The sequence below is a fragment of the Phenylobacterium sp. genome, from assembly GCF_031984885.1.
Lineage (GTDB): Bacteria > Pseudomonadota > Alphaproteobacteria > Caulobacterales > Caulobacteraceae > Phenylobacterium.
In genome coordinates this window covers 1-55227 of record NZ_DAMABV010000008.1, presented here as the reverse complement: position 1 = coordinate 55227, position 55227 = coordinate 1, and the positions used below count along the sequence as shown (strand labels likewise).

Here is a 55227-nt window from a genome sequence, read left to right as displayed (position 1 = left end):
GCGGGCGGGCCAGCCGTGCATCGGTCCCGACCGCGCCGACCTGGTGCTGGCGGGAGCCGCGATCCTCCAGGCGGTGCAGGAGCTGTGGCCCTGCACGCGGGTGCGCGTGGCCGACCGCGGCCTGCGCGAGGGCATCCTGATGTCGCTGATGTCGGGGGCCGGAAAGCGCAAGCGTCGACGGCGTCGGCGGCGCGGCCGTGGATCGGGCGCCGGTTCCGCTGTAAACGCCTTTGAATGAGCGAACCTCCCCGCAAGCGCATGGTCAAGCCGCCGACAGGCGGACTGGAAGAGGGCCGGGGCAAACCCGCCCGCCTGAAGACGGCCAAGGATCGCACGCCGTCCCAGCAGGCCTGGCTGAACCGGCAGATCAACGACCCCTTCTCGGCCAAGGCCCGGGCCCATGGCTATCGCAGCCGCGCGGCCTACAAGATGACCGAGCTCGACGACCGGCTGAGGCTGCTGAAGCCCGGCGCGCGGGTCATTGACCTGGGCCTGGCGCCCGGCGGCTGGACGCAGGTGGCCATCGAGCGCGGCGTCACCAACATCGTCGGCGTCGACCTGCTGCCGGTCGATCCGCTGCCGCCGGCCCACATCCTGGAGATGGACTTCACCGATCCGGCCTGTGGTCCGATGCTGATCGAGCTGCTCGGCGGGCGGCCCGACGTGGTGCTCTCTGACATGGCGCCCAACACCGTGGGCCACAAGCGCACCGACCACCTGCGGATCATGGGGCTGATCGAGGCCGCCGCCGACTTCGCCATCGGCGTGCTGAAGCCCGGCGGCGCGTTCGTCGCCAAGGCTTTCCAGGGCGGCGAGACCTCCGAGGTGATCGCCCAGCTCAAGCGCCACTTCAGCGACGTGAAGAACATCAAGCCCAAGGCGAGCCGGGCCGACAGTTCCGAGGTCTATCTGGTGGCGACGGGCTTCAAGGGCGGCTGAGCCGCTCAGGCGGGCGGGGGCGGGGTCTTGGCCCCTTCCGCCGCCAGCCAGGTCCTGAACTGGTCCAGCGCCCGGCTGCTGACCCCCGGCGCGGCGAGCAGCGCAAAGGCGCTCTCGGCTTTGCGAAACCCATAGGGCGCGACCAGGCGGCCGGCGCGCACATAGTCGGCCACCAGCGGCCAGGGCATCACCGCTACGCCCAGGCCGGCGATGGCGGCGTCCAGCGCGAAGTGCAGGTGCGCGAACGGCTGCTCCTGGCCCGGCGGCAGCTCGACTCCGGCCAGCGCGGCCCAGATCGCCCAGCCTTGCGGATGGGTCTGCGCCATCAGCCGCGGCGCCTTCAGCAGATCGCCTCCGAACCGCTCGGCCAGTCCAGGCGACATCACCAGCCCCAGATGGCTCTGGATCAGCGGCGTGGCCCCGGCCTCGGCCAGCCGGCTGGTCGGCACGATGCGGACCACCGCGTGCGCGCCGCGGTACGACGTGGCGTGCGACGGCAATTCGGCGAGCTGCAGGTTCACGTGCGGGTGCGAGGCGGTGAAGCCGCCCAGCCGCGGGATCAGCCACTTGACCGAGACGCTGGCGTTCACGGCGACCAGCAGGTCCTCGCCGCTGGCGCGCACCTGGCGCACCGCCGTGGCGATCTGGTCGAAGGCGCCGGTCAGGGCCGGCAGCAGGTCGCGCCCGGCCTGGGTCAGCTCCAGCCGGTGCTTGGGCCCCGTGAACAGCCGGACGCCCAGCGCCGCCTCCAGCGCCTTCACCTGGCGGCTCACGGCGCTGTGGGTGACGTGCAGCTCCTCGGCCGCCAGGGTCGCGCGGCCGGTCCGCGCCATCGCCTCGAAGGCGCGCAGGGCGTTCAGCGACGGCAGGGCGCCGGACGTGAGATTTTCGAACATAGTGCGTCGATTATATCGTTTTCCTCAAATCGCCAATGAGCGCACAAGCTCGCCATGTCGGGAGCGCCTCAACCCAAAGCCGCTGTGACCCTGGTCTTGGGGCTTGGCCAACTGGTCGCCTTCGCTTCGAGCTTCTATCTGCTGGGCGTGCTCGGCGATCCCATCGCCGCCGACCTGGCGCTGCCGCCGACCTTCGTCTTCAGCCTGATGTCGGTGGCCATGGTGGTCACGCCCCTGGTCGCCGGGCCCTATGGCCGCTGGATGGACGCCCACGGCGGCAAGGGCGTGCTGCTGCTCTCCAACCTCATCTTCGCCGCCGGGCTGGGGGTCCTGGCCCTGGCCCAGGGCGGCCTGACGATCACGCTCGCGATCCTGGTCATCGGGCTGGGCATGGCGATCGGCATGTACGGCACGCCCTTTGCGATCCTGGTGTCGCTCTATGGCGAGGCGGCGCGGCGGCCGATCACCGGCGTGGCCCTGCTGGGCGGATTGGGCTCGACCATCGGCTGGCCGCTGACCTTGCATTTCGAGCAGACGATCGGCTGGCGCGGCGCCTGCGTCGCCTGGGCGGGCGCCCACCTGGCCTTGATGCCGCTCGCCGCCCTCGCGGTTCCCAAGGTCGAGGGCAGGGCCGCGGGCGAGGCGCACGCGGGCGCGGGCGATCCGGTGGTCTGGGACCGCCGGATGGTGCAGATGGCCGTGCTGTTCGCCTGCTCGTGGTTCGTCTCGACCAGCATGAGCAGTCATCTGCCCAGGCTGCTGGCGGCGTTCGGCCTGACCCCGGCCAAGGCCGCCGCGATCGCCGGCCTCACGGGCCTTGCCTCGGTGACCGTGCGGTTCGCCGAGTTCACCGTCTTGCGCCGCTTTCGCCCGCTGATCGCGACGCGGGCGGCGACGCTCATGCACCCGCTGGGCGCCATGGGGCTGTTCGCCCTGGGCGAGCGGGGCGCGCCGCTGATGGCGCTCGGGCACGGGGCGGGCAGCGGCATGCTCACGGTGGCCAAGGGCGTCCTGCCGCTCAGCCTCTACGGCCCGGCGAACTACGCCTATCGCTCGGCCCGCCTGTCGCGGCCCGCGCAGATCGTGCAGATCGGCGGTCCGGCCCTCTACGCACTGGCCCTGGCCGAGTCGCCAAGGGCCGCCCTGGTCCTTTCCGCGGGCCTCTGCCTGGTCATGTTCGCCATGACTTTCGGCCTCCAGACCCATTCCAAACCCCAGAAGGAGCACGCTGCGGCATGATTACGCTCGATCCAGCCCTTGCCGGGGGCGCCCGAGAGGGCTTATACGCGGCTCGCAAAATGGAGCCTTACATGGACATTCGCGAAGGTCTCACCTTCGACGACGTTTTGCTGGAACCGGGCGCATCCGACGTGATGCCCACCCAGGTGGACACCGCCACCAAGTTCACCCGCGAAATCAGTCTCAATATCCCCCTCGTGTCCTCCGCCATGGACACGGTCACCGAGAGCCGCCTGGCCATCGCCATGGCCCAGGCCGGCGGTCTGGGCGTGCTGCACCGGAACCTCACCATCGAGGACCAGGCCGACCAGGTCCGCGAGGTGAAGCGATACGAAAGCGGGATGGTCATCAACCCGCTGACCATCAACCCGGAAACGACGCTGCGCGAGGTTCGCGAGATCAAGGCGCGCCGCAAGATCTCCGGCTTCCCGGTGGTCGAGCCGGGCACCGGCAAGCTGGTCGGCATCCTGACCAACCGCGACATGCGGTTCGAAGGCAGCGACGACATCCCGGCCAAGGAACTGATGACCAAGGACAACCTCATCGTTGTCCGCGAAGGCGTCAGCCAGGCCGAGGCGCGCGAGCTGCTGCGCAAGCACAAGATCGAACGCCTGATCGTCGTCGACGAGGCCTATCACGCCGTCGGCCTGATCACGGTCAAGGACATGGAGAAGGCCCAGGCCTATCCGGCCGCGGCCAAGGACGCCCAGGGGCGCCTGCTGGTCGGGGCGGCCTCGACGGTCGGCGACGCCGGCTACGAACGCTCGATGGCCCTGGTGGACGCCGGCGTGGACGTGGTGGTGATCGACACCGCCCACGGCCACAACGCCGACGTCGCCAAGGCGGTCGGCCGTCTGAAGCGCGAGACCAACCGCGTGCAGATCGTCGCCGGCAACGTCGCCACCTACGAAGGGGCGCGCGCCCTGATCGACGCCGGCGCCGACGCCGTGAAGGTCGGCATCGGCCCGGGCTCGATCTGCACCACCCGCATCGTCGCGGGCGTGGGCGTGCCGCAACTGACCGCGATCGCCGACGCCGTCCGCGCCGCCAAGGGCACGGACGTCCCGGTCATCGCCGACGGCGGCATCAAGTACTCGGGCGACCTGGCCAAGGCGCTGGCCATGGGCGCGCACGTGGCCATGATGGGATCGGCCTTCGCCGGCACCGACGAGGCGCCGGGCGAGGTGTTCCTGTACCAGGGCCGGTCCTACAAGGCCTATCGCGGCATGGGCTCGCTGGGCGCCATGGCCAACGGCTCGGCCGACCGCTACTTCCAGAAGGAGGTCTCGGCCCTGAAGCTGGTGCCCGAGGGCATCGAGGGCCAGGTCGCCTACAAGGGGCCGATCGGGGCCATCCTGCACCAGATGGTCGGCGGCCTGCGGGCGGCGATGGGCTATGTGGGCGCCGGCGACCTCGAGACCTTCCGCAACAAGGCGCGGTTCATCCGCATCACCGGCGCGGGGCTCCGCGAGAGCCACGTCCATGACGTGATGATGACCCGCGAGTCGCCGAACTATACGAGCCCGGTCTGATGACCATGGCCGTCGAACTGAAGCTGCTGGGCGTGGCCGTGATCATCGGCCTGGTCCAGATGCTCTGGGCGGCGGCCGCGGCTCGGCGCCAGCAGGGCCTGAAGTGGGCGGCCGGACCGCGGGACGAGCCGCGGCCGATCGCCGGGGCGGCGGCGCGGCTCGACCGCGCCTTCGCCAACTTCAAGGAAACCTTCCCGCTGCACGCCGTGGCGGTGATCGTGGCCTATCTGGCGGCCAGGCTGGGCGACCTGACCCTGTGGGGCTCCGTGCTCTACGTGGTCGGGCGCGCCCTGCATCCCATCGCCTACGTCCTGAACGTGCCCTACCTGCGGACGCTGGTCTGGTTCGTCGGTTTCGTCGGCACCCTGGCGGTCGTGGCCGCCATCTTCCTATGACTGTGAGCACAGCCCTTGCGTGACGGCGGACGCCTCTCCGCAGCCATCGAGATTCTCACCGACGTCGAGACGCGCCACCGGCCTGTGAAGCTGGCGCTGAAGGCGTGGGGCGATGCATCCCGGTTCGCTGGATCGAAGGACCGGGCCTGGGTTTCGGGCCTGGTGCTCGACGTGCTGCGCCGCCGCCGTTCGCTGGGCTGGCGGATGGGCGACGACAGCGCTCGCGCCGCGGCGCTGTGCGCCCTGCACGTGCTGTGGAACTGGCCGGTCGAGCGCATCGCCGAGGCGGCCGCGGATGAACCGCATGGCCCCGGCCCGCTGACCGAGGTCGAGCGCGCCGCCCTGGTGCAGCCCCGCGACATGGCCGACGCGCCGGCGCCGGTGCGCGGCGACTATCCCGACTGGCTGGAGCCTTCCTTCGCCCGCGCCTTCGGCGAGGAGGCCGCGTTGGAGGGGGCGATGCTCTCCGAGCGGGCGCCGGTCGACCTGCGGGTCAACACCCTGAAGACCGACGCCGAGCAGGCGCTGAAGGCGCTGGCCCCCTTCGACGCCCGGCCGACCGGCGTGCTGGCGAACGCCCTGCGGATGGCCGCGCCCGATCCGGCCCAGCGCGGCGCGTCGCTGGAGGCCATTCCGGCCTTCTCCAAGGGCTGGTTCGAGGTCCAGGACCTCGCCTCGCAGATCGCCGCCGAGGCGGCGGGCGAAATCAAGGGCGCGCAGGTGCTCGACCTCTGCGCCGGCGGCGGGGGCAAGACCCTGGCCCTGGCCGCGGCCATGGCCAACAAGGGCCAGATCTACGCCTATGACAGCGAGGCCCGCCGGCTGGCCGACACCGTGCGCCGGTCCGAGCGCGCGGGCGTGCGCAACCTGCAGGTCCGCTCGCCGATCTATCCCGACGCGCTCAAGGGCCTGGACGGCAAGATCGACGTGGTCTTCATCGACGCGCCCTGCACCGGCACGGGCGCCTGGCGGCGTCACCCCGACACCAAATGGCGGCTGAAGCCGGCGACCCTGGCCCAGCGCATGGCCGACCAGGACGCGGTGCTCGACATGGGAACCTCGTTCGTGAAGCCGGGCGGCCGCATCGTCTACGTCACCTGCTCGGTGCTGCCGGAAGAGGACGAGGATCGCGTCGCCGCCTTCCTCGATCGCTGGATGGACTTCCGCGTCGTCCCGGCGACCGACAACCCGCACCTTCTTCGCCATCTCACGGCGGAGGGATACCTTCGCCTTTCGCCCCGCAGCTCGGCCACCGACGGCTTCTTCGTCGCCGTGCTTGAGCGCGCCAAATGGACCCCGCAATGACTGAACAAGCCCCCCAGCAGGCCCACGAACGCGTCCTGATCGTCGACTTCGGCAGCCAGGTGACCCAGCTCATCGCCCGCCGGGTGCGCGAGAGCGGCGTCTATTGCGAGGTGCATCCCTTCGACAAGGTCGAGGCGATGCTGGACGCCTTCCGGCCCAAGGCGGTGATCCTGTCCGGCGGCCCCGCTAGCGTCCACGAGGACGAGAGCCCGGCGGTGACCAGGAAGGTCTTCGAGCTGGACGTGCCGGTGCTGGGCATCTGCTACGGCGAGCAGACCATGTGCGCCGAGTTGGGCGGCAAGGTCGAGCCGGGCACGACCCGCGAGTTCGGACGTGCCGAGATCGAGATCGTCAAGGAAAGCCCGCTGCTGGACGGCTTCGGCGGCGTCGGCCACCGCGAGACGGTCTGGATGAGCCACGGCGACAAGGTCACGGCGCTGCCGATGGGCTTCGAGACCGTGGCGGTGTCCGAGGGCTCGCCCTTCGCGGTGATCGCCGACGAGGGCCGCCGCTTCTACGGCATCCAGTTCCACCCCGAGGTGGCGCACACGCCGCGCGGGGCGCTGATGCTGCGCAACTTCACCCACAAGATCGCCGGGCTGAAGGGCGACTGGACCATGGCCGCCTTCCGCGGCGAGATGGTCCAGAAGATCCGCGAGCAGGTGGGCGAGGGCAAGGTGATCTGCGGCCTGTCCGGCGGGGTCGACAGCTCCGTCGCCGCGGTGGTGATCCACGAGGCGATCGGCGACCAGTTGACCTGCGTGTTCGTCGACACCGGCCTGCTGCGCAAGGACGAGGCGACCCAGGTCGTGACCATGTTCCGCGACCACTACAACATCCCGCTGGTGCACGTGGACGCCGCCGACCTGTTCCTCGGCGAGCTGGCGGGCGTCTCGGACCCCGAGACCAAGCGCAAGACCATCGGCAAGCTGTTCATCGACGTCTTCGACAAGGAGGCGGCCAAGATCGAGGGGGCCGACTTCCTGGCCCAGGGCACGCTCTATCCCGACGTGATCGAGAGCGTCTCGGCGCGGGGCGGGCCGTCGGCGGTGATCAAGAGCCACCACAATGTCGGGGGCCTGCCCGATTACATGAAGCTGAAGCTGGTCGAGCCGCTGCGCGAGCTGTTCAAGGACGAGGTGCGGGCGCTGGGCGTGGAGCTGGGCCTGCCGCCGGCCTTCGTCGGCCGCCACCCGTTCCCCGGCCCTGGCCTGGCGATCCGCATTCCCGGCGAGATCACCAAGGAAAAGGTGCGGGTCCTGCAGGACGCCGACGCCATCTATCTCGAGGAAATCCGCAAGGCTGGGCTCTATGACAGCATCTGGCAGGCGTTCGCCGTATTGCTGCCCGTCAAGACGGTTGGCGTGATGGGCGATGCGCGCACCTACGAGGACGTCCTGGCCCTGCGCGCGGTCACCTCGACGGACGGCATGACCGCCGACTTCTTTGAATTTCCTTGGGAAGTCCTCGGCCGCTGTGCGACCCGGATCATCAACGAGGTCCGCGGCGTGAACCGCGTGGTCTATGACGTGACCTCCAAGCCGCCCGGCACGATCGAATGGGAATAGGAGCCTATCGGCAGGTTTAGGCGCCCGCCCGCCATCTACCTGCCGATAGCTGCGGGCCGGCCAGCCGCGTCGGTTGCATGATTTGCTCAGATGTTCTATCTTTGTTCCGTTTTCGGGATCGAAGATGCGACCGGGCGCGGAGCAGTTGAATTTCGAGTTTGCGGCTGACGGGCTGGAGCCCGCCCGCAGGGCGAACCTGTTCTTTGCGATCAAGCCCGATCGCGCGGCGGCGGCCCGAATTGTCGAGGTTGCGCACGGCCTGGCGCGCCTGCACGCGCTGGACGGGCGCGTGCGGCGCCCGGAGCGGCTGCATGTTTCGCTGGTGGGCCTGCGCGCCGAGGAGGGGGCGCTGAAGGAGCTGATCGGCATCGCCATGGCCCTGGGGGCGGCGGTCAGGTGGCCGACCTTCGAGGTCGGGCTGCATGCGGGGATGACCTTCGGGGGCGGATCGCGGGTGCTGCGGTGCGAGCATGGGGCGAGCCTGGCGCTTACCGGCCTGCGCGATGCGATCCTGGCCACGGCGGAGGACTGTGGTCTGCGCCTGCGCGGCCCGTCCGGCTTCGCGCCGCATGTCACCGTGGCCAACGACACGGCCCCGATGCCGGAGACGCTGTTGCCGGCGCCGATCTGCTGGCGGGCGCAGGAACTGCTTCTCCTGCTCAACAGGGGCCGCGGCCACGTGGCGCTGGCGAGCTGGCCGTTCGTCCAGAGGCGGGGAGCCTGACCGGGGCGGCGGCTCAGGCCGGCCGGGCGGCCCGCCGCGCCGGACGCTGCTGGAGGACGTTGCGCATCGCCAGGCTTGAGTGGATGCGCGCGACGCCGGGCAGGCGCGAGAGGATGTCGGTGTGGATCGCCTCATAGGCCGAGGCGCTGGTTCCCGAGACGCGCAGGATGTAGTCGACGTCGCCGGTCATCAGGAAGCATTCCTCGATCTCGGGATGCTCGCGCACCGCCGCCTCGAAGCGGCGCATATAGTCCTCGGTCTGCTTCTCCAGGGTCAGGCGGACGATGGCGATGATCCGGTCCTCGGTCTCCGGCGCGGCGACGATGGCGGTGTAGCCGCGGATGACGCCGCGCTCTTCCAGCATCCGGATGCGGCGCAGGCAGGCGGAGGGGGAGAGGCCGATCTCCGCGGCGAGTTCGCTGTTGGGCCGGCGGCCATTCAGTCGCAGGAGCCGGATCAGGCCGCGGTCGATGTCGTCGAGGGTCATATATTGCCTTGAGTGTGCAGATTGGTGCGCAGATGGCTCAATCTTCGCAGGATAGGCGATTATCTGGCGAACAGTTCGAATTATATTCGAGTAGCCTTTCGGTCGACCGACGCACCGGAGGCGAGGGATGGCGAACGCAGCAGACGAGGCCGCGACCTGGGCCGGCGGCCGGCTGACCATCGATCTCGCGGCCCTGAAGGCCAATTACCGGCTGATCGCCTGGCATGTCGCGCCGGCCTGCGCAGCCGCGGTCGTCAAGGCCGACGCCTATGGCCTGGGCGCCGAGCGCGTGGCGCCGGCCCTGGCCGAGGCCGGATGCCGGGATTTCTTCGTCGCCATGCTGGGCGAGGCGCTGGGCCTGCGCCGTCATCTTCCCGGCGACGCCAGGCTCTATGTGCTGAACGGACTGGCGCCCGGCGCCGAGGCCGTCTGCGCGGCGGCGGGGGTGATCCCGGTGCTGAACTCGCTGGAGCAGGCGCAGCGCTGGCGGGCGCAGGCCCGGCGCCTGGACCGGCGGCTGGCCGCCGTGGTGCAGGTCGACAGCGGCATGTCGCGGCTGGGGCTGTCGCCGGGCGAGGTGGACCGGCTGCTGGCGAGCCCGGGCTTTTTCGAGGACGTCGAGGTGGCGCTGGTCATGAGCCACCTGGCCTGCGCCGACACGCCGTCGGCCATGGCCAATCAGGACCAGTTGGCGCGGTACGAGGCGCTGGCCGAGCGGATGGGGCCGCGGACGGCGCGGTCCATCGCCAATTCAGGGGGCTGCTTCATCTCGGGCGACTTCCATGGCGACCTGGTGCGGCCGGGCCTGGCGCTCTATGGCGCGGCGCCCGTCGAGGGCGTGCCGGTGCGGCCGGTGGTGCGGCTGGAGGCGCGGGTGATCCAACTGCGGACGATCCCGGCCGGCGCCGGGGTCGGCTATGGGCTGACCTATGTCGCGCCGGGCGAGCGGCGGATCGCGACGATTTCGGTGGGCTATGCCGACGGCTGGCCGCGGCGGCTGGGCGGGCGGGCCGGCGCCTATTTCGGCGGCGTGCGCCTGCCGATCATCGGGCGGGTCTCGATGGACAGCATGTCGCTCGACGTCTCGGACCTGCCCGAAGGGGCGCTGAGCGAAGGGGCGCTCGTCGAGCTGATCGGCCCGCACCAGTCGCTGGAGACGCTGGCCGGCCAGGCCGAAACCATCGCCTACGAAATCCTGACGGGCCTGGGGGATCGCTTTGCGCGAACCTACCTGACCCAACCGCACGACGTTCTCATGGGTATCGACGCATGAAGGTTGCAGTTCTCGGCGGCGGCGTGATCGGCGTCGCGTCCGCCTACTACCTGGCCAAGGCCGGCCATGAGGTGAGCGTGATCGAGCGCCAGCCCGGGCCGGCGCTGGAGACCAGCTTCGCCAATGCGGGCGAGATCTCGCCGGGCTACGCCTCGCCCTGGGCCGGGCCGGGCATTCCGGCCAAGGCGGTGAAGTGGCTGCTGATGGAGCACGCGCCGCTGATCCTGAAGCCGAGGTTCGACGTAGCGACGATCGGCTGGCTGCTGGCGACGCTGCGCAACTGCACCGAGGCGCGCTACGCGGTGAACAAGAGCCGCATGGTGCGGCTGGCCGAGTACAGCCGCGACCTGCTGATCGCGCTGCGGGCGCAGACCGCGATCGCCTATGACGAGCGCAGCCGCGGCACGCTGCAACTGTTCCGCACCCAGGCGCAGATGGACGCGATCGGCAAGGACGTCGAGGTGCTGCGGTCCTATGGCGTGCCCTACGAGGTGCTGGACGCGGCGGGCTGCGCCGTGGCCGAGCCGGGGCTGGCCCATGCGCTGGAGCCGATCGTCGGGGGCCTGCGCCTGCCCAACGACGAGACCGGCGACTGCTTCAAGTTCACCAATGCGCTGGCGAAGATCGCCGAGGGGATGGGCGTCGACTTTCGGTTCGACACCGCGGTCCAGGGCCTGCGCAGGGAGGGCGACCGGATCGCCGCCGTGCGGACCAGCCGCGGCGAGGTCGCCGCCGACGCCTTCCTGGTGGCGATGGGCAGCTATTCGCCGGCGCTGGTCGCGCCGTTCGGGATGCGGCTGCCGGTCTATCCGGTGAAGGGCTATTCGATCACCGCGCCGATCCTCGATGCGGGCCGCGCGCCGGTCTCGACCCTGCTGGACGAGAGCTACAAGGTGGCGATCACCCGGCTGGGCGACCGCATCCGGGTGGGCGGCATGGCCGAGATCTCCGGCTTCAACAACGAGCTGCACCCGCGGCGCCGGCGCACGCTGGAGCATTCTATGCAGAGCCTGTTCCCTGGGGCGGGCGATGCGGGCGCGGCGAGCTTCTGGTCGGGCCTGCGGCCGATGACCCCGGACGGCACGCCGGTGGTCGGCGCCACGCCGATCGGAAACCTCTACCTGAACACTGGACACGGCACGCTCGGCTGGACCATGGCCTGCGGATCGGGGCAGGTGATCGCCGACGTGATCAGCGGCGCCCCGTGCGCCATCGACACCCGGGATCTGGCGATCTCGCGATATTCAAACTGAGAAGGAAGCAAGCCACATGGCGATCGAACGTATCGAGTCCGGCCCCCGCATGAGCCAGGCCGTGGTCCACGGCGACACGGTCTATCTGGCCGGCCAGGTCGGCGCGCCGGGCGAGAGCGTCACCGTCCAGACCCAGGCGGTGCTGGCCCAGATCGAGAAGCTGCTGGCGGCGACCGGCAGCGACAAGTCGAAGATCCTGACCGCCACCATCTGGCTGGCCGACATGGCCGACTTCGCCGAGATGAACGCGGTCTGGGACAAGTGGGTGGACGGCAAGGACGCGCCGGCCCGCGCCACGGGCGAGGCCAAGCTGGCCACCCCGGACTACAAGGTCGAGATCATCATCGTCGCCGCCCGCTAGGGGCGTTTCGGACGCAGCCGTGGAGCCCGGCGGGGGAGACCTCGCCGGGCTTTGCCGATTCAAGGGGCGGAGCGCGCGGAAAGTGTGGAACCGCGGCGGCCCGGCCGGATTGGTGAGGCAGGCCAGATCCACGGAGGGCTCCGCCATGCAGATGAAGGCCGCGGTCGCGCGCGCGTTCGGCCAGCCGTTGACCATCGAGGAGATGCCGGTTCCGGAGCCGGGACCAGGCGAGGTGCTGGTCAAGGTCGTCGCCTGCGGCGTCTGCCACACCGACCTGCACGCCATCGACGGCGACTGGCCGGTCAAGCCCGCCCTGCCGCTGACGCCAGGGCACGAGGGCGTGGGGCATGTGGCGGCGGTCGGCGCCGGGGTGGACGACCTGAAGGAGGGCGACGCGGTCGGCGTGCCCTGGCTCTATGACGCCTGCCGGGCCTGCGAGTTCTGCGAGACCGGGTGGGAGACGCTGTGCACCCGCCAGCGCAACACCGGCTACAGCGTCAACGGGGCCTATGCGGAGTACGTGCTGGCCAGCGCCCCGTTCGTCGGGCGCCTGCCCGGGAACACCGACTTCGTGGCCATGGCGCCGATCCTGTGCGCCGGCGTCACGACCTACAAGGGGCTGAAGGAGACCGAGGCCAGGCCCGGCGAATGGGTGGTGATCTCCGGCATCGGCGGCCTGGGCCATGTGGCGATCCAGTACGCCAAGGCCATGGGCCTGAACGTCGTGGCCATCGACGTCGCCGACGACAAGCTGGCCCTGGCGACCCGGCTGGGGGCGGACCTGGCCCTCGACGCGCGGCAGGCCGGCGTGGTCGAGCGGGTGCAGCGGGAGACCGGCGGCGGCGCGCATGGGGTGCTGGTGACCGCGGTCTCGCCCCCGGCGTTCCAGCAGGCCATCGCCTGCGCCCGGCGGCGCGGGACGGTCGCGCTGGTCGGCCTGCCGCCCGGCGACTTCCCGACCCCGATCTTCGACGTCGTGCTCAAGCGGATCACGGTGCGCGGCTCGATCGTCGGCACCCGGCGGGACCTGGCGGAATCGATCGCCTTCGCCGCCGAGGGCAAGGTCAGGGCGACGGTCACGGCCAGGCCGCTGGGCGAGGTCAATGCCGTGCTGGACGACCTGCGGGCCGGGCGTGTCGAGGGGCGCGTGGCGCTGACCATGTAGGCGGCCCTGCTTTGCCGCTCGGAAAGCGCGCGCAGTGGCGATAAGTCGGAGCTTGGCTAAACCCAGGCGGATTCGACCGATGAGCATCACGATCTACGGCATCAAGGCGTGCGACACGATGAAGAAGGCGCGGACCTGGCTGGACGAGCATGGGGTCGCCTACGCCTTCCATGACTACAAGGCCTTGGGGATCGACCGCGAGCGTCTGGAGCGCTGGGCCGGGCAGGTGGGCTGGGAGACCCTGCTGAACCGCTCGGGCACGACGTTCCGCAAGCTGCCCGACGCCGACAAGACCGGCCTGGACCAGGACAAGGCCATCGCGCTGATGCTGGCCCAGCCCTCGATGATCAAGCGGCCGGTGCTGGACGCCGGCGGCAAGCTGCTGGTGGGGTTCAAGCCCGACGCCTATGGGGCGACGTTCGACTGAGCTGAAGCGGCGGGGCGTGCTTCGAGAAACATGAAGAACATTTCATGCCCCCGCCTGCATCTATACGCATAGCCCGGCGCCTCTTCCCTTGCAGAACGGGGCCGATGAGCCGTCCGCACTGAGAGAAGGAAGAGCACAATGGAAGAGATCCTGGTCCCGCTGGGGTTCTTCGCCATGATCGCCGCGATCGTCATCGTGCCGCGATACCTGAAGAGCCAGGAGCGCCAGAAGCTGCAGGAGACGCTGCGCGCGTCGATCGAGAAGGGCGCCGACCTGCCGCCCGAGGTCATCCAGGCGCTGACCAGCGACGCGAAACCCGCGCCCTCGCCCTATCGCGACATGCGCGCCGGGATCATCTGGCTGGGCGTGGCGGTCGGCTTCGCGGCCCTGGGGCTGGCGCTGCAGTTCGAGGAGCCGGACGCGCTCTATCCGTTGCTGGGGGTGGCGGCCTTTCCCGGGTTCATCGGGCTGGCGCTGATCGCGCTCTCGTTCATTTCCCGCGGCAAGTGACCCTCGGAACGGAGGGGAAAAGCCCCAGATGCCGGGCTCTCAAAACACAAGGCTGACGAGTTCCCACGACGTGGAGCTGGCCGCCCTGGCGGCGGCGGGGGACCGCGCGGCCTTCGGCGAGCTGGTCCGCCGGCACGGCTCGGCCGTGCGCGGGCTGCTGCGCCGCATGGGCGCGGCGCCGGCCGAGGCGGACGACGTGGCGCAGGACGCCTTCCTGACCGCCTTCAAGCGGGTCGGCGAGTTCCGCGGCCAGGGGACCTTCGTCGCCTGGGTCCGCAAGATCGGGGCGCGGGCCTATCTGCGCCGCCTGCAGCGCGAGCGCCGGATCGCGGCCCTGGCCGCCGCCAGCGACGAGGGGGAGGAGGCTGCGCCGACCCCGGACGCGGCCGGCCGCATCGACCTGGACGAGGCGCTGCGCGCCCTGGGCGCCGCCGAGCGCATCTGCGTGTCCATGTGCTACGGCGCGGGACTTTCCCACGCCGAGGCCGCCGACGCCTTGAATCTGCCGCTTGGAACGGTCAAGTCCCATGTCAAACGTGGTCTGGAGAAGCTCAGAGCGCGACTGGCGCCGAGCACGAAGCTGGAAGGGAGGCGCGAGAATGGCTGAGCTCGAGTTCGAGCGGCGTCTTGAACGCCTTTTCGCCGAACCGCCGGCCTTCTCCGACGAGAAGGCCTTCGCCACGTCCGTCGAACGCAAGCTGAACCGCGGCTGGAACATCCGGCGCTGGACGATCGGCGCGGCCGGCATGGCCGGCGGCGTGGTCGGCGCCAGCCAGTTGATCATGTCCAACTTCGTCCATCAGGTGGAAAACGCCTCGCAGGGCTCCACGCGGCTGTTGCAGATGGGGGTGCAGCAATTGGCCCCGAGATCGGATCTGCTCTCGGCGCTCCCTGCCGGCTCATCCGTGGTATGGATCGCCAGCGGAATGGCGGTGCTCGCCATCGGCTTCGTGGTGACCCGGGTGTTCGAGGAGTTCTAGCCATGTCGGCTCAGCGTCAGGAAACGGTCAGGCGCATGGCGGCGCCGGATATCGCCGCGCGCAAGGGCGGAACGCCGGTGGTCTGCCTGACCGCCTACACCGCCCCGATGGCGGAGATCCTCGACGAGCATTGCGACCTGCTGCTGGTCGGCGATTCCCTCGGCATGGTGGTGCACGGGCTGCCCAACACCGTCGGCGTGACCCTGGAGATGATGATCCTGCACGGCCAGGCGGTCATGCGGACCTCCAAGCGGGCCATGGTGGTGGTCGACATGCCGTTCGGCTCCTACGAGGGCTCGCCCGAGGTCGCCTACGCCAATGCGGCGCGGGTGATGAAGGAGACCGGCGCCCAGGCGATCAAGGTCGAGAGCGGCCCCACGGTGGTGGAGACCATCGAATACCTGGTCAAGCGCGGCATCCCGGTCATGGGCCATGTCGGCCTGCGGCCGCAGGCGATCCACGTCGACGGCGGCTTCAAGGCCAAGGGCAAGGGCGGCGACGAGCGCGCCCGGATACTGGAGGAGGCCAAGGCCACCGCCGCGGCCGGCGCGTTCGCCCTGGTGGTCGAAGGCGTCGCCGAGGGCCTGGCGCGGGAGATCACCGAGGCGGTGACGGTCCCGACCATCGGCATCGGCGCCTCGGCCGGATGCGACGGCCAGATCCTGGTCACCGACGACATGCTGGGGCTGTTCGACTGGACCCCGAAATTCGTGCGGCGCTACGGCGACCTGCGCGGCGAGATCAGCAAGGCGGTGGCCGGCTATGCCGACGACGTCCGCGCCCGCCGCTTCCCCGGACCGGCCGAGATCTACTTCGCCAAGGCCGGCTAGAGCCGCCGCAGGGCCGACACGTCGAGCCCCGGTTCGAACAGGATCCGGGGCGAGACGTGCAGCGCGCCGGTCAGGGCGTGCAACTGCACGGAATCAAGGCGCAGGCGCCCGTGCTCGGCCATGGAGAGTTCGGCGCAAGACAGCCGCACCTGATCGGCGAGTTCGCCAAGGGTCAGGCCCCGCGCCTCGCGGACGTCCTTCAATCTCCGGCCGACGACTTCGAGGTCCGCCCTGACCGGAGGCAGCGATATGATCATCGCCGGTCCTCCCATGCAGAGTGAGCCTAGGCCCATATCGGCCGCGCAGGAAATAGAACCATCCTATTGATCGGATAGAATAGTTCGATCCCGTCTATGATTTTTGACGCGCGCGCATAATTCCGGACCTGCGCCAGGCGGGCCAGCGGCGGCGCCTGCGATACGGGCGGCGCGATGCGGCGAAGGCCGCTGCGGCCGAAAACCAGTTTCACGCACGAGCGAACGCGCACTAGTTTCAGGCCGATGGCCAAGCTTCTCAATGTGATCCGGGCGGCCGGCGCCCAGACGACCGTTCGCATCCTGCTCGCGCTGGTCGCGGGCCTCGTCGTCGGCGCGGTGCTGGCCGAGCATCCGTCGATCGACAGGATCATCGCGGTCGTCGACCCGGTCGGCGGGCTGTGGCTCGACGCCCTGCGCATGACGATCGTGCCGCTGGTGTTCTCGCTGCTGGTGGTCGGCGTCTCCTCGGCGGCCGGCACGGCGGCGGCGGGGGGAACCGCCGGGAGGGCGCTGGGACTTTTCGGCGTGCTGCTGGTCGCCAGCGCGCTGTTTTCGGCCCTGGCGGTGTCGGGGGTGCTGGCGGCCTGGCCCGCGCCGCAGGCGGCGGTGGCGGGCCTGCGCGAGGCGGCGGGGCATTCGACCCAGAAGGTGCCGGACTTCCCGACCATGGGCGCCTGGCTGCGCGCCTTCATCCCGACCAACCCGATCGAGGCGGCGGCCGAGACCAACATGGCGCCGATGGTGGTGTTCGCGCTGCTGTTCGGCCTGGCGGTGACGCGGATCCGGACGGACCTGCGTGCGGGCCTGGTCTCGTTCTTCCAGGCGGTGATGGACACCATGCTGGTGCTGGTCCAGTGGGTGCTGTTCGTGGCGCCGATCGGGGTGTTCGCCCTCGCGCTGATCGTCGGGGCCAAGGCCGGTTTCGGCGCGGCCGGGGCGCTGGGCCACTACATCCTGATCCTGTCGGGCGTCTGCATCTCGGTCGGGGTGCTGTCCTACCTGCTGGCCCTGGCGGCCGGCGTGCCGCTGCTGGCCTTCGCCAAGGCCGCGGCCCCGGCGCAGGCGGTGGCCTTCTCGACCCAGTCCTCGATCGCCTCGCTGCCGGCGATGATCGCAGGCACGCGCCAGCTACGCGCGTCGGAGGCCAGCATCGGGGTGGTGCTGCCGCTGGCGGTGTCGCTGTTCCGGATCACCAGCCCGGCCGCCAACCTGGGGGTGGCGATCTATTGCGCCCACGTCTACGGCGTGCCGCTGAACGCGGCGCTGCTGGCGGCGGGGATCGGCGTCGCGGCGGTGATCAGCCTGGCCTCGGTCGGCCTGCCGGGGCAGATCACCTTCTTCACCACCACCGGGCCGATCTGCCTGATCATGGGGGCGCCGCTGGAGCTGCTGCCGATCCTGCTGGCGGTCGAGACCATCCCCGACATCTTCCGCACGGTCGGCAACGTCACCGCCGACATGGCCGTCACCTGCCTGGCCAAGGGCGTGGAGAAGTCATGACCGCGCCCACGACCCCCAATCGCGGGCGGCGGAAGAAGGGGGAGGGACCCGACCTTCGCCGCGCGATCCTCGATGCGGCCGAGCTGCTGTTCGCCGGCCACGGCTTCTATGGCGTCACCACCCGGCAGGTGGCGGCCGAGGCGGGCGTCGATACGGCCCTGATCCACTATTATTTCGGCTCCAAGCGCGACCTGTTCGACGCGGTCTTCGCGCGGCGCGCCGAGATCCTGAACGCCGTGCGCCGCGAAGCGCTGGCCGCCTACGAGAAGGCCGCCGGCGGACAGATGACGCCGAACGGCGTCATCGCCGCCTTCATCGACCCGCTGATCGAGATGTCGCTGACCGGCGAGCCGGGCTGGAAGAACTACTTCCGGCTGGTGGCCCTGGTGAACAACACCCCGGCCTGGGGCGGGGAGACCATGCACCGCTATTTCGACCCGCTGGTGCACCAGTTCATCGACACCCTGCGGCGAGTCATGCCGCACGCGGAGCTGAGGGACCTCTACTGGGGCTACCAGTTCCTGACCGGCTCGATGATGCTGGCGCTGTCGGAGACCGGGCGCATCGACCAGTTGTCGGAAGGGCTGTGCCGCTCGACCGACCTGGCGGCGGTCCGGGCGCGGCTTTTCGACTATTGCGCGGCGGGATTCGAGGCCATCGTGGGCCAGCGTCCCTGAGCGGCGTCGCTGCAGGACAAGGGGGCGGCGGTCCGGCGTTGCAGGCGCGGGCCCGCCGCTATAGGTTCCGCCGCTCTGAACACCAACGCCTATTCGTGCGGAGTCCCCCGACGTGGTCGATGTCTTTGATGAAGTCGAGGAGCAGCTCCGCTCCGAGCGCTACAAGTCGATTGCGCTGAAGGTCCTGCCGATCATCGGCGGGGTGCTGGTGGTGGCGCTGGTCGCCGCCCTGGCGATCTGGGGCTATCAGCATTTCCGCAGCCAGGCCGCGGCCGAGGCTTCCGAGAAGTACGCCCAGGCGATCGAGGCCTTCAACAGCGGCAAGCGCGACGACGCGATCCGGCTGTGGGGCGAGGTCGGCCAAGGCTCGTCCAAGGCCTACAAGGCCCTGGCGCTGCAACACCTGGGCGGCCTGAAGCTGGCCGACAACAAGACCGACGAGGCGGTGAAGCTGTTCGACGAGGCCGCGGAGGCCGCGCCGAACGACATCATCGGCGACGCCGCCCGCCTCAAATCCGCCTTCGCCTTGCTCGACACGGCTCCCTACAAGGATATGGAGGCGCGCCTGACGCCGCTCACCCAGGAAGGCCGTCCGTACCGCGCCGAGGCGCGCGAGGCGCTGGCCTTCTCAAAGCTCATGGCCGGCGACCTGGCCGGCGCGCGCAGCGACTTCGTGGTGATCGGCCTGATGGCCGACGCCGGCGAGGCCGCGCGCCAGCGCGCCGAGGCCGCCAAGGCGCTGATCGATTCCGGCTCGGCCAAGACCCTGCCGGCCGCCGTGAAGGCCGCGATCGCCCTGCCGCCGCCGGTGCAGATGCCCCCGGGCGCCGTGCCGCCGGGCCTGGCGCCCGCCCCGCAACCGACCGCCCCCGGAGCCCAATGACGTCCATGCGCCGCACAAGCCTCCTCGCTCTGTTCCTGGCGGCGAGCGTCGCCGTGACCGGCTGCTCGACGGTCAGCCGGTTCAACCCCTTCAACAGGTCCGACGACGGCCCGCAGGAGACTGCGTCCGAAGGCGAGCGCATCGCCATCGTCGCGGCCGACCAGACCCTGGAAGTGGCCGAGGCCCTGAAGGGCGCGGACTTCTTCCTGCCGACGCCCGAGGTCAACGCCAGTTGGTCGCTGCCCGGCGGCACGCCCGAGCAGGCGATGGGCCATGTCGAGGCCGGCGGCGGCCTGTCGGTCGCCTGGAAGCGCGGCTTCGGCGAGGGCTCCGACCGCGGCGCGCACGTGACCGCGACCCCGGTCGCGGCCAACGGCAAGATCTATGTGATGGACGGCGAGGCCTCGGTCTCGGCGTTCGACGCGCAGTCGGGCTCCCAGCTCTGGCGGGTGAACCTGCGTCCGGACTCCAAGCGCGACAAAGAAGCCTTCGGCGGCGGCCTGGCCCTGGCCGACGGCAAGCTCTACGTGACCTCGGGCTATCGCTTCGCCGCCCAGCTCAACGCCGACACCGGCGCGGTGAACTGGCGGACCTCGACCGAGCAGCCGATCCACGCCGCCCCGACGGTGTCGGGCGGGCGGGTGTTCGCGGTCGCCATCGACAACACCCTGCTGACCTTCGACGCCGCCAGCGGCGCCGCGGGCTGGACCTATCAGGCGCTGGCCGAATCGGCGCGCATCCTGGCCGCCTCCAGCCCGGCGGTGTCGGGCGACACGGTCGTGGCCTCGTTCGGTTCGGGCGAGCTCGTCGCCCTGCGCGCCGGCAACGGCAACGACCTGTGGAACGAGGCGCTGAGCCGCGCCAACCGCAACAACGCGCTGTCGGAGATCCGGGACATTCCGGGCCGTCCGGTGATCTACCAGGGCGACGTCTTCGCGGTCAGCCACTCGGGCGTGTTCGCCGCGACCGACCTGCGCAGCGGCCAGGCCCGCTGGAGCCTGCCGGTGACCGGCATCACCTCGCCGTGGCCCGCGGGCGACGTCGTCTATGTGGTGTCCAAGGCCGGGGAAGTGATCTGCGTGGCGCGCGAGAGCGGCCAGATCTACTGGATCACGGACCTGGGCAAGGACCGCGAGAAGAACGCCGGCGGCTTCATGGGCATCGGCAAGCAGAAGTTCACGACCCGTCCGATCTGGTCGAGCCCGCTGCTGGCCTCCAACAAGCTGATCGTCGCCGGATCGAGCGGCGAGCTGGTGGCGCTGAACGCCAAGACCGGCGCCGTCGAGAAGACCGTGAACCTTGGTTCGCCGACCCTGATCAGCCCGATCGCCGTCGGCGGAACCGTGTATGTTGCGACCGACAAGGCGCAACTCATCGCGCTGCGCTAGGCGGACCTGATTTTATGCCCATGCGGCTCGCTATCGTCGGACGGCCCAATGTCGGCAAGTCGACATTGTTCAACCGACTGGCGGGCAAGAAGCTCGCTATCGTCGACGACCAGCCCGGGGTGACCCGGGACCGCCGCTTCGGCTCGGGCCGGATCGGCGACCTCGACCTGGAGCTGATCGATACGGCCGGGTTCGAGGACGTCACCGACGACAGCCTGGAATCGCGCATGCGCCAGCAGACCGTGCTGGCCATCCAGGAGGCCGACGTCGCCCTGTTCGTGGTCGACGCCCGCGAGGGCGTGACGCCGATGGACGAGGTGTTCGCCGAGATCCTGCGCCGCCACGACAAGCCGGTGATCCTGGCGGCCAACAAGGCCGAGGGGAAGGCCAGCGACGCCGGGGTCAACGAGGCCTTCGGCCTGGGCCTGGGCGAGCCGGTGGCGATCTCGGCCGAGCACGGCGAGGGCATGGCCGACCTCTATCAGGCGCTGCTGGCCGCGTGGCCGGAGATCGACGAAGAGGACGAGGAGGAGGGCGAAAAGCCGATCCGCATCGCCATCGTCGGGCGCCCGAACGCGGGCAAGTCGACCCTGGTCAACAAGCTGATCGGCGAGGACCGCCTGCTGACCGGCCCGGAGGCCGGCATCACCCGCGACGCCATTCCGGTCGACTGGACCTGGGAGGGCCGCCCGGTCCGCCTGGTCGACACCGCCGGCCTGCGCCGCAAGGCCCGGGTGCAGGAGAAGCTGGAGAAGCTCTCCACCAGCGACACCATCCGCGCCATCACCTTCGCCGAGGTGGTGATCCTGGTGATGGACGCCACCCACCCGTTCGAGATCCAGGACCTGCAGATCGCCGACCTGGTCGAGCGCGAGGGCCGGGGCCTGGTCTTCTGCCTGGCCAAGTGGGACCTGATCGAGAACCAGGGCGCGACCCTGAAGGAGATCACCGAGGAGGCCGGGCGGCTGCTGCCGCAGCTTCGCGGCTCGCCGGTCGTAGCGCTGTCGGCCGAAACCGGACGGCACCTGGACCGGCTGATGCCGGCGGTGTTCAAGGTGCACGGCGACTGGTCGACCAAGGTGAAGACCCGCGACCTGAACGACTGGCTGAAGATGGCGATGGAACGCCACCCGCCGCCCGCGGTCGGCGGACGTCGCGTGAAGCCGAAGTACATGGCGCAGATCAAGGCGCGGCCGCCGACCTTCGTGCTGTTCGCCAGCCGGGCCGACCAGTTGCCGGACCACTATCGCCGCTATCTGATCAACTCGCTGCGCGAGAGCTTCGACATGCCGGGCGTGCCGATGCGCCTGACCGTCAAGTCGAACAAGAACCCCTACGCCGAGGGCGAAGAGAAGGGCGGGCCGGCGCCCCGGTCGTCCGTGCCGACGTTCGCCCCGAAGCTGGGCAAGAAGGTCGCGACGCCGAAGGGCGTCGCCGCGGTGCGCGCCAAGGCGGCGGCTGAAGCCGTGGCCGAGATCGCGGAGAAGCCAAAGCCGAAGCCGAAGGTCAAGCCGAAGACCAAGCAGGTGGCGCCGGGCAAGGCGAAGGTCGGGGCGGGCCCCACGCCGAAGGGCCGCGCCGCCAAGCTGGCCCGTCCGGGCGTCAAGCCGAAGCGAGCGTCCCGGCCGACCGCCACGCGTCGAAGCGGACGTTAGAGGTCGGCAGGCCCAGTTGGGCCTGGGCCAGCTCCACGATCAGCGGGCCGATTTCGGAAGGATGCGGCAGGTCCATGGGATCCTCGCCGGGCATGGCCTCGGCGCGCATCTTGGTGCGCATGGCGCCCGGATCGACCAGGGCGGCGCGGACGGTCGTGTTTTCGAGTTCGTCGGCCCAGGTGCGGACCAGATGCTCGACGGCGGCCTTGGTCGCGCCATAGGCGCCCCAGAAGGCCTTCGGCCGCTCGACCCGTCCCGAGGTGAAGAAGATGCCGCGGCCGGAGTCGGACTCGCGCAGCAGCCGCTCGGTCGAACGGATCAGCCGGTAGGTCGCCGTCAGGTTGGCGCTGACCACGCGGTCCCAGATCGGCGGGTCGATGTGCGACACCGGGGTCAGGCCGCCGAGGATGGCGGCGGCGTGGACCAGGATGTCCAGGCGCTGGAAGCGCTGGTGGATGGCCAGGCCCAGGCCGTCGATGTCGTCGCCCTTCAGCAGGTCGAGCGGAACCAGGGTCGCCGACTTGCCGGTGGCGTCCTTGATCTCGTCGTCGAGGCTTTCCAGGCCGCCCTGGTTGCGGCCGACCGCGACCACGTGCGCGCCCGCCTTCGCCAGGGCCAGGGCGCATTCACGGCCGATGCCGCGGGTCGCGCCGGTGACCAGGGCGATGCGGCCGTCGAGGGGAAGGGACTCAGTCATGACTTGGCTCTTGAAGCGGGCGGTGGGCGTAGCGCTGGGCCAGGGCGGCGCAGAGCATGAGTTGGAACTGGTGATAGAGCATCACCGGCAGAAGGACGAACCCTACCGTGGCGGCGGGGAACAGGACGCCGGCCATGGGCACGCCGGCCGCCAGACTCTTGTTGCAGCCGGCGAAGGCGATGGCGATCTCGTCCTCCTTGCTGAAGCCGCGCACGCGGGCGATCCAGATCATGAAGCCCAGGGTCAGGGCCAGCAGCGCCAGGCAGATCACGATGATGCGGCCAAGGTCGAAGGCCGAGACCTTGGACCAGATGCCGGCGACGACCGCGCCGGAAAAGGCGTTGTAGACCACCAGCAGGATCGAGACCTTGTCGACCATGCCCAGCGGCTTGGCGTGGCGGGCGATCCATTGGCCGATCCAGCGCCGCAGGATCTGGCCGGCCAGGAACGGGGCCAGCAACTGCAGCAGGATGGCCTCGAACGAGGAGAAGGAAAGGCCGCCGCCCTCGGCGCCCAGCAGCATGCCGACCAGCAGCGGGGTCAGGAACATGCCCAGCAGGTTGGAGACCGAGGCGCCGCAGACCGCGGCCGCGACATTGCCCTTGCCGATGGCGGTGAAGCCGATCGCCGACTGGATGGTCGAGGGCAGGCAGGCCAGGTAGACCAGCCCCGGCGCCAGCACCGCCGGCACGAGCCAGCCGGGCAGGGCCGCGGCGCCCAGGCCCAGGACCGGCCAGAGGACGAAGGTGGTGGCCAGGACCAGGCCGTGCAGCCGCCAGTGCAGCAGGCCCTTGATCACCGCCTCCTGGCTGAGCTTGGCGCCGTGCAGGAAGAAGACCAGGGCGATGCCGGCCTTGGTCAGGTCCGAGACGATCGGGGCGGCCGCGCCGCGCGCCGGCAGGACGGAGGCGAGCACCACCATCCCGACGATCGCGGCGATGTACCAGTCCAGGCCGAGGGTCTTCAGCCAGGCCTTGGGTCGTGACAACCGGGGCGAGCCGGTCTCGGCGCCAGCCACGCCCTACGCGTCGACCAGGAACGACAACTGGCGGTCGGCGCCGTCGTTGCGGCCTTCGGCGATCTCGCGGTCCAGCAGGCGGGTGGGATAGTCGCCGGTGAAGTAGTGGTCGGTGAACTGCGGGTTCGCCGGGTCGCGCGGGTCCGACTGCATCGCCGCATAGAGACCGTCGACCGACAGGTAGCCCATGGAGTCGACCTCGAGGATCTTGGCGATCTCCTCGACCGACTTGTTGGCCGCCAGCAGGTGCTCGCGGTCGGGCATGTCGATGCCGTAGTAGTCGGGCCACTTGATCGGCGGCGAGGCCGAGCGCAGGTGCACCTCGGCGGCGCCGGCCTCGCGGACCATGCGGACCACGCGGACGGAGTTGGTGCCGCGGACGATGGAGTCGTCGATCAGCATCACCCGCTTGCCGGCCAGGACGTTGCGGTTCGGCGAAAGCTTCATGCGCACGCCGAGCTCGCGGGCGCCCTGGGTCGGCTGGATGAAGGTCCGGCCGACATAGTGATTGCGGATGATGCCCATTTCGAAGGGCACGCCGGTTTCCTGCGAATAGCCCAGGGCGGCGGGGACGCCGGAGTCCGGCACCGGGACGACGACGTCGACCGGCACGTGGCTTTCCTGGGCCAGGCGACGGCCCATGCGCTTGCGCACGTCATAGACAGAGCGGCCGTTCACGACCGAGTCCGGGCGGGCGAAGTAGACGTATTCGAAGATGCAGGGCCGGGCGCGCGCCGCGGGGAACGGCTTGATGCTGCGGATGCCCTTGTGGTCGATGACCACCATCTCGCCGTGCTCGATGTCGCGGACGAACCTGGCGCCGATCATGTCGAGGGCGCAGGTCTCCGACGCCAGGACCGGCTTGCCGTCGAGGTCGCCCAGCACCAGCGGGCGGATGCCCAGCGGGTCGCGCACGCCGATCAGCTTCTTGTTGGTGAGCGCCACCAGGGCGTAGCCGCCCTCGATCTTGGAGAGCGCGTCGATGAAGCGGTCGACGAACTTGGCCTTCCGCGAGCGGGCCAGCAGGTGGAGGATCACTTCGGAGTCCGAGGTGGACTGGAAGATCGCGCCCTCGGCGACCAGTTGCTCGCGCAGGGTCAGGAAGTTGGTGAGGTTGCCGTTGTGGGCCAGGGCGACGCCGCCGGCCTCGAGATCGGCGAACATCGGCTGGACGTTGCGGATGAAGCTGCCGCCGGCCGTCGAATAGCGGGTGTGGCCGATGGCCGAATGGCCGGGCAGGCGGTCGACCAGGTCGGAGCCGGCGAAGGCGTCGCCGACATGGCCCATGTGCCGTTCGGTGTGGAACCGCTGGCCGTCGAAGACCGCGATGCCGCAGGCCTCCTGGCCGCGGTGTTGGAGGGCGTGCAGACCCAGCGCGGCGACGGCGGCCGCAGCGGCCGTATCGTAGACGCCGAACACACCGCACTCGAGGCGGGGAGTATCGTCGTCAGGATCGCGAAAGGTCGGCTGGCGCCATCGATCTTGATCCTGAGTCATCGGGATTTCTCCACCAGATCGTCGAGCCTGCGTCGTTCGCGGGGGTCATAGCCTTGGGCGTCCTCAGAGTCACCCCGGTCCGTCGCCGAACCTTCACGAACTGCATCCCCGATCGCGGGCGCTAGTTTATCAGCCATGTCTAAGCCTTTGGGCGCGAAGGCCTTTAGTACGCCGGCCGCAGCGCTGGTCAGAGGATAAAACGCCGCACCCGTCATCCACTTCGGGACCCGATCGGGCGGCGTGGCCGCCTGAAACGCCAAATGAAGCGCGCCGAGCACCACCAGCGCGCGCACCAGGCCGAATCCAAGACCGATGGAACGGTCGAGCACGCCCAACACATGGGTGCTGTGCACCCCGCGCACCATGGCGCCCCCGGTGATGCGCAATGTCGCATAGACGAGGATGAAGGCGCCGAGCCCGGCGATCACCGCCGCGGCCCATTCCGGCTCGGCGATCACGGCGCGTCCGATCGGCGCCGTCCAGCGCAGGCCATACAGGGCGATCACCGCCGCCAGCACGAACGACAGGCCGCGGACCATCTCGCGGGTGGCGCCGCTGAAGAAGCCCAGCGCGGCCGAGACCAGCAGCACCGCCAGGACGATGATGTCGAACCAGGGCAAACCGGCTACTCCCACTGGCGCTCGCCGATCCGGCGGATGGCGTCCGCCAGCCGGGTGGCGCCGGTGACCTGCATGTGGCCGCCGCCGTCCAGGTCCTGCGGGCCCAGCACGCGCTTGAAGCCGAGCTTGGCGGCCTCCTTCATGCGCGACTCCATGCGGCTGACCGGGCGGATGTCGCCCGACAGGCTGATCTCGCCGAACACCACGCAGTCCTGGGGCAGGGCCTCGTCGAGGGCGGAGGAGGCGAGGGCGGCGGCGGCCGCCAGATCGGCGGCCGGCTCGGTGACCCGCAGGCCGCCGGCGACGTTCAGATAGACGTCGCGGTCGCCCAGCGAGAGGCCGCAGCGCGCCTCCAGCACCGCCAGGACCATGGCCAGGCGCCCGGAATCCCAGCCGACCACGGCGCGGCGCGGGGTGCCGTAGGCCGAGGGCGCGACCAGGGCCTGGAACTCGACCAGCACCGGGCGCGAGCCCTCGATGCCGGCGAAGACCGCCGCGCCGGCGGCGCGCTCGCCGGAGGTGTCGAGGAACAGGGCCGAGGGGTTGCGCACCTCGCCCAGCCCGGCGTCGCCCATCTCGAAGACGCCGATCTCGTCGGTGGCGCCGAAGCGGTTCTTGGTTCCGCGCAGGATCCGGAACGGATAGCCGCGCTCGCCCTCGAAGGTGAGGACCGCGTCGACCATGTGCTCGACGACCCGCGGTCCGGCGATGGCGCCGTCCTTGGTGACGTGGCCGACCAGGATGATGGCGATGGAATGCTTCTTGGCCAGGCGCACCAGTTCGCCGGCGGCGGCGCGGACCTGGGTGACCGAGCCGGGCGCGGCCTCGTGCGCGTCGCTCCACATGGTCTGGATCGAGTCGATGACGACCAGGTCGAACTTCTCGCGCTTGAGGCTGTCGAGGATGTCGCGGAGCGAGGTTTCGGCCGCCAGCCGGACGGGGGCGTCGGCCAGGCCCATGCGCTGGGCGCGGCCGCGGACCTGCTCGATGGCCTCCTCGCCGGAGATGTAGGCGCAGCGCACGCCGCGGCGGGCGGCGTTGGCGGCGACCTGCAGCAGCAATGTCGACTTCCCGACGCCGGGATCGCCGCCGACCAGGATCGCCGAGCCGGGCACCACGCCGCCGCCGCAGACGCGGTCGAACTCCTCGACGCCGGTCGAGAGGCGGGGCGGGGCGGGGGTCTCGTCCTCGAGGCTCTGGAAATTGAGGCCGCGGGCGCGCGACGCCTTGCTGGGCGCCAGCGCGCCGGGTGGGCGGCTCTGCAGTTCCTCGACCATGGTGTTCCAGGCGCTGCACGCCGGGCACTGGCCGGCCCACTTGGTCTGCACGGCGCCACAGGACTGACAGACATAGACGGCGCCGTCGCGGGCCATGCGAGCTCCCTGATTCGCAAGAAAGGCCCAGTCTAGCGAGCGCGGCCGTCCAAGTCCGTCGCGCCGAAGTTGGCGTGCGTCGAATGGCGTGAGATAGGTTCACGTTACGCGGGTATCGCGATGGTTTTCCAAGGGCTGGAGGCGTTCATGAGCGTAGTGGAACCGGGGACCGCCGCGTCGGGGCTGGTCGAGCGGGTGAAGTCCATTCTGTTGAAACCCGCGGCGACGTGGGAGGTGATCGACACCGAGACGGCGACGATCGGCGACATCTTCAAACGCTATGTCGCGATCCTGGCCCTCATTCCGGCCGTGGCCGGGCTGATCGGCGGGGTGGTGTTCGGGTACGGCGCGTTCGGCGTCACCTTCAAGCCTTCGATCATCGGCGCGCTGGTCGGGGCGATAGTGAGCTACGGGCTCACCCTTCTTGGCGTCTACGTCCTGGCGCTGATCATCGACGCCTTGGCGCCGTCCTTCGGAGGCCAGAGGAACAGGCTGCAGGCGTTCAAGGTCGCGGCCTATGCGGGCACCGCGTCATGGGTGGCGGGGATCTTCCAGATCTATCCGCCGCTGGCGATCCTCGGCCTGCTGGGGCTCTACAGCCTCTACCTGCTCCATGCGGGCCTGCCGCGGCTCATGAAGACGCCGGCGGGGAAGGCTACGCCCTATACGATCGCGGTGATCGTCGCGGCGATCGTGCTGGCGATCATCGTGTCGGTGGTCACCGAGCCGTTGCGGCGGATCGGCTCGATGGGCCTGGCCGGGGCCGGAGCGCTCAGCTCGAACACCATCCAGGTGGGCGACAAGTCGGTCGATCTCGGCAAGCTGGAAGAGGCCTCCAAGAGGATGGAAGCGGCGGCCAAGCAGATCGAGAGCGGCAAGGCGCCCGAGGCGGTGCAGCCCGATGTGCTCAAGGCCTACCTGCCCGAGGGCGTCGCCGGTTATGCGCGCACCGAGGTGACGACCGGCTCGGGCGGCGCGGCGGGAATATCCGGCTCGCAGGCGCAGGGCGTCTACACCAAGGGCGAGGCGACGATCCGGCTGAGCGTGACCGACCTGGGCGCCGCCGGCGCGCTGGCCGGCATGGCCAGCGCCTTCAACATGCAGTCGTCCAGCGAGAGCAACGGCAAGTACGAGAAGATCGGCAAGGTCGACGGCCGCATGACCCAGGAGTCCTACGACAAGGCCAGCAAGCACGGGCAGTACAGCGTGCTGGTCGGCGACCGCTTCATGGTCGCCGCCGAGGGCGAGGGGGCGAGCATCGATGATCTGAAGAGCGCGGTGGCCGCCATCGGGCCGGCGAAGCTGGAAGCCCTGTCGAAGGGCTAGGCTTCGCCGAGATAGATCCGCTCGGCGCGGTGGCCGAGGCGCACGAGGCATTCGTGCGCCACGGTGCCGGCCGCCGCGGCGATGTCGTCGATGAGCACGTTGGGGCCCAGCAGCTCCACATAGTCGCCGAGGGCGGCGGGCGCATCGCCCAGCTCCACCCCGATCAGGTCCATGGTCACGATCAGGACCTGGCGGCGCGCGCCGCGCAGCCAGGCGTAGCCGCCGCGCTGAGACGCCCGGATCAGGCCGTCGGCGTAGCCGGCCCCGACCACGGCCATGCGGATCGGCCGGTCGGCCACCACGCGTGACCCATAGCCGATGGTTTCGCCCGGCTGGACATTGCGGATGTAGAGGATCTGGGCCTCGAGCCTGGCCACGGCCTTCAGGCGCGGGTCGGGGCGTTCCTCCGGCCCGCCGCCGTAGAGACTGATGCCCGGCCGGATGATGTCGGCGCGGTAGGCCTGCCCCAGCATGATCCCGGCCGAGGCCGCGAAGCTGGCGCGGGCGCCTGGAAAGAGCGGCCGCACCTGATTGAAGCGTTCGAGCTGCAAGGCGTTGCGGGCGTCGGCGGGATCCGTGGCCGAGCCGAGGTGGCTCATCAGCACCTGGACGTCCAGATGGCGCAGCCGGTCGGGCGCGGCGGCCAGGGCCCTGGCTTCGTCCAGGGTCACGCCCTGGCGGTTCATGCCGGTGTCGACCTGGAGCACGACGGGCAGTTGCTGGCCGCTCGCGGCCGCATAGGCGTTGGCGGCCTCGATCTGCGGCAGGCTGGCGAGCACCGGCGTCAGGTTACAGGCCGCAAGCCGTGGCCCATAGCCGGGCAGGAAGCCGTCCAGCACGTAGATCGGCGAGGGGTGTCGTGCGCCGAGCGCCGCGCGCAGGGCCTCGCCCTCGCTCAGCCGGGCGACGAAGAAGCCGCTGGCGCCCTCGGCCCACAGCCGTTTGGCGATCGGGCCGGCCCCGAGGCCGTAGCCGTCGGCCTTGATGACGGGCGCGGCCTGGGCGCCCGGCGCGGCGGCGCGCAGGACGGCGAAGTTGTGGGCGAGCGCATCGAGGTCGATGGTCAGGCGCGCGGGCGTGGAGGAAGACATCGCCCGCTCCCTTAGCCGAGGCCGCCGCCGCGCGCGATGGTTAGTCGTCCGAGGCGTAGAAGTGGCTGTGCGCCAGGTTGCCGAACTTGGTGATGTCCTCGTTGAAGGACAGCTTGACCGTGCCGATGGGACCGTGACGCTGCTTGGCGATGATCACGTCGGCGGTGCCGCGGACCTTGTCCATCTCTTCCTGCCAGGTCAGGTGCTCGGGCGTGCCTTCGCGCGGCTCGGAACGGCCGAGATAGTAGCTCTCGCGGTAGATGAACATGACCATGTCGGCGTCCTGTTCGATCGAACCGGATTCCCGCAGGTCGGAGAGCTGGGGCCGCTTGTCCTCGCGGTTCTCCACCTGGCGGGAGAGCTGCGAAAGCGCGATGACCGGCACGGCCAGTTCCTTGGCCAGGGCCTTCATCGACTGGGTGATCATCGAGACTTCCTGCACCCGGTTGTCGCTCTTGCCGTCGCCGCCGGTGACGAGCTGGAGGTAGTCGATGACGATCAGGTCGAGGCCGTGGGTGCGTTTCAGGCGTCGCGCGCGGGCGGCGAGCTTGGCGATGGTGATGCCGCCGGTGGCGTCGATGAACAGCGGCGCGTCCTGGATCTCCAGGGCCGCGTCGCGGATGCGGCCGAACTCCACGGCGTCGATCTCGCCCTTGCGCAGCTTGTCGCCGGAGACGCCGGAGACCTCGGCCAGCAGGCGCATGGCGAGCTGGTCGGCGGACATTTCGAGCGAGAAGAACGCCACCACGCCGCCGGAGACGGTCTTGCGGCTGCCGTCGGGCTGCGGCTCCCAGGCATAGTTGCGGGCCACGTCGAAGGCGACGTTACAGGCCAGCGAGGTCTTCCCCATCGACGGGCGGGCCGCGAGGATCAGCAGGTCGGAGGGGTGCAGGCCGCCGATCTTGCGGTCCAGGTCGATCAGGCCGGTGGAGATGCCGGCCAGGCCGCCGTCGCGGGCGTGGGCCTCGGCCGCCAGGGTCACGGCGCCGTGGACGGCTTCGGAGAAGGGAACGAAGCCCTGATTGCTGCCGCCCGACTCGGCCAGGGTGAAGAGCTGGGCCTCGGCCGCCTCGATCTGGTCGCGGGCCGAACGGTCGGCGTCGCCCTGCTGGGCCTGGAGGGCGATCTCGCCGCCGATCCGGATCAGGTCGCGGCGCAGGGCCAGGTCGTAGACCGCCCGCGAATAGTCAGGCGCGTTGGCGGCCGGCGGGGCGCGGTCGACAAGGTCGGCCAGGTAGCGGATGCCGCCCAGTTCCTCGAAGGCCGGGTCGCGGTTGAACTGCTCGGCCAGCAGGATCGGCTCGGCCAGCTGGCCCTTGCGGACCGCGGACTCGATGGCCGCGAACAGCCGCTGGTGGAAGGGCTCGTAGAAGTGGCGCGCCTGCAGGAAGTCGCCCAGCCGTTCGAAGGCGGCGTTGTCGTAGAGCAGCACGCCCAGCAGCGCCTGTTCGGCTTCGATGTTCGCCGGCGCATGCGGGATCGCCGTGTCGTTCTGGGCAGGGCGGAGGTCGAGGGCTGGGACTATGGACATCGGTTTACAGATACCTAACCCAGGGGGCCGCGGTCTGCGCCGATGTCGGGGGAACCCACAGGTTTGAGCGGGCCCCTGTGGACAGCTCCGATGACAACGGCGCGGGACTGGTAGCCCCGCGCCGCGTCAGTTCCGGTCGTGGGAGCGCTAGGCTACCACTTGTAGGCCAGGCGGCCGTAGACGAAGCGGCCGTTGAAGCCGAACGGCGAGAACGACGAGAACGGCCCCGCCGAGGTCGTGTTCTGCCCCGGCGTGATCTGCCGCGGATAGACGTCGAACAGGTTGTCCGCGCCGACCGAGGCGGTCAGGCCGACCGGGAAGGTGTAGCGGGCTTCCAGATCCACCAGGCCGCGCGTGCCGGTGTGGTTGTCGCCGCTGCCGTCCAGGGCCGCGCCGGGCGAGAGGACGTCGCCGTAGATGGTGGTGCGCACGGTGGCGCCCCAGGCTTCACGGTTCCAGTCGCCTTGCAGGGCCAGCTTGTGCTTGGGCGTGCCGTCTTCGAAGCGCAGCGTCGCCTGGCGGGCGAACAGCGAAGTCGGGGTCGGCAGGATCGAGGTCTTGGTCACCGGGGTCTTGGTGACGTCGACGTCGTTGTAGTTGGCCGCCGCGGTCAGGTCGAAGGTCCCGGCCTGGTCGTCGACGATGCGGTAGCGGGCCACCACGTCGACCCCGACGGTCTCGGTGTCGACGCCGTTGATGAAGAAGCGGGCCGCCGTCGCGCCGAGCGGCGCGAGCAGGTCGTAGATCACCCGGCCGTTGGTCCCCGGCGCGGCGGTCGGATTGCCGGTCAGGGTTTCAGACAGCACGATGCGGTCCTTCACGTCGATCTTGTAGCCGTCGACGGTGAGCTCGAACGCGCCGCGGCGGAAGACGAAGCCGAGCGCGTAGTTGTCGGAGCTCTCGGCCTTCAGCGGCTCGGCGCCCAGGGCCCGGGCGACCGGGCTGGTGGCCGGATAGGTGCCGGTCTCGTAGGGGACGTTGTCGATGTAGAGGATCGAGGTGGCGGTGAAGTACTGCTGCTGCAGCGCCGGGGCGCGGAAGCCGCTGGAGATGGCGCCGCGGATGGCGAACTCCGGCGAGAACTCGTAGCGGGCCGCCAGCTTGCCGGTCGTGGTGTCGCCGAAGTCGGAATAGTCCTCGTAGCGGACCGCGGCCGACAGGGTGAGGTTCTCGGTGACCTTGCCTTCCAGGTCGACATAGACGCCGACATTGTCGCGATCGACGTCCACCTCGTTGGACGGGGTGAAGCCGGTGAAGCCGCGCGAGCCGAAGGTGACGCCGGCGACGGGGCCGCGGGCGTAGGAGGCGACTTCGCCCTGGTTGACCTTGTAGGTCTCCTTGCGGGCTTCCAGGCCGAAGGCGACGTTCAGCGGGCCGGCCAGGCCGACCTCGAACTCGCGGCTGAAGTCGGCGCCGAACACCAGTTGGTCATAGGTCAGGCCGCCGGCCTGGAACGAGGTCGGCGAGGTCGGGCCGTAGGATGGGTTGATGGTGTTCTGGACGCCGAAGTCGATGTCGTTCTTGCCGTAGACGATGTTGAAGTCGGCGTTGAAGCCGCCGATCTGGCCGCGGACGCCGAGGCCGGCGCTGTTGTCCTCGGTGTCGGTGGTCAGGTAGGGCAGGTAGCCGTTCGGATAGACCGACAGGATGTTCTGCTGGGTGTCGGTCGGCAGGCGGTAGGTCGCGGCGCTGGAGGCGTCGCGATGCTGGTAGCCGTACCAGCCGTAGAGGTCCCAGGTGTCGTTCAGCGACTTGCCGGCGTTGGCGTAGAACGAGATGTCGTCCACGTCGGCGTCGCCGAACCGCGAGGTGATGCGGTTGGGGGCGACGCGGACGTCGATGTCGCTGCGGTTGGTGTTCTCGCGCGAGCGGTACTCGGCCGACAGCGTCAGGAAGCCGTCGCCGAGGAAGCTGAGGCCCTGCCAGCCGGACACCGTGGTGGTGGCGCCGTCGCTGATGTCGTCCTTGCGGCCGTAATAGCCGTCGAAGCTGGTCAGGTACGACCCGTAGGTGACCGACAGGCCGCCGCCGCTCGAGGCTTCGCGCAGGCGCATGTTGATGACGCCGGCGATGGCGTCGGAGCCGTACTGGGCCGAGGCGCCGTCCCGCAGGACTTCGATCCGGTCGATGGCGGTGGACGGGATGGCGTTGAGGTCGACGGCGGCCGAGCCGCGGCCGACCGAGCCGTTGGTGTTGACCAGGGCCGTCGCATGGCGGCGCGTGCCGTTGACCAGGACCAGGGTCTGGTCCGGGCCCTGTCCGCGCAGGGTGGCGGGACGGATGGCGTCGGTCCCGTCGGTGTTCGACGGGCGCGGGAAGGTGATGGACGGGACGGCGGTGGCCAGGGCCGTCGCCAGTTCGGTGGTGCCGCGCTGTTGCAGCGCATCGGCGCTGATCACGTCCACCGGAGCGAGGGTCTCGAGGCGCGAGCGGCCTTCGGTGCGGGTGCCGGTGACGACCAGTTCTTCGACTTCACCGTTAGTGGATTGGGCGTAAGCCACGCCCGAGGAAAGACTCACGGCGGAGGTAGCCGCGAGCAGCAGTACGCGATACGTCATTGATATCCCCAACTTTTTATCCCGCCATGCGGCGGGCGGATTATGGCCCTACTTAAATAGTAGGAATTGGGGGCGTTCGCGGAAATGACATAATTGCCACGCTTGCCGCCGAAACGTGGTTCGCGGCCTTGGCGCGGAGGTAAAACCTACGGCTCTGGTTTCGGGTTGGTGCGCGGCGGCGAAGATGCGGGAAATGTAGAATTGCCGCTCTTGCGGCGAAATCACCAAGTCGTGAGCGCTTTCGAACGTGATCGGCGCGTCGGCGCCTGATCTATGTTCAACGATGACAGTCGATGCGGGTTCCAGATCCTGTATGGGCGGGACATCCGCTGATGAATATTCGGTGATCTGGGCTTCAAGCCGCCTCGTCGATCGCCCACCTGAGGTCCGTTGGTCTGAAATCTTGAGGGTTGCGGGGGCGGCAGGAGGTGTCGGCATGGCGTCACTTCAATTCGCTCACGGCGCGCACGGTTTTGACCAGGATGTCGGGCGGCGGACGCCCGATCTGCGGCGCGACCAGGCGCCGACGGCTCGCCGGCGCAGGCGCGGAGGGATCGGGGTTCAGCTCGCGATCCTGGGCTCGCTCGTCCTGCACGGGGCGCTGGGGGTCTATCTCTGGAAGGCCAGGTTCGAGCCGCGCTATCGCGAGTATGTGGACGAGGTGACCAGCGTCGAACTGATCAAGCCGCTGCCCCCGCCGCCGGCGCCGCCTCCACCGCCGCCGCCTCCGCCACCCGCCCGTCCCGAGCCGCCGCCGAAGCTCCAGCCGCGGCCGCCGGCCGCGGTGAGGGACCTGCCGCGGACGATCCCGCCGCTGCCCGTCCCGCCGGTTGAGCGGCGGGTGGAGGAGCCAAGGCCGCCGCCGGTGGTCGTCGTCGCGCCGCCGCCGCCGCCCGTCGCCGCGCCGCCGGCGCCGCGGGCCGCGGTGATCCAGAACCCGGACTGGCTGCGTCTTCCCAGCGGCCAGGACATCGCCAGGTACTATCCGGACCGGGCCCAGCGGATGAACGTCGAAGGCCGCGCGGTGCTCGGTTGCACCGTCACCTCGAACGGCGCGCTGGAAAACTGCCGGGTCGTCTCCGAGGAGCCTGCGGATCAGGGGTTCGGGGAGGCGGCGATGAAGATGAGCCGGCTGTTCAGGATGCGGCCCATGACCCGCGACGGAGAGCCGGTGGCGGGCGGAGCGGTCCGCATTCCCATCCGTTTCGTCCTGCCCAAGGGCTGAGCGCGCTTTCGGGTCGACGGCGCCGGTTCCTGGCCATACATATCGGTGATCGGGTTGTTCCGGGGTGGCGATGCAACGAGGCGTGGAAGCAGGCGCCCCGGTCGGGAAGACGGGCGACGCCGTGGCGGCGGCCCATGCCGAACTCCTGCGCGATCGCGGCTTTCAGTTCGACCGGACGGCCTTCGACCCGCCCAAGCCGCCCGAGTGGCTGGCGTGGATCGGCAAGGCCTTCGAGGCGATCGCGCCGCTGCTCAAATGGGTGTTCTGGATCGGGGTGGCGCTCATCGCCGCCCTGATCCTCTATGCGCTGGTCCGCGAGGTCATGCGGCTGCGCCTGCCGGCGGCGAAACCAAAGGCCCTCGAGGCGCCGGCCGAGCCGGAGTGGCGGCCGGACGCTGCGGCGGCGCGCGACCTGTTGGCGGCGGCCGACCGGCTGGCGGGCGAGGGCCGCTATGCCGAGGCCGCGCACCTGATCCTGCTGCGCAGCGTCGATGACATCGAGCGCCGGCGGCCCCGCGCGGTGGGGCCGGCCCTGACGACGCGGGAGATCGCCTCGCTGTCGGCGTTGCCGGAGGCGGCGCGGCCGGCCTTCGCCAAGATCGGGCGGGTGGTGGAGCGCAGCCTGTTCGGCGGCGCGGCGGTCGACGCGGCCGATTTCGCCGAATGCCGAAGGGACTACGAAGCCTTCGCCCTGCCGGCGGGGTGGGCGGCGTGACCGGCGACCGCAGCGGGGCGTTCTCGCCCCTGGTCATGCTGGTGCTGGTCCTGGTCGGCTGCGTCGCGCTGGCGGGGCTGGGGCTGATCGCGGCCTATGAGCCGGAACTGCGGTCGGGCGACAACGGCCAGGAGCATGCGCTTTCCCGCTCGGCCATCGGCTATGGGGCGATCGCCAGGCTGCTGGAGACATCCGGGACGCCGGTCGTGCTGCGGCGCGGGGCGCTGTCGGCGGCGGCGGACGAGGGGCTGCTGGTGCTGACGCCGTCGCCGGGAACGAACCCGACCCTGATCGGCGAGATCGAGCATGGCGGGCCGGTGCTGGTGGTGCTGCCCAAGTGGGCGGCGGTTCCCGATCGGCTGCGACGGGGCTGGGTGCGCACGGACGGCGGGCTGGGCGACGAGGCGACGCTGAAGGTGCTGCCCAAGGCCTGGCGCGAGGGCCTGGTCCTGCAGCACCGGGCCGGCGCGGGGCCCGTGCGGCTGGCGCGGCCGAACGGCCAGCAGATTGGCGTCCAGCCGCAGGTCGAGGATCTGCGCACCCTGGCCGGTCCCGGCTGGGTACCGGTGGCGGTGGACGAGGCCGGGCGCGGCGTGCTGGTGATGAACGAGGCCAACGGCGTCTATGTGCTGGCCGACCCGGACTTCCTCGATACGGCCGCGATCAAGAGCCTGGCCGGAGCGCGAACGGCGGTCGAGCTGCTGACGCTGATCCGGGCCAAGGACACCCCCGTGGTCTTCGACCTGACGCTGCACGGCTTCGAGCGCTCGCTCAATCCGCTGCGCCTGATGCTGGAGCCGCCGCTGCTGGGGGCGACGCTCTGCCTGCTGGCGGCGCTGATCCTGGTCGGCGTCCAGGCCTCGGTGCGGTTCGGCGCGGCGCGGGCGAACGCGCGAACCGTGGCGCTGGGCAAGCGCGCCCTGGCCGACAACACCGCGGGCCTGGTGCGGCTGGCCCGGCGCGAGCACCGGATGGCCGCGCCCTATGCCGAACTGACGCGCGCCGAGGTGGCCCATGCAGTCGGCGCGCCCAAGGGGCTCGAGGGCCAGGAACTCGATGGCCTGCTGGATCGGCTGGGCGCCGCCGGCGGCGCGACGCAGCGCTTTTCCATCCTGATCGAACGCGCCCGCGGGGCGCGAACCAAGGGGGACCTCATGGAGGTCGCCCGCGACCTCTATCGCTGGAGACTGGAGATGACTCGTGAACGTCGCTGAGGTGAAGGCGCTGGCCGAGCGGATAGGCGCCGAGATCGGCAAGGCGGTCATCGGCCAGGAGCAGGCGGTCGACCTGCTGCTGACGGCGCTGTTCGCCGGCGGCCACGTGCTGCTGGAAGGCCCGCCGGGCACGGCCAAGACCCTGCTGGCACAGGCCTTCGCGGCCAGCCTCGGCCTCGACTACGGGCGGATCCAGTTCACGCCGGACCTGATGCCGGGCGACATCATCGGCGCCAACCTGTTCAACTTCCAGACCAGCACCTTCACCCTGACGCGCGGGCCGGTGTTCTGCGAGCTGCTGCTGGCCGACGAGATCAACCGCACCCCGCCCAAGACCCAGGCGGCGCTGCTGGAGGCGATGCAGGAGCGGCGGATCACCATCGACGGCCAGTCCCATCCGCTGAGCCCGCGGTTCACCGTGGTGGCGACCCAGAACCCGATCGAGCAGCAGGGCACCTATCCGCTGCCCGAGGCGCAACTGGACCGGTTCCTGTTCAAGCATGTGCTGGACTATCCGAGCGAGGCCGACGAACTGGCCATCGTCGTCGGGCACGGCATGCGCTCGGGCATGCCCACGCCGGCCGACCTGGGCGTGCAGACGGTCGCCGACAAGGCCAGCCTGGAGGCGGCCGTCGCGACCGTCGCCGAGGTCCGCCTGACCGACGAGGTCGCCGGCTATGTGGTCGACCTGGTGCGGGCCACGCGGGTTTCGGCCGACACCGAGACCGGCGCCTCGCCGCGGGCCGGCGCCATGCTGGCCCTGGCGGCCCGCGCCCATGCGGCGCTGGACGGCCGCGACTACGTGATCCCCGACGACGTGAAGACGCTGGCGCTGCCGGCGCTGCGGCACCGGCTGGTCCTCTCGCCGGCCGCCGAGATCGAAGGGCGCAAGGTCGACCAGGTGCTGGCCTCGCTGATCGACCAGGTGGCGGCGCCGCGGTGATCTATCCGACGCGACGAGCGGCATTGATCGTCGCGGCCGGCGCGCCCCTGGCCTTGATCGCCGGGAGCGCGATGGCGCCGCTATGGTGGCTTGGCGTGTTCTGGGCGGCGGTCATGCTGCTGCTGATGGCGCTGGACGCCATGCTGGGGGCGGCGCGGGACCGGCTCAGCCTCGACCCGGTTCCGCCGCTGAGCGCGGCCGTGGCGCGGCCGGGCCAGATCGAGTTCACGGCGCGGTTCGCGGGCGCGGCGCCCAGGTCGGTGGAGGCCAGGCTGGACGCCGGGGCCAGGCTCGGCCTGGCTGGCGGAACGATGCAGGCGCAGGTGCATGACGGCGTGGCCGAGGTGGTGGCCGCCTTTACCCCCCAGCGGCGCGGGATCGCGACGCTGGAGGCGCTGTGGCTGCGCTGGCAGGGACCGCTGGGGTTGGTGTGGAAGCAGAAGACCTTCGCTTTGGACTTCAACCTCGCCGTGACCACCGACCTCGCCTGGGTGCGCGAGGAGGCGGTCCGGCTGTTCGCGCGCAATGCGATGTTCGGGACCAAGGCGCAGATCGAGGTGGGGGAGGGGTCCGAGTTCCACGCCCTGCGCGACTTCCAGCCGGGCATGGATCGCCGCGCCGTGGACTGGAAGCAGTCGGCGCGTCACGCGTTGCTGCTGGCCAAGGAGTTCCGGACCGACCGCAACCACAACGTCGTCATGGCGCTGGACTGCGGGCGGGCGATGAGCGAGCCGCTGGACGGCGCGCCCCGGATCGACAGGGCGATCAACGGCGCGCTGCTGCTGGCCCATGCCTGCCTGCGCTCGGGCGATCGGGCGGGGTTCTTCGCGTTCGACGCCGCGCCCCGGCTTTCGACCGGTGCGGTGGGGGGCCCCAACGCCTTCGCGGTCCTCCAGCAGATGGCGGGCCGGATCGACTATTCGGCCGAAGAGACCAACTACACCTTGGGGCTCTCGGTGCTGGCGGGCGAACTCCAGCGGCGTTCGCTGATCGTGGTGTTCACCGACTTCACCGACCCGACGGCGGCGCAGTTGATGATCGAGTCGGTGGGGCGGCTGGCGCGCCGCCATCTGCTGATGTTCGTGGTGCTGCGCGACGAGGAGCTGGAAGGCATGATCGCGGCCGAACCCCTGGAGCCCGAGGATGTCGCCCGCGCGGTGTTCGCCGCCAGCCTGCGGCGCGAGCGCGACCTGGTGATCTCGCGGCTTCGCCGGCTGGGGGTGCATATCGTCGAGACCAGCGCCGATCGTATCGGGCCGGCGGTGATCAACAGCTATCTCGACCTGAAGCGGAGGGATCTGCTGTGAGCGCCGGGCCCGATCTGCGCCTGAAGAGCCAGCGCTTCCGCGAGGAGCGCGAGGCCGACTGGAAGCGGCTGGAGCGGCTGATGGACCGGGCCGAGAAGCGTTCGGTCGCCAGTCTGACCGACGAGGAGATCCTGGCTATTCCGGTGCTCTACCGCTCGACGCTGTCGGCGCTGTCGGTGGCGCGCGGCACCTCGCTGGACCGCAGCCTGATCGACTATCTGGAGGTGCTGTCGGCCAGGGCCTATTTCTTCGTCTACGGCTCGCGCTCGACCCTGCTGGAGCGGCTGGGCGGCTTCTTCCGCCGCGACTGGCCGGCGGCGGTGCGCAGCATCTGGCGCGAGACGCTCGTCGCGGCGCTGCTGACGGCGCTGGGCGCCGTGGCCGCGGCGCTGCTGATCGCCCATGACCCGCAGTGGTTCCACGTCTTCGTGCCCGGAGATCTGGCGGGCGGGCGCGATCCGGCCGCCTCGACGGAGAGCTTGCGAGCGACGCTGTACGACGGCGACGGCGGCGACCCGCTGTCGTTCTTCGCGACGTTCCTGTTCACCCACAACGCCCAGGTGGCGCTGCTGGCCTTCGCGCTGGGCTTCGCCTTCTGCATCCCGAGCATCCTGCTGCTGCTCTACAACGGCGCGACGCTGGGGGCTTTCCTGGCGCTCTATTTCAGCCGCGGGCTGGGGTTCGAGCTGGGCGGCTGGCTGCTGATCCACGGGGTGACCGAACTGTTCGCCGTGGTGCTGGCGGGCGCGGCCGGGATCCGGGTGGGCTGGGCCGTGGCCTTCCCGGGCGAGGCCTCGCGGCTGGACGCCGTCGCTGCGGCGGGCCGCACGGCCGGGGCGGCGGTCGGCGGCGTGGTGGTGATGCTGTTCTTCGCGGGCCTGCTGGAGGGCTTCGGGCGGCAACTGATCAACAGCGACCTCGTCCGCTATGCGATCGCGGCGGCCACGGGGTTGCTCTGGCTCGCCTATTTCTACGCCCCGCGCGTGGAGCGCGGCCGATGAGCGAGCAGGACAAGGCCACCCGCTCGTTCGTCACGCCGGAGGGCGTCGACCTGAGGCTGCAGATCGCCGACGGCGGCCAGCGCGCCGCGGCCTTCTTCATCGATGCGACGATCATCGTGGCGGTGCTGATCGGACTGACGATCCTGGCCTTCGCCGGCGGGCTGATGTCCGGCGGCCGGGCCGGGCTGGAGGTCGCCGCGATCATCTGGCTGCTGGCCTTCTTCCTGCTGCGGAACTTCTATTTCACGGGTTTCGAGCTCACCGCCGCGGCGGCGACGCCGGGCAAGCGGCTGCTGGGGCTGCGGGTGGCCTCGCGCGACGGCGGCCGGCTGCGGGCCGAGGCGGTGCTGGTCCGCAACGCCATGCGCGAGCTGGAGATCTTCATGCCGTTCTCGATCGTGGCCGCCCGCGCCGACGAGGGCGGAGCCTCGGCCTGGATGTACCTGCTGGCGGTCGTCTGGTCGGGGATCTTCGCCCTGTTCCCGCTCTTCAATCGCGACCGCCTGCGGATCGGCGACCTGGTGGGCGGGACCTGGGTGGTGCGCGCGCCGCGGCAGGCCCTGGCCCGCGACGTGGCCGACGGCGGCGCCGAGCGGCTGGCCCGCTACGCCTTCACGCCCCGGCAACTCGATGCGTATGGCGAGAAGGAGCTTCACGTCCTGGAGGAGGTGCTGCGCCGCCGCGACCGGCGCACCGTGCGCGCGGTGGCCGAGCGGATCGGCGTCAAGATCGGCTGGAGCGCCGAGGCCGGTCAGGACGACTTCGACTTCCTCAGCGCCTATTACGCGGCCCTGCGCGGGCGGCTGGAGGCGCGCCTGCTGATGGGACGGCGGCGGCGCGACAAGCACGCCGCCTGATCGCCCGTCAGTCGAACACCGCGGCGAGCTGGGCGGCCCCGACGCCTTCCTTGACGGCGCGGAGTTCGTAATAGATGGCGGCCGTGCCGGCATAGCCGACGATGCCGGCCAAAGCGCCGATGACCGCCGAAACCAGGATCGTCCCGATCATCATGGACGTCGCGCCGCCGGCCATGGCCGCGACCCCGACGACACCCCCGAAGACCGTCGAAGCGACCGCGTAGGCCACGATATAGATGATGAGCAGGCCGAAGATCGGCCACCGGAAGCCCCGCGTGAGGTTTCGGCTGCGCGACAGGCTCTTGAAGATGCCGGGCCGCTCGATCACCAGGGCAGGGATCGCCGCCGACCACATCACCGCGAGGATGATCCCCGGGACGACAAGGAACAACGTCGCGAACATGATGCCGATCGTGGCGATCAAGCTGAGGATAATGAGGGGAATCGCCGTGGCGACCGCCTTTCTGGCCTCGCCGAGGGCCGAGACGGCGTCGCCGTTCAGGTCCGCCACGGTGACCCGCACGATGGTCGCCTGCAGGATCGCGCCGCAGACGACGGTGAGGATCCATCCCGCCGCCAGGGCTCCGAACGGGCCGGGCCCAGGCAGCGCCGCGGTGGCGTCCAGCCCAAATCCACGGAGCTGGATCCAGCCCAGGATCGCGGCCGGAATCCCGGAAAGCACCAGCGCCAGGATGGCGAGTTCGCGGAAGTTTCGCGCCGACACGCCAAACGTGTTCTGAACCACCCGACCGAAGTCGAACCGTCCGTTGGCGACCTGGGCCGTGGTCATCGAGTGCCTCCTTGCAAATCCGCGTTCAATGAAGCCGGAGCTCGAAGAATGATCAACCTGCAATCCAGGGTCTGTGCAGGCGCGCTGAATGTCTGCGGGAGGCGGGACAAAAAGAAAGCGGCGCGGACCCGAAGATCCGCGCCGCTCGCAAACGCGTCTGGAGGGCGTGCGGCGACTAGTGGTCGCCGAAGTCGCCTTCCTGCTGGCCCGCTCCGCCTTCCAGCATGTCCTGGGCGGCTTGCTCGTCGGCGGCGCGATCTTCCTCGAACTGCGAGGCGATCACGTTTTCACCGCGGGCTTGGCGCTCGGCCTCGTCCTGGCTGCGGGCGATGTTGATGTTGACGCTGACGGTCACTTCCGCGTGCAGGCGAACCTTCACGGGATGGACGCCGAGGGTCTTGATCGGCTTGTCGAGAACGACCATCGAGCGGTCGATCTTGCCGCCTTCGGCGTTGACCATGTCGGCCACGTCGCGACCCGTCACCGAACCGTAGAGCTGGCCGGTTTCGCCAGCCTGACGGATCAGGATGTACGAGGTGCCGTCCAGGGCTTCGCCGGCCTTGCCGGCGGCGTCCTTGGTCTTCTGGTTGCGGGCTTCGATCTCGGCGCGCTGGGCGTCGAAGATCTTCAGGTTCGCGGCGGTCGCGCGCAGGGCCTTCTGACGGGGCAGGAGGTAGTTGCGGGCGTAGCCGTCCTTGACGGTGACCACGTCGCCCAGGCCGCCACGGCCTTCGACGCGTTCGAGCAGAACAACTTTCATGTGTCGGTCCCCCTTACTTCACGACGTAGGGCAGGAGGGCGAGGAAGCGGGCGCGCTTGATGGCCTTGGCCAGTTCGCGTTGCTTCTTGGCCGACACCGCGGTGATGCGCGAGGGCACGATCTTGCCGCGCTCGGAGACGTAGCGCTGCAGCAGCTTGACGTCCTTGTAGTCGATCTTCGGGGCGTTGGCGCCGGAGAACGGGCACACCTTGCGGCGGCGGAAGAACGGACGGCGGGCGGCGGGCGCGGCCGGGGCGGCGGAGGTTTCGTCAGTCATGGTGATCCCTCCCTTTCTTAGCTTTGGAATTCTTCACGGCGCGGTTCGCGTTCGCGATCGCGGCGAGCCAGAACCGGGGAGAGCTCGAGATCGAGTTCCTCGACGCGGACGGTCAGGGTGCGCAGAACGTCTTCGTTCAGGCCGAGCTGACGCTCCATCTCCTTCACCGCCGCCGGGGGGGCGTCGATGGCGAGCAGGGAGTAGTGCCCCTTGCGGTTCTTCTTGATGCGGTAGGTGAGGTTCCGAAGACCCCAGTACTCGATCTTCGCGACGGACCCGCCGCCTTCTTCGATCAGAGCCTTGATCTGGTCGTTCAGGGCTTCAGCCTGTTGCGGCGAGATGTCCTGCCGCGAAATGACAACGTGCTCGTAGAGCGCCATGGTTCCTTTTCCCATTTGGAAGGCGGCGCGTCCGACACCGGGTAAGTGTCGGAAACGATGGCTCTTGCGGCGCGGCGACCGGGTGTTTCCCGATCCTTTCGCGTTCCGGCCGAAGACCGCCTTCCGTGAAGAGGCGGGCTAGTACGGGAAAACCGCTTGCAGGGCAAGGCTTTTCCCCCGGCGCCAGGCCCGTTGGCGCCGGTCCGCGGCTGGGGGAAGAAGAGGGCCGCTCTACTGCGGGTGCTTGGCCCGCCAGGTCTTCACCGCCGTGAGGGTCTCGGTGACGTGGTCGTTGGCCTTCATGTCGGAATAGGCGTGGATCACCTCGCCGGAGGGCGAGATCACATAGGACGTGCGGTTCGACCAGCCGGGCTTGACCGCCAGGCTGGCGTCATAGGTCGCCGCGATCTTGGCGCTCGGGTCGGCCGCGACCGGGAACTTGCCCGAGCACTTCTCGGTGTCGGCCGAGAACGAGGCCAGCTTGTCGAGGTTGCCGGCGGTGACGCCGATCACCGTCGCGCCCTGGGCCTTGAAGTCGTCGATGGACTCCGCGAACAGCCGCGCTTCGAGGTTGCAGCCCGCGGTCTCCGCGGCCGGGAAGAAGTAGAGCACCACCGGCCCGCTCTTGCGCGCCTGGGCCATGGAGAAGGTTATCGGCTTGCCGGCCTGATAGCCCTGGGCGGTGAAGTCCGGCGCCTTGGCGCCTTCCTTGAGCGCGGCGAAGGCGGGGGTGGCGGCGAGCGCCAGGACGGCGGCGGCGAGGGCGAGACGGCGCATGTGAAATCCTCCGGAATCCCTTGGACTATACGGTGCCGGCGCCAGCTTGTCTGCGCGCCAAAGCCGGTAGCGACGCCGGCTTCGCCGGGCGCCCGGAACCGGCCTTGGTTGATGCCGTGTTGACCTTCTTTGTTACGGTTATCGCAACAGCGGTCCTCCTAACTCATTGAAGTAGCGTAGCATCCAGGGGTGGGGCGATGCGAGTTGGGACTATTGTGAGCTTGGGCGCCTCCGCGGCGCTTGGGCTGGGGGCGTTGTTCGTGGCCAAGGTGGCCCTGCCGGCGCGCAGCAACGTCGCCGTCGCCGCGGCGCCCGCGCCCGTCAGCGGCGTGTCCGTCGTCGTCGCCGCCAAGGACATCAAGTACGGTGAACGCCTGGACGCCGGGCATCTGAAGCTGGTGCAGATGCCGCGCGACGCCGCCCCGGCCGGAGCGTTCGCCTCGATCAATCAGGTGCTGGCCCAGGACAATGGCGGCGCGCCGGTGGCGCTGGCCCCGATCCTGGCCCGCGAGGCGCTGCTGCCCACCAAGCTCAGCGGTCCGGGCGCCCGGCCTTCGGTCGCCGCCGAGATCGGACCGGGCATGCGGGCCTACACCATCGGCGTCTCGGACATCTCCGGCGTCGGCGGCCACGCCCTGCCGGGCGACCGCGTCGACGTGGTGCTGATGCGCAACCTCTCGGACGACGACAGCCATAAGGTGCTGCAGGCCGAGGTGGTGATCCAGAACGTCCGCGTGCTGGGGGTCGACCTCAACGCCGACCCGACCTCCAACAAGCCCGAGGCGCCCAGCACGGCGACCCTGGAGGTCAGCGTGCGCGACGCCCAGAAGCTGGCGGTCGCGGCGGATCTCGGTTCGCTCTCGCTGGCGCTGCGCGCGCTCGGCCAGGCCGAGGTCGAGGACGCCGCCCCGGTCGGCGCCCGCGAAGTCGTCGGGGGCGCTGCGGCGACCCAGGCCGCCTCCGCCCGCCGCTGGCGCGCGCCCGGCGGGACGGGCGGCTCGGGCCGCTCGCTCATCACCATTGTCGAGGGGGAGGGCGGGGCGGCCAAGGCCCCCGGCGAGTGACCCCCATGAAAAGCGTGAAGATGATGTCGCGTCGGCGGATCGACCTGGCGGCCTGCGCCGTAATGGCCTGCGCCCTGATCGCGGCGGCCGCGCCCGTGCGGGCCGAGACCTTCGTGAGCGAGGCGGTCCGCAGCCGCACGATCAACGTGCCCAAGAACAAGTCGCTGTCCTTCCGGCTGGACGGACCGGCTTCCAAGATCGTGGTCGCCCAACCCGAAACCGCGCAGATCGTGGCCACCACGGATCGCAGCTTCTATGTGCGCGGCAAGGCGTTGGGCGCCACGAACCTGCTGATCTACGGCCAGGGCGGGGCCTTGCAGGAAGTGGTCGACATCCGGGTCGGCTATGACGCCGAAGCGCTGCAGGCCGATCTCGCCGCCGCCATTCCGGGCGAAGGCGTCCGGGTGCGCAACCTGGGCGAGGGCCTGCTGCTGACCGGCGAGGTGTCGACCACCGCGGTGGCGGCCAAGGCCCTGGCCCTGGCCGACAAGTTCGCGCCCGAGAACGTGACCAGCGCCCTGACCGTGCGGGCCTCGCAGCAGGTGATCCTGGAGGTGCGGGTGCTTGAAGCAGGCCGCTCGGACCTGAAGGACGTCGGCTTCGACATCGCGGCGAGCGACGGGGTGAACTTCGCGCTGGCGAGCGGCAGCGGCCTGATCGGGCCCACCGCGCCGCAGGGCGCCTTGCAGATCCGCGGCTCGATCGGCTCGGTCGATATCGACATGGTCTTGCGGGCGCTTGAGGAGAAGGGCGTGGTTCGCACCCTGGCGCGCCCGAACCTGGTGGCGTTGTCGGGGCAGAAGGCCAGCTTCCTGGCCGGCGGGGAGTTTCCGTTCCCGGTTCCCAACGGCCGCGACACCGTGACCATCGAGTTCCGCCAGTTCGGGGTGAAGCTCGATTTCGAGCCGACGGTCCAGGACAACGGCATGATCCGTCTGCTGGTGGCGCCCGAGGTCAGCCAGCTCGACACCCGGACCAATCTGCGCCTGAACGGCATGGAGGTTCCCTCGCTCACCGTCCGCCGCGCGGCGACCACGGTCGAGCTGAAGTCGGGCGAGAGCTTCGCGGTCGCCGGCCTGTTCCAGCAGGACTACGTCAATGCGGTGCGCCAGTTGCCGGGGATCGGCCAGGTTCCGGTGATCGGGGCGCTGTTCCGCTCCGCGCGTTGGAAGCGGCAGGAGACCGAGCTCGTCATCATCATCACCCCGCGCCTGGCGACCGCCGAGGACCTGACCGGCGAGACCCGGATCATGGCCGGGCGCGAGACCAATCCGATCGACCTGATCCTCAGCGGCCTGTCGCTGGACAAGCCGCTGTCGGCGCCGGTCGGAACCGGGCCGGCGGGGCAGTAAGAGCGTGAGTTCGAGGTCGCGGTCATGACCCATTGGAGCCTTCTGGGGCGGCGCGTTCTGGCGGTGGGGCCCAGCCTCGCCCCCCTGGCGCGCGGCCCGTTGTTCGGCGCGGCGCTGGAGATGGCGGGCGTCGAACGCCTGGCCGAGGCCCGGGCGGGGGCGGTCGACCTGGTGCTGGTCGACGTCGACAGCCTCGATCCGGCGGGCCTGACGGCGGCGCTGGACGCCCTGGCGGCGTCGGGGGCCGCGCCGCCGGTGCTGCTGGTCGGCGCGCGGCTGCCGGCGGCCCTGGTGCGCGCGGCGATGCGCCTGCCGCAGTCCGACGTACTCGAACCGCCCCACACCGACGACCAGGTGCGCGAGGCGGTGTTCGGCCTGCTGGACGCGGTCGGCGCGCAGCCGCCGGCGATGGCCTCCAGCAGTTCGCGCTGCTGGTCGATCGTCGGGGCCGTCGGCGGCGCGGGCGCGACGACCCTCTCCATCGAGTTCGCCAGCGCCCTGGCCGCGCGGGCCAATCGCGAGCATGCGGTCTGCCTGATCGACCTGCACCTGGCCGACGGTTCGGCAGCCGCCTATCTGGGGGCCACGGCGGCGATGGGCCTGGCCGAGTTCGGGCCGGCGGCCGAGCGCATGGACGCGGCCCTGCTGGCCGCCTTCACCACCCCGATCGCCAAGGGGCTGGACCTGCTGGCCTGTCCGCGTGATCCGCTGGCCTTCGAGCAGATCTCCAAGGACGCCGTGCTGCGCATCCTGGAGATCGCCTGCGAAGCCTATGACTTCGTGGTCATCGACATGCCGCGCCATCGGCGGCCCTGGACCCTGGAGGTGCTGGGCGGATCCGACGAGATCTTCATCGTTTCCGAGCTGACGGTCCCGGCCCTGCTGGCCGCCCGGGCGCTGGCCAGCGAGGTGGAGGCGACCTTGCCGGTCGGGGTGCGCACGCGCGTCGTGCTCAATCGCCTGGCCAGCCGGATGTTCGGTCCCGCGCCCTCGGTGGCCGAGGCCGAGCGCGCGCTGGAACGCAAGGCCGAGGCCGGGATCAGCTCGGATTGGGAGGCGGCCGCCGCCTCGGTCAATCTCGGCGGTCCGATCAGCCAGCATCGGCCCAAGTCGAAGATCGTCAGGGACGTCGCCAGCCTGGTGGACCGGCTGCTCGGCGTCCAGGCGCCGCCCGCGCGTCGCGGCGGCTGGCCCAGAAAGGCCGCCTGATGGCCCGTTTCACGATCACCGCCAAGCCGGCGCCGCTGGAGGCGCGCTCCCTGGACGTGGTGGAGCCGCCGCCACCCCTGCCGGCGCCTGCGCCGGTCGACCAGATGCTCGACATCAAGCTCAAGCTGCACGCGCGGCTGATCGAGGAGCTGGATCTCTCGAAGCTGGAGAGCCTGGACGAAGGCGAGCTGCGCCGTCAGGTCCTGGCCCTGGTCGGCGACTTCGCCCGCGCCGAGCGTTTGGTGCTGAACACCGCCGAGCTGGAGGCGCTGGGCGCGTCGGTCCATGACGAGATGGTGGGGCTGGGACCCATCGAGCCGTTGCTCAAGGACGACAGCGTCAACGACATCCTGATCAACGGCCCGTTCCAGGTCTATGTCGAGCGGCGAGGGGAGCTGGAGCCGACCCCGGTCCGCTTCCGCGACAACGACCACCTGCTGCGCATCGTCAACCGCATCGTCGCGGGGGTGGGCCGGCGGATCGACGAGAGCCAGCCCATGGTCGACGCCCGCCTGCCGGACGGCAGCCGGGTGAACGCCGCCATCGCCCCGATCGCCATCGACGGCGCCTGCGTCTCGATCCGGAAGTTCTCGAAGAAGCCCTACACCCTGGACAAGCTGGTCGAGGTGGGCGCGATGCCGGCCTGCGTCGCCGAGTTCCTGCACGGGGCGGTGAAGGCGCGGGTCTCGACGGTGATCTCGGGCGGCACGGGGTCGGGCAAGACCACCCTGCTCAACGCGCTGTCGTCGGCGATCAGCCACAAGGAGCGGCTGATCACCATCGAGGACGCCGCCGAACTGCAGCTTCAGCAGCCGCATGTGGTCCGCATGGAGACACGGCCGCCGAACATCGAGGGCAAGGGCGAGATCCGCCAGCGCGAGCTGGTCAAGAACGCCCTGCGCATGCGGCCCGACCGGGTGATCCTGGGGGAAGTGCGGGGCGAGGAAGCCTTCGACATGCTCCAGGCCATGAACACCGGCCACGAAGGCTCGATGGCCACCATCCACGCCAACACCCCGCGCGATGCGATCACCCGCCTGGAGCAGATGGTCGCCATGTCGGGCATGAAGCTCTCGCCCGAGGCCGTGCGCGGCCAGATCGCCTCGGCGGTCGGGATGATCGTCCAGATCATGCGGATGTCGGACGGCAAGCGGAAGATGATGAGCGTCAGCGAGATCGTCGGCATGGAGGGCCAGGTGGTCCAGATGCAGGAGATCTTCGCCTACCACCGCAGCCACACGACCGCCGACGGGGTGGTGCATGGCGAGTTCCGGGCCTCGGGCCTGCGGCCGCGCTGCCTGGACGAGATGATGCGGCGGGGCATCGCCTACGACACCGCCTATTTCGATCCCAACCGGGTGCTGGGCTGATGCCGCTCGACGCCTCGTCGGTCTATCTGATCCTGGTGTTCGCCGCGGTGTTCTCCGCCGCGCAGGCGGCGGTCGGGCTGTTTCGGACCGCCAAGGTCAAGCGGCAGGTGAACCGCCGGTTGCTGGTGGCCGAGCGGACCGGCGGGTCGATCGCCGAACTGGTGGTGGAGCTGCGCAAGCAGCGCGGCCTGAACGCGGCGGGCGACGCCAAGGGCGGCTGGGCCTGGCTGAGCGAGCTGATCGTCCGGTCCGGCGTGCCCTATGACGGGCGGCGCTGGCTGACCGTCATCGCCGGGCTGGCGCTGGCCGGCGGCGTGGCGGGCTTCGCGCTCACCCGCCAACTGCTGGCCTTGCCGGTCGGGGCGCTGCTGCTGGGCGTGGCCGCGCCGATCTTCTATCTGAAGTTCAAGGCCGGCCGCCGCGCGATCGCGCTGGGCGTGCAGTTGCCGCAGGCGCTGGAGATCATCGTCCGCAGCCTGGAGGCCGGGCATCCGGTGCCGACCGCGGTGGCCCTGGTCGGGCGTGAGATGGCCGACCCGATCGGGTCGGAGTTCGGCATGGCCGCCGACGAGATCGCCTATGGCGCGACGCTGGAGCAGGCGGTCAACCGCATGTCCCTGCGCTGCCAGCATCCGGACGTCGACCTGTTCGCCGCGACCGTCAGGTTGCAGGAAAAGGCGGGCGGAAACCTGACGGGACTGCTGAAGCTGAACGCCGCCACCGTGCGCGACCGGCTGCGGATGCGTCTGAAGATCAAGGCCGCGACCGCCGAGGGCCGCGCCTCGGCGATGATCCTCACCGCCGCCCCGTTCCTGGCCGCCGGCGCGATCGTGATTCTCTCGCCCGACTTCTACGGCGACGTCATGCACGTGCCCCTGGTGCGCATCGGCCTGGTCGTGATCGGCGCCTGGATGCTCATCGGCAACCTGGTGATGCGCAAGATGATCGACATGCGGATCTGAGCCGATGGACGCCGCTCAACTCCAGAACCTGATCACCCTGGTCGCCTTCGCCCTGCTGGCGGTGGCGGCGCTGGGCGGGGCGGCGGTGATGGCCGGCGAGATGCGGCTGCGCGCCCAGCGCCGCGCGCGCTTCCAGTCTCCGGGCCCGGGCGCCTCCCGGCCGGCGTCGCCGTTCGGCGAGGTCCGCGTGTTCGGCCAGGTGGCCGACGGCGTCCGCCGCCTGGGCCAGCAGGCGGCCATCCGCGATCCGTCCAAGGTCTCCGACCTGCGCATGCGGCTGACCCGCGCCGGCTTCTTCAATCGCGATGCGGCGATCTACTATCTCGGCGCGCGGGCCGCGGCCCTGGCCGTCGCCACCCTGGGGGTGATCACGGTGCTGCCGTTCGCGATGAAGGGCGGCGGCATGACCGCGGTCGCGGTGGCCTGCCTGTTCGCGGGCGCGGCGCTGCTGGGCCCCGACCAGGTGCTGAAGGCGCGGCAGAAGAACCGCGAACTGGAGTACGCCGACGGCTTCCCCGACCTGCTCGACCTGCTGGTCGCCTCGGTCGAGGCGGGGCTGAGCCTGGACGCGGCGGTCTCGCGCGTTTCCGACGAACTGGTCCGCCGCTATCCGCGGCTGACCGTCCACCTGCGGATCCTGACGCTGGAGTTGCGGGCCGGCAAGGCGCGCAAGGATGCGTGGCTGGCCTTCGCCGACCGGCTGGGCATCGACGACGCACGGGCGCTGGCGACCATGCTGCGGCAGGCCGAGGAGATGGGCACCAGCCTGGGCGAAACCCTATCGGTGTTTTCGCTGGACATGCGGGCCAAGCGGATGCTGCGGGCCGAGGAGAAGGCGCTGGCCTTGCCCGTGAAGCTGACCGTGCCGCTGATCCTGTTCATCTTCCCCTGCCTGATCGGGGTGCTGATGCTGCCGGCGATCGCGCGGATCATGCAGATGATGGGCGGCCAATAGGCCGATCCGGGCTGGCCTTACGCGCGCAATAGGCTAGAGAGCCGCTTCAAGTCTCCGGCGCGGATCACCCCATGGACAAGACGGCCCTGGCTCGCAACGCTCATCGCGTCCTGCGCGACGCGATCATTCCCGAACTGCCCAACCCCTATTACGGCAAGGTGCGCGACAACTACGACCTGCCGGACGGCCGGCGGATCATCATCGCCAGCGACCGGATCAGCGCCTTCGACCGGGTCCTGGCGGCGATCCCGTTCAAGGGCCAGGTGCTGACCCAGACGGCGCGCTTCTGGTTCGAGAAGACCGCCGACATCTGCCCCAATCATGTGCTGGCCTATCCCGACCCGAACGTGGTGGTCGGCCGCCGGCTGGACATCCTGCCGGTCGAGATCGTCGTGCGCGACTACCTGGCCGGAACCACCGGCACCTCGATCCTGACGCTCTACAAGCAGGGCCAGCGCGAGATGTACGGCCACGTCCTGCCCGACGGGCTGGCCGACAATCAGAAGCTGCCGCACCCGATCATCACCCCGACCTCCAAGGCCTTCGACGGCGGCCACGACGAGCCGCTGACGCCCTCGCAGATCATCGAGCAGGGCCTGCTGACCGCAGAGCAGTGGGCGAGGCTGTCGGACTACGCCCTGGCCCTGTTCGCGCGCGGCCAGCAGATCGCCGCCGAGCGCGGGCTGATCCTGGTCGACACCAAGTACGAGTTCGGGACCGACGCCGACGGCCAGATCATCCTGGCCGACGAGATCCACACCCCCGATTCCAGCCGCTACTGGTTCGCGGGCAGCTATCCGCAATGCTTCGCCGAGGGCAAGCGGCCGGAGAGCTTCGACAAGGACTTCGTGCGCGCCTGGGTCGCCGAGCGCTGCGATCCCTACAAGGACCCGATCCCGGAGATCCCCGCCCAGATGCTGGTCGATACGGCTGCGGTCTACATCCAGGCGTTCGAGACCATCACCGGCCAGACCTTCGAGATCGACGAGAACGACGAGCCCGTCCTCGAACGGGTCCGCCGCAACCTCGCGCAGTTCTTCTAGCCGGCGACGCCCAGCATCACGACGGCGGCCAGGAACAGGCTCAGGGCCAGGCTGCAGAACAGCAGCAGCACGCCCGTGCGCCACAGGGCCGAGAAGGTCGACAGGCCGTAGGCGCCCTTGACCTGGATGAACATGTGGATCGGGGCGATCGTCGTGGCGGCCAGCACGGCGATCATCGCCACCATGCCGCCAAGGCGCATGATCGCGGCCGTGATCATGATCAGCATCGCCATGAAGGTCAGCGAGTACAGCACGAAGACGCCGTGGTCGTAGAGCGTGAAGCCGCGCTTCCAGAGGAAGAGCAGGGCCACGAACGGAATCGAGATCGGGATCAGCAGGAACGAGAATTTGTAGAAGGTCTGCTGCAGCTTGTAGAGCGTGAGCTCCGGGTTCTGCAGCTTCTTCATGAGCTTCTTGTCGAGGTGCTTGTCGCCGGTGTTCACCTGCAGTTCCCCCGCGGCGGCCCGTTCGCGCAGGGTGTCGGCGAGGTTGGCGCCCATGACCGCGACGTTGGGGGCGGAAGGCGCCTCCTGCATCGCCGCGTCGGCGGCCTTTTCAGCCTCCTCGGCCCTCTGCAGGCGGGCGGCGAGTTCGCTGCGGCGGGCGACGGCGGCGGGATCGTCTCCCTTGGGCGCGTTCTCCAGCGCCACCTCCGCCTGGACCACCTCGTTGGTGGCCATCATGTAGGTCGTGCCGGTGGAGGCCGGGCCGCTGGCCGCGTCCCGCACCGCGTCTTCGGCGGTCCGGATCTGAGTGCTCACCGGCATGAAGCTCAGGATCATGAACATCACGAAGACGGTGAACAGGTACATGGCCAACGGCGAGACGTAGCGCGTCCGCCTGCCCAGCACCCACTCGCGGGTCAGGCGGCCGGGGTTGGCGACCAGCAGCGGCAACGTCCGCCAGATCCGGCTGTCGAAGTGCATCACCCCGTGCAGGATCTCCTCGCCGAGGTGCGCCAAGGTGCGGTGGGTGTGGGCCGGCTGGCCGCAGTTGGAGCAGAAGCGGCCGGCGACCTGCGCGCCGCAGTCGTCGCAGGTGTGGTCGCCGCTGACCGCTCCGCCTGTCGTGCCCACGTCCATCGCCGCTCCAACTGCCTGGAGCTGGAGTGTTAGACCGGTTCGAGCCGGCGGCGCTAGGCCGCCAGTTCCTCCTCGATCTGGCCGAGGCGCTCCTTGCCGAAGAAGATCTCGTCGCCGACGAAGAAGGTCGGGATGCCGAACGCGCCCCGGCTGGCGGCGGCCTCGGTGTTGGCCAGCAGTTCGGCCTTCACCTCGGGGTCCTGGGTGGCTTCGAGGATCGCCTTGGCGTCGAGGCCGGCCTCGGTCAGCACCGTGGCGACGACGGCGGGGTCGTCCATCTTCAGGCCCCGCTCCCACATGCCGGCGAAGACGGCGCGGGTATAGGCGCCCTCGACCCCCATGCGGCGCGCGGCGACCAGGCCGCGCATGATCAAGAGGGTGTTGATCGGGAAATGCGGATTGAAGCGGTACTGGCTGAGGCCGTGCCTGGCGATGAACCGCTGGGTTTCCAGCGCCTCGTAGGCCAGCTTGCCCTGGATGCCGCCGAAGGCGGTCATCGGCGCCTGGTTGCCGGTGATCTTGAAGAGCCCGCCGAGCAGGCATGGGGTGATGACGATCTGCGCGCCCGTCCGCCGCGCGATGTCGGGCAGGACGCAATGCGCCATATAGGCGTTGGGGCTGGCGAAATCGAAGATGAACTCGACGGTCTTTCCCATGGGTCTTTCCTCACCAGGCCTCGGTCCACGGCCGCAGGTCGATTTCGTGCGTCCAGGCCGAGCGTTGTTGCTTGTGCAGCCAGACATAGTTGCTGGCGATCTCGTCGGGCTTGAGGATGCTGTCGCCCTCCAGCCGCGCGTCCAGGTCGGGGATGTTGGTGCGCGAGAAGACCCCGTCGATGGAGCCGTCGACGACCACGTGGGCGACATGGACGCCCTGGGGGCCGAGTTCGCGGGCGGCCGACTGGGCCAGGGCCCGCAGGCCGTGCTTGGCCGAGGCGAAGGCGGCGAACCCCTGGCGTCCGCGCACCGACGCCGAGGCGCCGGTGAAGAGGATGGTGCCGCGGCCTCGGGGGATCATCACGCGGGCCGCCTCGCGGCCGGTCAGGAAGCCGGCGAAGCAGGCCATCTCCCAGACCTTGTGGAAGACGCGCGAGGTCGTGTCGGTCAGGCTGAAGCGGACGTTCGCGCCGATGTTGAAGACCACCACCTCCAGGGGGCCGACCTCGGCTTCGATCCTGTCGACGAGCGCGATCATCTCCTCCTCGGAGCGGGCGTCGACGCCGTAGGCGCGGGCCTTGCCGCCGCCGTCGCGGATCGACTGGGCGAGCTCTTCAAGCTGTTCGAGATTGCGGGCCCGCCGCGTGATGCAGACCTCCAGGCCTTCCGCCGCGAAGGCGCGTGCGATCGCCCCGCCGACGCCGTCGCCGGCGCCGACCACCAGACAGGCCGCCATGGCTCGTCTCCCATAAGTTTATTTTCTGGATGGACCATGGTATCGAATCTGGACTTGGTCAATGGCGGATGGAGCCGGCGATGAAATGGGAAGATCTGGCGCATGAGCCGTGCTCGGTCGCGCGGTCGGTGGCGGTGATCGGCGACCGCTGGACGCTGATGATCCTGCGCGACTGTTTCCTTGGGGTTCGGCGCTTCGAGGCGTTTCAGGAGCGGCTGGGGATTTCGCGCACGATCATCTCCGACCGGCTCAAGCTGCTGACCGAGGAGGGGGTGCTGCGCCGCACGCCCTACCAGGACCATCCGACGCGGTTCGAATACCGGCTGACGGACAAGGGGTTGGCGCTGCATCCGGTGATCATGGCCATCGTCCACTGGGGCGACCGCCACTATGCGGGCGAGGCGGGGCCGCCGCTGCTGCACCGGCACAAGGGCTGCGGCTGCGACTTCCATCCGGTGCAGACCTGCTCGGAGTGCGGTGAGCCGGTGCAGGCGCGCGAGGTCGAGACGCGGCCGGGATTCTAGGCGATGGCGGCGTTCCAGCTAGGGTCTGTACTCATAAGGCTTGCTGATTGGGGCGACGCTTGATTCAAGGATT

At 70.0% G+C, this 55227-nt stretch carries 57 protein-coding genes (1 of these 57 only partly in view); 38 read left to right on the top strand and 19 right to left on the bottom strand.

Annotated elements, in window-relative coordinates; all coding sequences use genetic code 11:
- Together RTL41_RS13455 and RTL41_RS13450 are read left to right on the top strand one after the other, a co-directional pair.
- On the top strand, positions 1-238 hold the 3' end of the coding sequence (locus tag RTL41_RS13455; protein WP_312165638.1) for a Ppx/GppA phosphatase family protein. Its footprint begins 872 nt before the window's first position; only the last 238 of its 1110 coding nucleotides appear in the window; its start codon lies off the left edge, out of view; the stop codon is at positions 236-238.
- Positions 235-939, top strand: a complete 705-nt coding sequence (locus tag RTL41_RS13450) for an RlmE family RNA methyltransferase (RefSeq protein WP_312165269.1) — start codon at positions 235-237, stop codon at positions 937-939. The genes RTL41_RS13455 and RTL41_RS13450 overlap by 4 nt, the downstream gene beginning before the upstream one ends.
- Before the next feature lie 5 nt (positions 940-944).
- Here RTL41_RS13450 and RTL41_RS13445 read toward each other — a convergent pair whose 3' ends face one another.
- Positions 945-1835, bottom strand: a complete 891-nt coding sequence (locus RTL41_RS13445; RefSeq protein WP_312165267.1) for a LysR family transcriptional regulator — start codon at positions 1833-1835, stop codon at positions 945-947.
- An 84-nt stretch (positions 1836-1919) separates the two neighbouring features.
- Between RTL41_RS13445 and RTL41_RS13440 the strand changes: the two genes are divergently transcribed.
- The 6 genes from RTL41_RS13440 to RTL41_RS13415 all read left to right on the top strand — a co-directional run bounded on the left by RTL41_RS13440 (position 1920) and on the right by RTL41_RS13415 (position 8598).
- Positions 1920-3074 carry an MFS transporter gene (locus RTL41_RS13440; protein ID WP_312165265.1) on the top strand — a complete coding sequence of 385 codons (1155 nt, stop codon included), beginning with the start codon at positions 1920-1922 and terminating at the stop codon, positions 3072-3074.
- 71 nt (positions 3075-3145) lie between these two features.
- The gene (gene guaB / locus RTL41_RS13435) at positions 3146-4606 is read left to right on the top strand and encodes an IMP dehydrogenase (protein ID WP_312165263.1); all 1461 of its coding nucleotides are present in this window, start codon (positions 3146-3148) and stop codon (positions 4604-4606) included.
- Positions 4606-5001 (top strand): MAPEG family protein, encoded by a 396-nt coding sequence (locus RTL41_RS13430; protein ID WP_312165261.1) that lies wholly within the window; start codon positions 4606-4608, stop codon positions 4999-5001. The genes guaB and RTL41_RS13430 overlap by 1 nt, the downstream gene beginning before the upstream one ends.
- A 15-nt stretch (positions 5002-5016) precedes the next feature.
- The gene (locus RTL41_RS13425) at positions 5017-6306 is read left to right on the top strand and encodes an RsmB/NOP family class I SAM-dependent RNA methyltransferase (RefSeq protein WP_312165259.1); all 1290 of its coding nucleotides are present in this window, start codon (positions 5017-5019) and stop codon (positions 6304-6306) included.
- On the top strand, positions 6303-7874 hold the full coding sequence (guaA, locus tag RTL41_RS13420) for a glutamine-hydrolyzing GMP synthase (RefSeq protein WP_312165257.1): 1572 nt from the start codon (positions 6303-6305) through the stop codon (positions 7872-7874). The genes RTL41_RS13425 and guaA overlap by 4 nt, the downstream gene beginning before the upstream one ends.
- A 124-nt stretch (positions 7875-7998) precedes the next feature.
- A complete protein-coding gene (locus RTL41_RS13415; protein WP_312165255.1) occupies positions 7999-8598 on the top strand; it encodes a 2'-5' RNA ligase family protein in 600 nt (199 codons plus the stop codon).
- Positions 8599-8611: 13 nt separating this feature from the next.
- On the opposite strand, the gene RTL41_RS13410 is transcribed toward RTL41_RS13415, so the two are convergent.
- Positions 8612-9085, bottom strand: coding sequence for an Lrp/AsnC family transcriptional regulator (locus RTL41_RS13410; protein ID WP_312165253.1), 474 nt, complete (start codon positions 9083-9085; stop codon positions 8612-8614).
- A 127-nt stretch (positions 9086-9212) separates the two neighbouring features.
- Here RTL41_RS13410 and alr (RTL41_RS13405) point away from each other — a divergent pair, with 127 nt between their 5' ends.
- The 9 genes from alr (RTL41_RS13405) (at position 9213) to panB (ending at position 15884) form a co-directional block, all read left to right on the top strand.
- Positions 9213-10358 carry an alanine racemase gene (gene alr / locus RTL41_RS13405; protein WP_312165251.1) on the top strand — a complete coding sequence of 382 codons (1146 nt, stop codon included), beginning with the start codon at positions 9213-9215 and terminating at the stop codon, positions 10356-10358.
- Positions 10355-11611, top strand: coding sequence for a D-amino acid dehydrogenase (locus tag RTL41_RS13400; protein ID WP_312165249.1), 1257 nt, complete (start codon positions 10355-10357; stop codon positions 11609-11611). The genes alr (RTL41_RS13405) and RTL41_RS13400 overlap by 4 nt, the downstream gene beginning before the upstream one ends.
- Before the next feature lie 16 nt (positions 11612-11627).
- Positions 11628-11972, top strand: coding sequence for a RidA family protein (locus tag RTL41_RS13395; protein ID WP_312165247.1), 345 nt, complete (start codon positions 11628-11630; stop codon positions 11970-11972).
- 151 nt (positions 11973-12123) lie between these two features.
- A complete protein-coding gene (adhP, locus tag RTL41_RS13390) occupies positions 12124-13137 on the top strand; it encodes an alcohol dehydrogenase AdhP (RefSeq protein WP_312165636.1) in 1014 nt (337 codons plus the stop codon).
- Between the two features lie 79 nt (positions 13138-13216).
- Complete coding sequence (locus tag RTL41_RS13385) at positions 13217-13564, top strand: ArsC family reductase (RefSeq protein WP_312165244.1); 348 nt, start codon at positions 13217-13219, stop codon at positions 13562-13564.
- 138 nt (positions 13565-13702) lie between these two features.
- On the top strand, positions 13703-14074 hold the full coding sequence (locus RTL41_RS13380; protein ID WP_312165242.1) for a DUF6249 domain-containing protein: 372 nt from the start codon (positions 13703-13705) through the stop codon (positions 14072-14074).
- A gap of 28 nt (positions 14075-14102) precedes the next feature.
- A complete protein-coding gene (locus RTL41_RS13375; protein WP_312165240.1) occupies positions 14103-14681 on the top strand; it encodes a sigma-70 family RNA polymerase sigma factor in 579 nt (192 codons plus the stop codon).
- Positions 14674-15054: a hypothetical protein gene (locus RTL41_RS13370; protein ID WP_312165238.1), complete on the top strand. Its 381-nt coding sequence runs from the start codon at positions 14674-14676 to the stop codon at positions 15052-15054. The genes RTL41_RS13375 and RTL41_RS13370 overlap by 8 nt, the downstream gene beginning before the upstream one ends.
- A 2-nt stretch (positions 15055-15056) precedes the next feature.
- Entirely contained in the window at positions 15057-15884 is an 828-nt protein-coding gene (gene panB / locus RTL41_RS13365; RefSeq protein ID WP_312165236.1) for a 3-methyl-2-oxobutanoate hydroxymethyltransferase, read from the top strand.
- Here the strand turns inward: panB and RTL41_RS13360 are convergent.
- On the bottom strand, positions 15881-16141 hold the full coding sequence (locus tag RTL41_RS13360) for a helix-turn-helix transcriptional regulator (protein WP_312165234.1): 261 nt from the start codon (positions 16139-16141) through the stop codon (positions 15881-15883). The two genes, panB and RTL41_RS13360, sit on opposite strands and share 4 nt — an antisense overlap.
- Before the next feature lie 243 nt (positions 16142-16384).
- Here RTL41_RS13360 and RTL41_RS13355 point away from each other — a divergent pair, with 243 nt between their 5' ends.
- From RTL41_RS13355 to der, 5 genes are all read left to right on the top strand, one after another.
- Positions 16385-17641, top strand: a complete 1257-nt coding sequence (locus tag RTL41_RS13355; RefSeq protein ID WP_312165232.1) for a cation:dicarboxylate symporter family transporter — start codon at positions 16385-16387, stop codon at positions 17639-17641.
- The gene (locus tag RTL41_RS13350; RefSeq protein ID WP_312165230.1) at positions 17638-18318 is read left to right on the top strand and encodes a TetR/AcrR family transcriptional regulator; all 681 of its coding nucleotides are present in this window, start codon (positions 17638-17640) and stop codon (positions 18316-18318) included. Before RTL41_RS13355 ends, RTL41_RS13350 begins: the two co-directional genes overlap by 4 nt.
- 112 nt (positions 18319-18430) lie before the next feature.
- Positions 18431-19201, top strand: coding sequence for a tetratricopeptide repeat protein (locus RTL41_RS13345; protein WP_312165228.1), 771 nt, complete (start codon positions 18431-18433; stop codon positions 19199-19201).
- Positions 19198-20589 carry a PQQ-binding-like beta-propeller repeat protein gene (locus tag RTL41_RS13340; RefSeq protein WP_312165225.1) on the top strand — a complete coding sequence of 464 codons (1392 nt, stop codon included), beginning with the start codon at positions 19198-19200 and terminating at the stop codon, positions 20587-20589. Before RTL41_RS13345 ends, RTL41_RS13340 begins: the two co-directional genes overlap by 4 nt.
- 14 nt (positions 20590-20603) lie before the next feature.
- Positions 20604-22244: a ribosome biogenesis GTPase Der gene (der, locus tag RTL41_RS13335; RefSeq protein ID WP_312165223.1), complete on the top strand. Its 1641-nt coding sequence runs from the start codon at positions 20604-20606 to the stop codon at positions 22242-22244.
- On the opposite strand, the gene RTL41_RS13330 is transcribed toward der, so the two are convergent.
- The 5 genes from RTL41_RS13330 to radA are packed head-to-tail and all read right to left on the bottom strand — an operon-like array spanning position 22192 to position 27449.
- Complete coding sequence (locus tag RTL41_RS13330; RefSeq protein WP_312165221.1) at positions 22192-22941, bottom strand: SDR family NAD(P)-dependent oxidoreductase; 750 nt, start codon at positions 22939-22941, stop codon at positions 22192-22194. The genes der and RTL41_RS13330 overlap by 53 nt on opposite strands.
- Positions 22934-23959: a bile acid:sodium symporter family protein gene (locus RTL41_RS13325; protein ID WP_409418338.1), complete on the bottom strand. Its 1026-nt coding sequence runs from the start codon at positions 23957-23959 to the stop codon at positions 22934-22936. Before RTL41_RS13325 ends, RTL41_RS13330 begins: the two co-directional genes overlap by 8 nt.
- Positions 23960-23962: 3 nt before the next feature.
- Complete coding sequence (purF, locus tag RTL41_RS13320; protein WP_312165219.1) at positions 23963-25456, bottom strand: amidophosphoribosyltransferase; 1494 nt, start codon at positions 25454-25456, stop codon at positions 23963-23965.
- Positions 25453-26076, bottom strand: coding sequence for a CvpA family protein (locus RTL41_RS13315; protein ID WP_312165216.1), 624 nt, complete (start codon positions 26074-26076; stop codon positions 25453-25455). Before RTL41_RS13315 ends, purF begins: the two co-directional genes overlap by 4 nt.
- Before the next feature lie 5 nt (positions 26077-26081).
- Positions 26082-27449, bottom strand: coding sequence for a DNA repair protein RadA (gene radA, locus RTL41_RS13310; protein ID WP_312165214.1), 1368 nt, complete (start codon positions 27447-27449; stop codon positions 26082-26084).
- A 147-nt stretch (positions 27450-27596) separates the two neighbouring features.
- Here radA and RTL41_RS13305 point away from each other — a divergent pair, with 147 nt between their 5' ends.
- On the top strand, positions 27597-28775 hold the full coding sequence (locus tag RTL41_RS13305) for a Yip1 family protein (protein ID WP_312165212.1): 1179 nt from the start codon (positions 27597-27599) through the stop codon (positions 28773-28775).
- Here the strand turns inward: RTL41_RS13305 and alr (RTL41_RS13300) are convergent.
- The 3 genes from alr (RTL41_RS13300) to RTL41_RS13290 all read right to left on the bottom strand — a co-directional run bounded on the left by alr (RTL41_RS13300) (position 28772) and on the right by RTL41_RS13290 (position 33898).
- Positions 28772-29866, bottom strand: coding sequence for an alanine racemase (gene alr, locus RTL41_RS13300; RefSeq protein WP_312165211.1), 1095 nt, complete (start codon positions 29864-29866; stop codon positions 28772-28774). The two genes, RTL41_RS13305 and alr (RTL41_RS13300), sit on opposite strands and share 4 nt — an antisense overlap.
- Before the next feature lie 40 nt (positions 29867-29906).
- Positions 29907-31397: a replicative DNA helicase gene (locus RTL41_RS13295; protein ID WP_312165209.1), complete on the bottom strand. Its 1491-nt coding sequence runs from the start codon at positions 31395-31397 to the stop codon at positions 29907-29909.
- Between the two features lie 152 nt (positions 31398-31549).
- Positions 31550-33898 (bottom strand): TonB-dependent receptor, encoded by a 2349-nt coding sequence (locus tag RTL41_RS13290; protein WP_312165207.1) that lies wholly within the window; start codon positions 33896-33898, stop codon positions 31550-31552.
- A gap of 493 nt (positions 33899-34391) precedes the next feature.
- Between RTL41_RS13290 and RTL41_RS13285 the strand changes: the two genes are divergently transcribed.
- The 7 genes from RTL41_RS13285 to RTL41_RS13255 all read left to right on the top strand — a co-directional run bounded on the left by RTL41_RS13285 (position 34392) and on the right by RTL41_RS13255 (position 41217).
- Positions 34392-35180 (top strand): energy transducer TonB, encoded by a 789-nt coding sequence (locus RTL41_RS13285; protein WP_312165205.1) that lies wholly within the window; start codon positions 34392-34394, stop codon positions 35178-35180.
- 82 nt (positions 35181-35262) lie between these two features.
- A complete protein-coding gene (locus tag RTL41_RS13280) occupies positions 35263-35895 on the top strand; it encodes a DUF4129 domain-containing protein (protein WP_312165203.1) in 633 nt (210 codons plus the stop codon).
- A complete protein-coding gene (locus RTL41_RS13275) occupies positions 35892-37109 on the top strand; it encodes a DUF4350 domain-containing protein (RefSeq protein ID WP_312165201.1) in 1218 nt (405 codons plus the stop codon). Before RTL41_RS13280 ends, RTL41_RS13275 begins: the two co-directional genes overlap by 4 nt.
- Positions 37096-38052 carry a MoxR family ATPase gene (locus tag RTL41_RS13270; protein WP_312165199.1) on the top strand — a complete coding sequence of 319 codons (957 nt, stop codon included), beginning with the start codon at positions 37096-37098 and terminating at the stop codon, positions 38050-38052. The genes RTL41_RS13275 and RTL41_RS13270 overlap by 14 nt, the downstream gene beginning before the upstream one ends.
- Positions 38049-39359: a DUF58 domain-containing protein gene (locus tag RTL41_RS13265; protein ID WP_312165197.1), complete on the top strand. Its 1311-nt coding sequence runs from the start codon at positions 38049-38051 to the stop codon at positions 39357-39359. The genes RTL41_RS13270 and RTL41_RS13265 overlap by 4 nt, the downstream gene beginning before the upstream one ends.
- Complete coding sequence (locus RTL41_RS13260) at positions 39356-40360, top strand: stage II sporulation protein M (protein ID WP_312165195.1); 1005 nt, start codon at positions 39356-39358, stop codon at positions 40358-40360. Before RTL41_RS13265 ends, RTL41_RS13260 begins: the two co-directional genes overlap by 4 nt.
- A complete protein-coding gene (locus RTL41_RS13255) occupies positions 40357-41217 on the top strand; it encodes an RDD family protein (RefSeq protein WP_312165193.1) in 861 nt (286 codons plus the stop codon). Before RTL41_RS13260 ends, RTL41_RS13255 begins: the two co-directional genes overlap by 4 nt.
- 7 nt (positions 41218-41224) lie before the next feature.
- On the opposite strand, the gene RTL41_RS13250 is transcribed toward RTL41_RS13255, so the two are convergent.
- The 5 genes from RTL41_RS13250 to RTL41_RS13230 form a co-directional block, all read right to left on the bottom strand.
- The gene (locus tag RTL41_RS13250) at positions 41225-42007 is read right to left on the bottom strand and encodes a hypothetical protein (protein ID WP_312165191.1); all 783 of its coding nucleotides are present in this window, start codon (positions 42005-42007) and stop codon (positions 41225-41227) included.
- A 175-nt stretch (positions 42008-42182) separates the two neighbouring features.
- A complete protein-coding gene (rplI, locus tag RTL41_RS13245) occupies positions 42183-42767 on the bottom strand; it encodes a 50S ribosomal protein L9 (RefSeq protein WP_312165189.1) in 585 nt (194 codons plus the stop codon).
- A 13-nt stretch (positions 42768-42780) separates the two neighbouring features.
- Positions 42781-43044: a 30S ribosomal protein S18 gene (rpsR, locus tag RTL41_RS13240; protein ID WP_312165187.1), complete on the bottom strand. Its 264-nt coding sequence runs from the start codon at positions 43042-43044 to the stop codon at positions 42781-42783.
- Positions 43045-43061: 17 nt separating this feature from the next.
- On the bottom strand, positions 43062-43424 hold the full coding sequence (rpsF, locus tag RTL41_RS13235; protein WP_183769815.1) for a 30S ribosomal protein S6: 363 nt from the start codon (positions 43422-43424) through the stop codon (positions 43062-43064).
- Between the two features lie 231 nt (positions 43425-43655).
- Complete coding sequence (locus RTL41_RS13230; RefSeq protein ID WP_312165183.1) at positions 43656-44201, bottom strand: peroxiredoxin; 546 nt, start codon at positions 44199-44201, stop codon at positions 43656-43658.
- 215 nt (positions 44202-44416) lie between these two features.
- On the opposite strand from RTL41_RS13230, the gene cpaB reads away from it, so the two are divergent.
- From cpaB to RTL41_RS13195, 7 genes are all read left to right on the top strand, one after another.
- Positions 44417-45265: a Flp pilus assembly protein CpaB gene (gene cpaB / locus RTL41_RS13225; protein WP_312165180.1), complete on the top strand. Its 849-nt coding sequence runs from the start codon at positions 44417-44419 to the stop codon at positions 45263-45265.
- A gap of 5 nt (positions 45266-45270) precedes the next feature.
- Positions 45271-46617, top strand: coding sequence for a type II and III secretion system protein family protein (locus RTL41_RS13220; RefSeq protein WP_312165178.1), 1347 nt, complete (start codon positions 45271-45273; stop codon positions 46615-46617).
- A 24-nt stretch (positions 46618-46641) separates the two neighbouring features.
- Entirely contained in the window at positions 46642-47826 is a 1185-nt protein-coding gene (locus tag RTL41_RS13215) for a hypothetical protein (RefSeq protein ID WP_312165176.1), read from the top strand.
- Positions 47826-49196, top strand: a complete 1371-nt coding sequence (locus RTL41_RS13210) for a CpaF family protein (protein WP_312165174.1) — start codon at positions 47826-47828, stop codon at positions 49194-49196. Before RTL41_RS13215 ends, RTL41_RS13210 begins: the two co-directional genes overlap by 1 nt.
- Positions 49196-50158, top strand: a complete 963-nt coding sequence (locus tag RTL41_RS13205) for a type II secretion system F family protein (RefSeq protein WP_312165171.1) — start codon at positions 49196-49198, stop codon at positions 50156-50158. The genes RTL41_RS13210 and RTL41_RS13205 overlap by 1 nt, the downstream gene beginning before the upstream one ends.
- A gap of 4 nt (positions 50159-50162) precedes the next feature.
- Positions 50163-51113: a type II secretion system F family protein gene (locus RTL41_RS13200; protein ID WP_312165168.1), complete on the top strand. Its 951-nt coding sequence runs from the start codon at positions 50163-50165 to the stop codon at positions 51111-51113.
- 71 nt (positions 51114-51184) lie between these two features.
- On the top strand, positions 51185-52156 hold the full coding sequence (locus RTL41_RS13195) for a phosphoribosylaminoimidazolesuccinocarboxamide synthase (protein ID WP_312165166.1): 972 nt from the start codon (positions 51185-51187) through the stop codon (positions 52154-52156).
- Here RTL41_RS13195 and RTL41_RS13190 read toward each other — a convergent pair.
- Genes RTL41_RS13190 through RTL41_RS13180 form a run of 3 tightly spaced genes read right to left on the bottom strand, consistent with a single transcriptional unit; the run spans position 52153 to position 54630 of the window.
- Positions 52153-53238 (bottom strand): DUF3667 domain-containing protein, encoded by a 1086-nt coding sequence (locus tag RTL41_RS13190; RefSeq protein ID WP_312165164.1) that lies wholly within the window; start codon positions 53236-53238, stop codon positions 52153-52155. The two genes, RTL41_RS13195 and RTL41_RS13190, sit on opposite strands and share 4 nt — an antisense overlap.
- Before the next feature lie 53 nt (positions 53239-53291).
- Positions 53292-53894 carry a 2-hydroxychromene-2-carboxylate isomerase gene (locus RTL41_RS13185; RefSeq protein ID WP_312165161.1) on the bottom strand — a complete coding sequence of 201 codons (603 nt, stop codon included), beginning with the start codon at positions 53892-53894 and terminating at the stop codon, positions 53292-53294.
- Between the two features lie 10 nt (positions 53895-53904).
- Positions 53905-54630, bottom strand: a complete 726-nt coding sequence (locus RTL41_RS13180; RefSeq protein ID WP_312165159.1) for an SDR family NAD(P)-dependent oxidoreductase — start codon at positions 54628-54630, stop codon at positions 53905-53907.
- 80 nt (positions 54631-54710) lie between these two features.
- Here RTL41_RS13180 and RTL41_RS13175 point away from each other — a divergent pair, with 80 nt between their 5' ends.
- Positions 54711-55154 (top strand): helix-turn-helix domain-containing protein, encoded by a 444-nt coding sequence (locus RTL41_RS13175; protein WP_312165157.1) that lies wholly within the window; start codon positions 54711-54713, stop codon positions 55152-55154.
- The last annotated feature ends 73 nt before the right edge of the window (positions 55155-55227 follow it).

Bases quoted from the DNA above. Each gene is read 5' to 3' on its own strand.
- RTL41_RS13370 (WP_312165238.1), top strand. From the start codon at position 14,674: ATGGCTGAGCTCGAGTTCGAGCGGCGTCTTGAACGCCTTTTCGCCGAA.
- RTL41_RS13385 (WP_312165244.1), top strand. From the start codon at position 13,217: ATGAGCATCACGATCTACGGCATCAAGGCGTGCGACACGATGAAGAAG.
- RTL41_RS13185 (WP_312165161.1), bottom strand. From the start codon at position 53,894: ATGGGAAAGACCGTCGAGTTCATCTTCGATTTCGCCAGCCCCAACGCC.
- RTL41_RS13205 (WP_312165171.1), top strand. From the start codon at position 49,196: ATGCCGCTCGACGCCTCGTCGGTCTATCTGATCCTGGTGTTCGCCGCG.
- rpsR (WP_312165187.1), bottom strand. From the start codon at position 43,044: ATGACTGACGAAACCTCCGCCGCCCCGGCCGCGCCCGCCGCCCGCCGT.
- guaB (WP_312165263.1), top strand. From the start codon at position 3,146: ATGGACATTCGCGAAGGTCTCACCTTCGACGACGTTTTGCTGGAACCG.
- RTL41_RS13180 (WP_312165159.1), bottom strand. From the start codon at position 54,630: ATGGCGGCCTGTCTGGTGGTCGGCGCCGGCGACGGCGTCGGCGGGGCG.
- RTL41_RS13450 (WP_312165269.1), top strand. From the start codon at position 235: ATGAGCGAACCTCCCCGCAAGCGCATGGTCAAGCCGCCGACAGGCGGA.
- RTL41_RS13215 (WP_312165176.1), top strand. From the start codon at position 46,642: ATGACCCATTGGAGCCTTCTGGGGCGGCGCGTTCTGGCGGTGGGGCCC.
- RTL41_RS13190 (WP_312165164.1), bottom strand. From the start codon at position 53,238: ATGGACGTGGGCACGACAGGCGGAGCGGTCAGCGGCGACCACACCTGC.
- RTL41_RS13360 (WP_312165234.1), bottom strand. From the start codon at position 16,141: ATGATCATATCGCTGCCTCCGGTCAGGGCGGACCTCGAAGTCGTCGGC.
- RTL41_RS13305 (WP_312165212.1), top strand. From the start codon at position 27,597: ATGAGCGTAGTGGAACCGGGGACCGCCGCGTCGGGGCTGGTCGAGCGG.
- der (WP_312165223.1), top strand. From the start codon at position 20,604: ATGCCCATGCGGCTCGCTATCGTCGGACGGCCCAATGTCGGCAAGTCG.
- RTL41_RS13445 (WP_312165267.1), bottom strand. From the start codon at position 1,835: ATGTTCGAAAATCTCACGTCCGGCGCCCTGCCGTCGCTGAACGCCCTG.
- RTL41_RS13295 (WP_312165209.1), bottom strand. From the start codon at position 31,397: ATGTCCATAGTCCCAGCCCTCGACCTCCGCCCTGCCCAGAACGACACG.
- alr (WP_312165211.1), bottom strand. From the start codon at position 29,866: ATGTCTTCCTCCACGCCCGCGCGCCTGACCATCGACCTCGATGCGCTC.
- RTL41_RS13400 (WP_312165249.1), top strand. From the start codon at position 10,355: ATGAAGGTTGCAGTTCTCGGCGGCGGCGTGATCGGCGTCGCGTCCGCC.
- panB (WP_312165236.1), top strand. From the start codon at position 15,057: ATGTCGGCTCAGCGTCAGGAAACGGTCAGGCGCATGGCGGCGCCGGAT.
- RTL41_RS13175 (WP_312165157.1), top strand. From the start codon at position 54,711: ATGAAATGGGAAGATCTGGCGCATGAGCCGTGCTCGGTCGCGCGGTCG.
- rplI (WP_312165189.1), bottom strand. From the start codon at position 42,767: ATGAAAGTTGTTCTGCTCGAACGCGTCGAAGGCCGTGGCGGCCTGGGC.
- RTL41_RS13395 (WP_312165247.1), top strand. From the start codon at position 11,628: ATGGCGATCGAACGTATCGAGTCCGGCCCCCGCATGAGCCAGGCCGTG.
- radA (WP_312165214.1), bottom strand. From the start codon at position 27,449: ATGGCCCGCGACGGCGCCGTCTATGTCTGTCAGTCCTGTGGCGCCGTG.
- guaA (WP_312165257.1), top strand. From the start codon at position 6,303: ATGACTGAACAAGCCCCCCAGCAGGCCCACGAACGCGTCCTGATCGTC.
- alr (WP_312165251.1), top strand. From the start codon at position 9,213: ATGGCGAACGCAGCAGACGAGGCCGCGACCTGGGCCGGCGGCCGGCTG.
- RTL41_RS13340 (WP_312165225.1), top strand. From the start codon at position 19,198: ATGACGTCCATGCGCCGCACAAGCCTCCTCGCTCTGTTCCTGGCGGCG.
- adhP (WP_312165636.1), top strand. From the start codon at position 12,124: ATGAAGGCCGCGGTCGCGCGCGCGTTCGGCCAGCCGTTGACCATCGAG.
- RTL41_RS13195 (WP_312165166.1), top strand. From the start codon at position 51,185: ATGGACAAGACGGCCCTGGCTCGCAACGCTCATCGCGTCCTGCGCGAC.
- purF (WP_312165219.1), bottom strand. From the start codon at position 25,456: ATGACTCAGGATCAAGATCGATGGCGCCAGCCGACCTTTCGCGATCCT.
- RTL41_RS13250 (WP_312165191.1), bottom strand. From the start codon at position 42,007: ATGACCACGGCCCAGGTCGCCAACGGACGGTTCGACTTCGGTCGGGTG.
- RTL41_RS13380 (WP_312165242.1), top strand. From the start codon at position 13,703: ATGGAAGAGATCCTGGTCCCGCTGGGGTTCTTCGCCATGATCGCCGCG.
- RTL41_RS13285 (WP_312165205.1), top strand. From the start codon at position 34,392: ATGGCGTCACTTCAATTCGCTCACGGCGCGCACGGTTTTGACCAGGAT.
- RTL41_RS13355 (WP_312165232.1), top strand. From the start codon at position 16,385: ATGGCCAAGCTTCTCAATGTGATCCGGGCGGCCGGCGCCCAGACGACC.
- RTL41_RS13210 (WP_312165174.1), top strand. From the start codon at position 47,826: ATGGCCCGTTTCACGATCACCGCCAAGCCGGCGCCGCTGGAGGCGCGC.
- rpsF (WP_183769815.1), bottom strand. From the start codon at position 43,424: ATGGCGCTCTACGAGCACGTTGTCATTTCGCGGCAGGACATCTCGCCG.
- RTL41_RS13230 (WP_312165183.1), bottom strand. From the start codon at position 44,201: ATGCGCCGTCTCGCCCTCGCCGCCGCCGTCCTGGCGCTCGCCGCCACC.
- RTL41_RS13410 (WP_312165253.1), bottom strand. From the start codon at position 9,085: ATGACCCTCGACGACATCGACCGCGGCCTGATCCGGCTCCTGCGACTG.
- RTL41_RS13200 (WP_312165168.1), top strand. From the start codon at position 50,163: ATGGACGCCGCTCAACTCCAGAACCTGATCACCCTGGTCGCCTTCGCC.
- RTL41_RS13330 (WP_312165221.1), bottom strand. From the start codon at position 22,941: ATGACTGAGTCCCTTCCCCTCGACGGCCGCATCGCCCTGGTCACCGGC.
- RTL41_RS13255 (WP_312165193.1), top strand. From the start codon at position 40,357: ATGAGCGAGCAGGACAAGGCCACCCGCTCGTTCGTCACGCCGGAGGGC.
- RTL41_RS13375 (WP_312165240.1), top strand. From the start codon at position 14,103: ATGCCGGGCTCTCAAAACACAAGGCTGACGAGTTCCCACGACGTGGAG.
- RTL41_RS13430 (WP_312165261.1), top strand. From the start codon at position 4,606: ATGACCATGGCCGTCGAACTGAAGCTGCTGGGCGTGGCCGTGATCATC.
- RTL41_RS13415 (WP_312165255.1), top strand. From the start codon at position 7,999: ATGCGACCGGGCGCGGAGCAGTTGAATTTCGAGTTTGCGGCTGACGGG.
- RTL41_RS13350 (WP_312165230.1), top strand. From the start codon at position 17,638: ATGACCGCGCCCACGACCCCCAATCGCGGGCGGCGGAAGAAGGGGGAG.
- RTL41_RS13220 (WP_312165178.1), top strand. From the start codon at position 45,271: ATGAAAAGCGTGAAGATGATGTCGCGTCGGCGGATCGACCTGGCGGCC.